General features: G+C 64.3%; 46 protein-coding genes, 6 tRNA genes, 1 other RNA gene and 1 pseudogene (1 of these 54 only partly in view). 20 read left to right on the top strand and 34 right to left on the bottom strand.

Annotated features, from left to right (window positions below; genetic code table 11):
* Positions 1 to 245 precede the first annotated feature (245 nt).
* Complete coding sequence (locus C7446_RS14855; protein WP_121173901.1) at positions 246 to 986, bottom strand: GntR family transcriptional regulator; 741 nt, start codon at positions 984 to 986, stop codon at positions 246 to 248.
* 217 nt (positions 987 to 1,203) lie between these two features.
* Here C7446_RS14855 and C7446_RS14850 point away from each other — a divergent pair, with 217 nt between their 5' ends.
* On the top strand, positions 1,204 to 2,574 hold the full coding sequence (locus C7446_RS14850) for an anthranilate synthase component I family protein (RefSeq protein ID WP_121173900.1): 1,371 nt from the start codon (positions 1,204 to 1,206) through the stop codon (positions 2,572 to 2,574).
* A 194-nt stretch (positions 2,575 to 2,768) separates the two neighbouring features.
* Positions 2,769 to 3,389 (top strand): phosphoadenosine phosphosulfate reductase domain-containing protein, encoded by a 621-nt coding sequence (locus C7446_RS14845; RefSeq protein ID WP_170150106.1) that lies wholly within the window; start codon positions 2,769 to 2,771, stop codon positions 3,387 to 3,389.
* Positions 3,390 to 3,428: 39 nt separating this feature from the next.
* On the opposite strand, the gene cysB is transcribed toward C7446_RS14845, so the two are convergent.
* Positions 3,429 to 4,400: an HTH-type transcriptional regulator CysB gene (gene cysB / locus C7446_RS14840; RefSeq protein ID WP_121173898.1), complete on the bottom strand. Its 972-nt coding sequence runs from the start codon at positions 4,398 to 4,400 to the stop codon at positions 3,429 to 3,431.
* 165 nt (positions 4,401 to 4,565) lie between these two features.
* On the opposite strand from cysB, the gene C7446_RS14835 reads away from it, so the two are divergent.
* Together C7446_RS14835 and trxA are read left to right on the top strand one after the other, a co-directional pair.
* Positions 4,566 to 5,345, top strand: a complete 780-nt coding sequence (locus C7446_RS14835) for a sulfite exporter TauE/SafE family protein (protein WP_342768384.1) — start codon at positions 4,566 to 4,568, stop codon at positions 5,343 to 5,345.
* Positions 5,346 to 5,467: 122 nt separating this feature from the next.
* Complete coding sequence (gene trxA, locus C7446_RS14830) at positions 5,468 to 5,791, top strand: thioredoxin (protein ID WP_121173908.1); 324 nt, start codon at positions 5,468 to 5,470, stop codon at positions 5,789 to 5,791.
* An 88-nt stretch (positions 5,792 to 5,879) separates the two neighbouring features.
* On the opposite strand, the gene C7446_RS14825 is transcribed toward trxA, so the two are convergent.
* The 7 genes from C7446_RS14825 to C7446_RS14795 all read right to left on the bottom strand — a co-directional run bounded on the left by C7446_RS14825 (position 5,880) and on the right by C7446_RS14795 (position 16,722).
* Complete coding sequence (locus C7446_RS14825; RefSeq protein ID WP_121173897.1) at positions 5,880 to 6,971, bottom strand: AI-2E family transporter; 1,092 nt, start codon at positions 6,969 to 6,971, stop codon at positions 5,880 to 5,882.
* A gap of 45 nt (positions 6,972 to 7,016) precedes the next feature.
* Entirely contained in the window at positions 7,017 to 8,222 is a 1,206-nt protein-coding gene (locus tag C7446_RS14820; protein ID WP_121173896.1) for a Bcr/CflA family multidrug efflux MFS transporter, read from the bottom strand.
* Between the two features lie 69 nt (positions 8,223 to 8,291).
* Positions 8,292 to 8,786, bottom strand: a complete 495-nt coding sequence (locus C7446_RS14815; RefSeq protein WP_121173895.1) for an STAS domain-containing protein — start codon at positions 8,784 to 8,786, stop codon at positions 8,292 to 8,294.
* Positions 8,779 to 9,921, bottom strand: a complete 1,143-nt coding sequence (locus tag C7446_RS14810; protein WP_121173894.1) for a PP2C family protein-serine/threonine phosphatase — start codon at positions 9,919 to 9,921, stop codon at positions 8,779 to 8,781. The genes C7446_RS14815 and C7446_RS14810 overlap by 8 nt, the downstream gene beginning before the upstream one ends.
* A 36-nt stretch (positions 9,922 to 9,957) precedes the next feature.
* Positions 9,958 to 10,719 carry an MlaA family lipoprotein gene (locus tag C7446_RS14805; RefSeq protein ID WP_121173893.1) on the bottom strand — a complete coding sequence of 254 codons (762 nt, stop codon included), beginning with the start codon at positions 10,717 to 10,719 and terminating at the stop codon, positions 9,958 to 9,960.
* Positions 10,720 to 10,962: 243 nt separating this feature from the next.
* Positions 10,963 to 14,925, bottom strand: coding sequence for an ATP-dependent RNA helicase HrpA (gene hrpA, locus C7446_RS14800; RefSeq protein WP_121173892.1), 3,963 nt, complete (start codon positions 14,923 to 14,925; stop codon positions 10,963 to 10,965).
* 132 nt (positions 14,926 to 15,057) lie between these two features.
* Complete coding sequence (locus C7446_RS14795; protein WP_121173891.1) at positions 15,058 to 16,722, bottom strand: AMP-binding protein; 1,665 nt, start codon at positions 16,720 to 16,722, stop codon at positions 15,058 to 15,060.
* A 175-nt stretch (positions 16,723 to 16,897) separates the two neighbouring features.
* Between C7446_RS14795 and cysK the strand changes: the two genes are divergently transcribed.
* Positions 16,898 to 17,869, top strand: coding sequence for a cysteine synthase A (gene cysK / locus C7446_RS14790; protein WP_121173890.1), 972 nt, complete (start codon positions 16,898 to 16,900; stop codon positions 17,867 to 17,869).
* Positions 17,870 to 17,928: 59 nt separating this feature from the next.
* Here the strand turns inward: cysK and C7446_RS14785 are convergent, their stop codons facing one another.
* Together C7446_RS14785 and C7446_RS14780 are read right to left on the bottom strand one after the other, a co-directional pair.
* A complete protein-coding gene (locus C7446_RS14785; protein WP_121173889.1) occupies positions 17,929 to 19,728 on the bottom strand; it encodes a vWA domain-containing protein in 1,800 nt (599 codons plus the stop codon).
* Positions 19,729 to 19,733: 5 nt separating this feature from the next.
* Complete coding sequence (locus C7446_RS14780; RefSeq protein WP_121173888.1) at positions 19,734 to 20,228, bottom strand: hypothetical protein; 495 nt, start codon at positions 20,226 to 20,228, stop codon at positions 19,734 to 19,736.
* A 48-nt stretch (positions 20,229 to 20,276) separates the two neighbouring features.
* Here C7446_RS14780 and C7446_RS14775 point away from each other — a divergent pair, with 48 nt between their 5' ends.
* Positions 20,277 to 22,397 (top strand): S9 family peptidase, encoded by a 2,121-nt coding sequence (locus C7446_RS14775; RefSeq protein WP_121173887.1) that lies wholly within the window; start codon positions 20,277 to 20,279, stop codon positions 22,395 to 22,397.
* Positions 22,398 to 22,440: 43 nt separating this feature from the next.
* Here C7446_RS14775 and C7446_RS14770 read toward each other — a convergent pair whose 3' ends face one another.
* Genes C7446_RS14770 through dnaX form a run of 6 tightly spaced genes read right to left on the bottom strand, consistent with a single transcriptional unit; the run spans position 22,441 to position 27,517 of the window.
* Positions 22,441 to 22,896: a YcgN family cysteine cluster protein gene (locus C7446_RS14770; protein WP_121173886.1), complete on the bottom strand. Its 456-nt coding sequence runs from the start codon at positions 22,894 to 22,896 to the stop codon at positions 22,441 to 22,443.
* Between the two features lie 17 nt (positions 22,897 to 22,913).
* The gene (locus C7446_RS14765; RefSeq protein ID WP_121173885.1) at positions 22,914 to 23,219 is read right to left on the bottom strand and encodes a YcgL domain-containing protein; all 306 of its coding nucleotides are present in this window, start codon (positions 23,217 to 23,219) and stop codon (positions 22,914 to 22,916) included.
* Positions 23,216 to 24,361: a ribonuclease D gene (gene rnd / locus C7446_RS14760; protein ID WP_121173884.1), complete on the bottom strand. Its 1,146-nt coding sequence runs from the start codon at positions 24,359 to 24,361 to the stop codon at positions 23,216 to 23,218. The genes C7446_RS14765 and rnd overlap by 4 nt, the downstream gene beginning before the upstream one ends.
* Positions 24,362 to 24,406: 45 nt before the next feature.
* The gene (recR, locus tag C7446_RS14755) at positions 24,407 to 25,009 is read right to left on the bottom strand and encodes a recombination mediator RecR (protein WP_121173883.1); all 603 of its coding nucleotides are present in this window, start codon (positions 25,007 to 25,009) and stop codon (positions 24,407 to 24,409) included.
* A gap of 16 nt (positions 25,010 to 25,025) precedes the next feature.
* Positions 25,026 to 25,352: a YbaB/EbfC family nucleoid-associated protein gene (locus C7446_RS14750; protein WP_121173882.1), complete on the bottom strand. Its 327-nt coding sequence runs from the start codon at positions 25,350 to 25,352 to the stop codon at positions 25,026 to 25,028.
* A 56-nt stretch (positions 25,353 to 25,408) separates the two neighbouring features.
* Positions 25,409 to 27,517: a DNA polymerase III subunit gamma/tau gene (gene dnaX, locus C7446_RS14745; RefSeq protein ID WP_121173881.1), complete on the bottom strand. Its 2,109-nt coding sequence runs from the start codon at positions 27,515 to 27,517 to the stop codon at positions 25,409 to 25,411.
* Between the two features lie 259 nt (positions 27,518 to 27,776).
* Between dnaX and C7446_RS14740 the strand changes: the two genes are divergently transcribed.
* Positions 27,777 to 28,163, top strand: coding sequence for a hypothetical protein (locus tag C7446_RS14740; protein WP_121173880.1), 387 nt, complete (start codon positions 27,777 to 27,779; stop codon positions 28,161 to 28,163).
* A 121-nt stretch (positions 28,164 to 28,284) separates the two neighbouring features.
* Here the strand turns inward: C7446_RS14740 and ffs are convergent.
* Positions 28,285 to 28,381, bottom strand: an RNA gene (gene ffs, locus C7446_RS14735) — signal recognition particle sRNA small type.
* A gap of 164 nt (positions 28,382 to 28,545) precedes the next feature.
* A complete protein-coding gene (locus C7446_RS14730) occupies positions 28,546 to 29,628 on the bottom strand; it encodes an AbrB family transcriptional regulator (RefSeq protein WP_121173879.1) in 1,083 nt (360 codons plus the stop codon).
* 214 nt (positions 29,629 to 29,842) lie between these two features.
* Here C7446_RS14730 and C7446_RS14725 point away from each other — a divergent pair, with 214 nt between their 5' ends.
* Genes C7446_RS14725 through C7446_RS14710 form a run of 4 tightly spaced genes read left to right on the top strand, consistent with a single transcriptional unit; the run spans position 29,843 to position 33,832 of the window.
* Positions 29,843 to 30,514 (top strand): response regulator transcription factor, encoded by a 672-nt coding sequence (locus C7446_RS14725; RefSeq protein WP_121173878.1) that lies wholly within the window; start codon positions 29,843 to 29,845, stop codon positions 30,512 to 30,514.
* Positions 30,511 to 31,923, top strand: a complete 1,413-nt coding sequence (locus tag C7446_RS14720; RefSeq protein WP_245977868.1) for a sensor histidine kinase — start codon at positions 30,511 to 30,513, stop codon at positions 31,921 to 31,923. The genes C7446_RS14725 and C7446_RS14720 overlap by 4 nt, the downstream gene beginning before the upstream one ends.
* Positions 31,920 to 33,065, top strand: a complete 1,146-nt coding sequence (locus C7446_RS14715) for an ABC transporter substrate-binding protein (RefSeq protein ID WP_121173877.1) — start codon at positions 31,920 to 31,922, stop codon at positions 33,063 to 33,065. The genes C7446_RS14720 and C7446_RS14715 overlap by 4 nt, the downstream gene beginning before the upstream one ends.
* A complete protein-coding gene (locus C7446_RS14710; protein WP_121173876.1) occupies positions 33,062 to 33,832 on the top strand; it encodes a TlyA family RNA methyltransferase in 771 nt (256 codons plus the stop codon). The genes C7446_RS14715 and C7446_RS14710 overlap by 4 nt, the downstream gene beginning before the upstream one ends.
* Here C7446_RS14710 and C7446_RS14705 read toward each other — a convergent pair.
* A complete protein-coding gene (locus tag C7446_RS14705; RefSeq protein WP_170150105.1) occupies positions 33,817 to 34,911 on the bottom strand; it encodes an AI-2E family transporter in 1,095 nt (364 codons plus the stop codon). The two genes, C7446_RS14710 and C7446_RS14705, sit on opposite strands and share 16 nt — an antisense overlap.
* A 267-nt stretch (positions 34,912 to 35,178) precedes the next feature.
* Between C7446_RS14705 and C7446_RS14700 the strand changes: the two genes are divergently transcribed.
* The 4 genes from C7446_RS14700 to C7446_RS14685 all read left to right on the top strand — a co-directional run bounded on the left by C7446_RS14700 (position 35,179) and on the right by C7446_RS14685 (position 37,294).
* Positions 35,179 to 36,153, top strand: coding sequence for a phospholipase A (locus C7446_RS14700; RefSeq protein ID WP_121173874.1), 975 nt, complete (start codon positions 35,179 to 35,181; stop codon positions 36,151 to 36,153).
* A 130-nt stretch (positions 36,154 to 36,283) separates the two neighbouring features.
* Positions 36,284 to 36,613 carry an ElaB/YgaM/YqjD family protein gene (locus C7446_RS14695; RefSeq protein ID WP_121173873.1) on the top strand — a complete coding sequence of 110 codons (330 nt, stop codon included), beginning with the start codon at positions 36,284 to 36,286 and terminating at the stop codon, positions 36,611 to 36,613.
* Positions 36,613 to 37,017, top strand: coding sequence for a phage holin family protein (locus C7446_RS14690; protein WP_121173872.1), 405 nt, complete (start codon positions 36,613 to 36,615; stop codon positions 37,015 to 37,017). Before C7446_RS14695 ends, C7446_RS14690 begins: the two co-directional genes overlap by 1 nt.
* Entirely contained in the window at positions 37,007 to 37,294 is a 288-nt protein-coding gene (locus C7446_RS14685; RefSeq protein WP_121173871.1) for a YqjK family protein, read from the top strand. Before C7446_RS14690 ends, C7446_RS14685 begins: the two co-directional genes overlap by 11 nt.
* Before the next feature lie 57 nt (positions 37,295 to 37,351).
* Here the strand turns inward: C7446_RS14685 and C7446_RS14680 are convergent, their stop codons facing one another.
* Both C7446_RS14680 and gnd read right to left on the bottom strand, forming a co-directional pair.
* The gene (locus C7446_RS14680) at positions 37,352 to 38,527 is read right to left on the bottom strand and encodes a BaiN/RdsA family NAD(P)/FAD-dependent oxidoreductase (RefSeq protein WP_121173870.1); all 1,176 of its coding nucleotides are present in this window, start codon (positions 38,525 to 38,527) and stop codon (positions 37,352 to 37,354) included.
* 117 nt (positions 38,528 to 38,644) lie between these two features.
* The gene (gene gnd, locus C7446_RS14675; protein WP_121173869.1) at positions 38,645 to 39,628 is read right to left on the bottom strand and encodes a phosphogluconate dehydrogenase (NAD(+)-dependent, decarboxylating); all 984 of its coding nucleotides are present in this window, start codon (positions 39,626 to 39,628) and stop codon (positions 38,645 to 38,647) included.
* A 284-nt stretch (positions 39,629 to 39,912) separates the two neighbouring features.
* On the opposite strand from gnd, the gene C7446_RS14670 reads away from it, so the two are divergent.
* From C7446_RS14670 to iadA, 4 genes are all read left to right on the top strand, one after another.
* On the top strand, positions 39,913 to 41,184 hold the full coding sequence (locus C7446_RS14670; protein ID WP_170150104.1) for an acyltransferase family protein: 1,272 nt from the start codon (positions 39,913 to 39,915) through the stop codon (positions 41,182 to 41,184).
* A gap of 162 nt (positions 41,185 to 41,346) precedes the next feature.
* Positions 41,347 to 42,195: a cyanophycinase gene (locus tag C7446_RS14665; RefSeq protein WP_121173867.1), complete on the top strand. Its 849-nt coding sequence runs from the start codon at positions 41,347 to 41,349 to the stop codon at positions 42,193 to 42,195.
* Positions 42,192 to 44,828 (top strand): cyanophycin synthetase, encoded by a 2,637-nt coding sequence (gene cphA, locus C7446_RS14660; protein ID WP_121173866.1) that lies wholly within the window; start codon positions 42,192 to 42,194, stop codon positions 44,826 to 44,828. The genes C7446_RS14665 and cphA overlap by 4 nt, the downstream gene beginning before the upstream one ends.
* Positions 44,825 to 45,985 carry a beta-aspartyl-peptidase gene (iadA, locus tag C7446_RS14655; protein ID WP_121173865.1) on the top strand — a complete coding sequence of 387 codons (1,161 nt, stop codon included), beginning with the start codon at positions 44,825 to 44,827 and terminating at the stop codon, positions 45,983 to 45,985. Before cphA ends, iadA begins: the two co-directional genes overlap by 4 nt.
* A gap of 44 nt (positions 45,986 to 46,029) precedes the next feature.
* On the opposite strand, the gene C7446_RS16715 is transcribed toward iadA, so the two are convergent.
* The 12 genes and pseudogenes from C7446_RS16715 to C7446_RS14600 all read right to left on the bottom strand — a co-directional run bounded on the left by C7446_RS16715 (position 46,030) and on the right by C7446_RS14600 (position 51,517).
* Complete coding sequence (locus C7446_RS16715) at positions 46,030 to 46,359, bottom strand: hypothetical protein (protein ID WP_245977867.1); 330 nt, start codon at positions 46,357 to 46,359, stop codon at positions 46,030 to 46,032.
* Between the two features lie 176 nt (positions 46,360 to 46,535).
* On the bottom strand, positions 46,536 to 47,054 hold the full coding sequence (locus C7446_RS16710; protein ID WP_245977866.1) for a nickel/cobalt transporter: 519 nt from the start codon (positions 47,052 to 47,054) through the stop codon (positions 46,536 to 46,538).
* Positions 47,039 to 47,644: pseudogene (locus C7446_RS14645) on the bottom strand (DUF1007 family protein). The gene C7446_RS16710 and the pseudogene C7446_RS14645 overlap by 16 nt, the downstream one beginning before the upstream one ends.
* Before the next feature lie 460 nt (positions 47,645 to 48,104).
* A tRNA-Ser gene (locus tag C7446_RS14640) sits at positions 48,105 to 48,192 on the bottom strand.
* 79 nt (positions 48,193 to 48,271) lie between these two features.
* Positions 48,272 to 49,099, bottom strand: coding sequence for an NADPH-dependent 7-cyano-7-deazaguanine reductase QueF (gene queF, locus C7446_RS14635; RefSeq protein WP_121173864.1), 828 nt, complete (start codon positions 49,097 to 49,099; stop codon positions 48,272 to 48,274).
* 4 nt (positions 49,100 to 49,103) lie between these two features.
* A complete protein-coding gene (locus tag C7446_RS14630) occupies positions 49,104 to 49,877 on the bottom strand; it encodes an ABC transporter permease (RefSeq protein ID WP_121173863.1) in 774 nt (257 codons plus the stop codon).
* The gene (locus C7446_RS14625) at positions 49,874 to 50,830 is read right to left on the bottom strand and encodes an ABC transporter ATP-binding protein (RefSeq protein ID WP_121173862.1); all 957 of its coding nucleotides are present in this window, start codon (positions 50,828 to 50,830) and stop codon (positions 49,874 to 49,876) included. Before C7446_RS14625 ends, C7446_RS14630 begins: the two co-directional genes overlap by 4 nt.
* 250 nt (positions 50,831 to 51,080) lie before the next feature.
* Positions 51,081 to 51,156: transfer RNA gene (locus C7446_RS14620), tRNA-Glu, on the bottom strand.
* Between the two features lie 4 nt (positions 51,157 to 51,160).
* Positions 51,161 to 51,235, bottom strand: a tRNA-Gly gene (locus tag C7446_RS14615).
* Between the two features lie 29 nt (positions 51,236 to 51,264).
* Positions 51,265 to 51,340: transfer RNA gene (locus C7446_RS14610), tRNA-Glu, on the bottom strand.
* Between the two features lie 3 nt (positions 51,341 to 51,343).
* Positions 51,344 to 51,418 (bottom strand) — tRNA-Gly (locus C7446_RS14605).
* A 23-nt stretch (positions 51,419 to 51,441) separates the two neighbouring features.
* Positions 51,442 to 51,517: transfer RNA gene (locus C7446_RS14600), tRNA-Glu, on the bottom strand.
* Between the two features lie 188 nt (positions 51,518 to 51,705).
* On the opposite strand from C7446_RS14600, the gene msrB reads away from it, so the two are divergent.
* Positions 51,706 to 51,813, top strand: the 5' end (the start) of a protein-coding gene (msrB, locus tag C7446_RS14595; protein WP_121173861.1) for a peptide-methionine (R)-S-oxide reductase MsrB. It continues 291 nt past the right edge of the window; the window shows 108 of its 399 coding nt (coding positions 1–108); it begins with the start codon at positions 51,706 to 51,708; its stop codon lies beyond the right edge, outside the window.

Here is a 51,813-nt window from a genome sequence, read left to right as displayed (position 1 = left end):
TCAGCTGTCTGCAGCTGCCGCCCCGGTGGGCTGTTGCCCTGTCCGTTGCCAGCGGATGCGTACTCTACGCTTCGCTGACGGACCTGACAAGCCCCGATGTCGAAAAAATTTCGAGAGGGTTTTGGGCGCGTTTTTCCGACTCCGGCATGAGCGGTTTTCCCGCGCCCGTCATCCAGTAAAGCGCCCGGGCGCCTGCATGACCATTCGACTCTGGTCGATGATCGGTTCGCTGACCCCGCCTCCCGTCAGCTCATCCGACGACGGGAAATGGGGGCGCGTCCGTCACCGTCGTCCAGTGCCATGGCATAGCGCTCGGCCACGGTCTGGCGCGCTGCCGTGATATGCCGACGCATCAGCATTTCAGCCAGCTCTTCATCACCGGCCGCGATCGCATCGACGATACGATGATGTTCGACGAAGGCACGCTGCGGTCTGGCTCCTCTGGCACTGTACTGGGTGCGATAGAGCCGGACCAGATAATAGAGATCATCGCAGAGCATGTTCATCAGCATGCGGTTATGACTGCCCCGGGCGATCAGATAGTGAAAATCCAGATCCCCCTCCCGCTGATAGTAGGCCTCGCCCTGATCGAGTCCTGCCTGATTTTCATGTGCGCCGAGTACACTGCGCAGGCTCTCGACTTCCTCCGTGGTCATGTTGCGTGCGGCCAGCCGCGCCGCCATGCTTTCCAGCGACTCGCGCACATCGAAGAGCTCGAGCAGTTCACGCATCGACAGGCGCACGACCCGTGCCCCGACATGCGGCTCACGCTCGATCAGACGGTGCACCTCGAGACGACGCATCGCCTCGCGCAGCGGCCCCCGTGAGATGCCATAGGCCTGCGCCAGGCCCGGCTCGGTAATGCGTGTGCCCGCCGGCAGTTCGCCACGCACGATGGCGTCCTGCAGCTGTTGAAAGACCCGCTCCGCCAGTGTCCGGGCTTCCGGTGGCAGAGTCTCGTTCCCCTGGGGTTGTGAATCGCTCATGCAAGCTGTGTCGACAATGCTGAATTGGCTTCACCATACCCGATGGTTGGCCGGAATCAAGCCACCAGCCATTGCCGGGGGTGCCATCGGCCATGACCATGGTCATCGGGACAGGCCTGCGTGCAGAGCGGCCCCGTGAACCGTGTTATGCTCGCGCGCTGCATTGACGGTCCCCCTTCGTCGGAACAACGGGTTTCTTCCGCTTCGGAGCTTCACCATGATGCGTCATCTGACGATCACCCCCCTCCCCTACCATGCCGACCCCGGTGACTATTTCCATCGGCTGCACCAGCGGCCGGAAGCCATACTGCTCGACAGCGGACAGCCCGACAGCCCTTCCGGGCGCTACGACATCCTCTCCAGCGACCCACTGGCCATACTGAGCGTTGACCGCCGGGGAGAGGTGCACTGCCCTGACATGCCCGATCTCGCCAGCGCTCCCCTGCAGGCACAAAAGGAGCTGCTGGCATGGCTGGAGATCCAGCCCCCGGAAACCGAACTGCCCTTTACCGGAGGACTGATCGGCTACTGGGGCTACGATTTCGCCCGATTGCTGGAACAGCTGCCGGCTCATGCCGAGGATGACATCGGTTTGCCGCTGGCACGGCTGGGACTGTACGACTGGGCCCTGATCCAGGATCACCAGCGCCGTGAAAGCTGGCTGATAGCCGATGACGACCGGCGCGATGAAGTAGCCACATGGCTTGCCACCCCGCCACCCCCGACGCCGCCCTTTCATCCCCTGGCGCCCTTTGTCGACGAACTGCCCCGCGAGGCCTACGGAGAACGGTTTCGACGGGTCATGGACCATCTGCAGCATGGCGACTGTTATCAGATCAATCTCGCGCGCCGCTTCAGCACCCGCTATCAGGGAGACCCATGGCAGGCCTATCGCCGGCTGCGCCAGACCACGCCGATGCCCTATGCCGGCTTCTGGCAGTGGCATGATGCCCATACCGGCGGTCGGCAGGCCCTGCTTTCGGTCTCACCGGAACGCTTTCTGAGTGCCCATGGCAGCCGTCTGCATACCCGTCCCATCAAGGGAACGCGACGCCGGGGAATCACTCTGGCGGAAGATGCGACGCTGGCGCGGGAACTGCAGGCAAGTCCCAAGGATCTTGCCGAGAACGTGATGATCGTCGACCTGCTGCGCAATGATCTCGGCCGAGTCAGTCGCCCCGGCAGTGTGCGGGTACCGGCCCTGGCGAGCCTCGAAAGCTACGCCAATGTGCATCATCTGGTCAGCGTCATCGAGAGTGAACTGGCGAGCGGTCATCACCCGCTCGATGCCCTGATGGCCGCCTTCCCCGGCGGCTCCATCACCGGGGCACCCAAGCATCAGGCCATGACCCTGATCGAGACGCTCGAGCCGGTACGCCGCAGCGCCTGGTGCGGCAGCCTGGGCTATGTCGATGTGCGCGGCCGGCTCGACAGCTCGATCATGATCCGCACCGCCGTGCTCGACCATGACCGGCTCTATCTCTGGGGCGGCGGGGGGCTGGTTGCCGACTCCAGTGAGCAGGAAGAGTTCGACGAGATTGATGCCAAGGTCGGCAGACTGATGAGCGCACTGTCGACGCCGGACTGAACCGGAAGCAGCCGACGGCAAGCCCGTTCATCAAACCCCGGGAAACAGCGTCGCGGAAGCGCCAAACCCCGCCCTGCCCGGCACCATGCATTCGGCGCTAAGCTTCAAACTTCCAGCTATTGGTCCCACGCCGCGTTTTTTGCCAGGTTAGCACACCATTCGGGAACTGTTCCCATTCACCCATGGAGATCGCGATGTCCATTGATGTCGAAACCGCCAACCGGGAGCTCGGCCATGATGCCGAAGGCCTGGTGAAGTGGGCGCTGTCCCAGGACCTGCCAGCCATCTGCACGACCAACTTTCGGCCCTTCGAGGCCGTCATCCTGCACATGGTGACCCGCCTGCAGCCGGATCTGCCGATCGTGTGGATGGACACCGGCTACAACACGCCGGCGACCTACGAGTTCGCCGATGCCGTTACCGGGCAGCTGGGACTCAACCGCATCATCTATCTGCCATTGCGTTCGCGGGCGCACCGGGAGGCCGTCGAGGGCCCGACACCGGCACTCGATGATCCGCGTCATGAAGCCTTTACCCATGAGGTCAAGCTCGAGCCCTTCGAACGGGCATTGCGCGAGATGAATCCCGGGGTCTGGTTTACCGCCCTGCGCGCCAGCGATACCGACAATCGCGCCGGCATGCAGCCGGTCAGCCGTAATCAGGACGGCATTCTCAAGGTGGCGCCGCTGCTGCACTGGTCCAGCAAGGATCTGTACGACTACCTGGTCGCCCATGATCTGCCCAACAACTTCGACTATGCCGATCCGACCAAGGGGGAAGCCAACCGTGAGTGCGGCCTGCACCTACAGCACTGACGGACTCGCCCGGGGCGGTCGCCTCGGCGGGCTCCGGGCTTAAAGCACCGGCAGTTCGACATGTTCGAAGAGGGCCTGCTCACCGTGTGGTCCGGCGACCATGGCGGCCTCGACCGTATCCCGATCGAGGTGCGAGGCCAGCCGCTGCAGGAATTCGAACATGTAGCTGCGCAGAAAGGTGCCGCGCCGAATACCGATGCGGGTCACCGAGCTTTCGAACAAGTGGCCGGCATCGATGGGAATCAGATCGTAATCCATTACCGGGTCCACGGCCATGTGCGCAACAAGTCCCACGCCCAGTCCGAGGCGGACATAGGTCTTGATGACATCGGCATCGGCAGCGGTCAGCACCACATTGGGCGTCAGACCCTGTCTGCGGAAGGCTTCATCGAGCCGTGAGCGTCCGGTAAAGCCCTGGGTATAGGTCACCAGCGGATAGCGTGACAGGCCCTCCAGGGAGAGGTGCTCGATCCCGGCCAGCGGATGGTCACGGGGCACCAGCACACAGCGGTTCCAGCGGTAGCACGGCAGCAGCACCAGATCATTGAAGAGTTCCAGCGACTCGGTGCAGATGGCGAAATCGGCCTGGCCTTCACACACCATCTGGGCAATCTGGCGCGGCGTGCCCTGCTGCATGTGCAGCGCCACATCGGGATAGCGCTGGGTAAAGTCGTGGATGACCGGCGGCAGGGCATAGCGCGCCTGGGTATGCGTCGTGGCAATCGACAGGCTGCCACGACGCTCATCGCTGTGCTCCTGGGCCACGTGACGGATATTGTCGACCGTGCGCAATACCTGTCCCGCCAGATCGATGATGGCCTGTCCGGCCGGCGTGACCCGGGTCAGATGCTTGCCGCTGCGCGCAAAGATTTCGATGCCCAATTCATCCTCGAGCAGGCGGATCTGCTTGGATATACCGGGCTGGGAGGTAAACAGGCTCTGGGCAGTGGCGGATACGTTGAGGTTGTGTCTGGAAACTTCCCAGATGTAACGCAGCTGCTGCAGCTTCAAGATGCCCACCTCCCTGGTCGCTCAACCGATCGACGCCCCTGGCGACGCCATTTTTTTAATGCTATCAAGCGATAAAATAATGAACAATCATTCCTTCCTGGAATATACGAACAAGCTTACAGTGCAACCCATTCATGAACCCCGGGTTCACAAGGATAATGCGTCATGGAGTGGCTGAATTTCCTGTTGTACATCTGTGCCGGCGCCGGCGTCGGTGTTGCCGTGGGCCTCTCGGGCATCGGCGGCGGATCGCTGATGACCCCCCTGCTGCTGATGTTCGGCTTCCCGGCACACATCGCCGTCGGGACCGACCTGCTCTATGCGGCCATTACCAAGGCCAGCGGCGTCTTCAGTCATCATCGTCAGGGGCACGTGGAGTGGTCCATCGTCGGTCGGCTGGCCACCACCAGTGTCCCGGCGGCCATCGTGACGCTGGTCCTGCTGAACCTGCTGTTCGATGGCGCCCACGGGTACAGTGATCTGATCACCGGTACGCTCGGCGTCATGCTGATCGTCACGGCCGGACTGGTCATCTTCCGCGCGCCCCTGCAGCAGCTTGCCTACCGGCGCAGCGACTGGGCGACGCGCTATCGGCGTGAGCTGACCCTGCTGGCCGGTCTGGTGCTGGGCGTCTGCGTCACGCTCTCTTCGGTCGGAGCCGGCGTTTTCGGTACCGCCGTGCTGATGCTGCTCTACCCGGCCTTCAGATCAGGACGTATCGTGGGCACCGATATCGCCCATGCAGTCCCCCTGACCCTGATCGCCGGTTTCGGTCATCTGCTGCTGGGCAATGTCGACTTCATGCTGCTGGCCGCCCTGCTGATCGGCTCGATTCCGGCCATCCATCTCGGCGCCTGGCTGACCCGCTTCATGCCCGACCGCCTGCTGCGCGGCGCACTGACCCTGCTGCTGCTGTTCATGGGCGTCCGCTATGCCTTCTTCTAGCCGTGGCGGTTCCATTGATGAGCTCAATGATCGATATCACGGCGCTGTATTTGCCTGCCATCGGCTGGCCCGCTAACATCAACGCATCACTGCATCAGCAGTCGCAACGATTGGAGAACGAAATGGCAAATAATGTCGATGTCACCAGTGCCAACTTTGACCAGGAAGTGGCGCAATCCGACAAGCCGGTACTGCTGAAGTTCTGGGCCCCCTGGTGCGGTCCCTGCAAGATGATGGCGCCGGTGGTCGAGGAAGTGGCCGAAGAAAAGGCCGATCAGGTCAAGGTGGTCAGCATCAATGTTGATGATGCCCAGGACATCGCTGCCGAGCAGGGCGTACGCGGCGTACCGACGGTCATGATGTTCAAGTCCGGCAACAAGGTGGCCTCGCTGGTCGGTGCCCAGTCCAAGACCCAGCTGGTACAGTTCATCGATCAGAACGCCTGATCCCGCTCGGGGATCCTGCGACACCAGAGGGGCCCGCCTGGCCAGGGCGGGCCCCTTCCTTTTGGCAGGTGCAGACAGCTGGCCGCTGCTACTCCACCGGCTTGCGGGTTTCCGACCGGCTGCGGTGGCGCCGGCGACTGGTCGGCCCCAGCATGATCGAAAGCCAGCGTGTATCCGGATGACTGTCGAGGGCGATCTTCAGCGACATGGTCAGTGGCACTGACAGGAACATGCCTACCGGGCCGAAGACCCATCCCCAGAACACCAGCGACATGAAGGCGACCAGCGTCGACATGCCCAGCGTCTGCCCCATCACTCGCGGCTCGATCAGATTACCCAGCACGAAGTTGATGGCCACATAGGCGCCTGCCAGCAGCAGTGCCTGAAACTCGCCACCGCCGGGCATGGCCATGGTCAGCAGTACTGCCGGAATCGCCGCCAGAATCGAACCGATATTGGGAATGTAATTCAGCACGAAAGCCAGCACACCCCACAGCAGCCCGAACTTTACTCCCAGCAGCAGACACGACAGTGACACCAGTACGCCGGTCACCAGGCTGATCACGGTCTTGACCAGCAGATAGCGCTGTAGCGTGACGGAGAACTGGGTAAAGCGGCGCAGGCTGGCATCGGGGCGGTTGATGGCCAGCGCCAGCTTGTTGGGAAAATCCAGGGTCTCGTAAAGAGTGAACAGGATCAGGATGAAGATGACCACGATATTGGTCAGTGCATTGCCGATCCCCCCCAGCAGCAGCGGCACCATGCGGGCCGCCGAGGCCGGATCGAACAGCTTTGACATGCTTCCGGCATCGATCGGCAGCCCCAGTCCTGCCACCCAGCTGACCAGCCCCGAATAGTGCTCGTGCAGGGCCTGCTCCAGCTCGGGCAGGGCCGAACTGAACTCGCTCATGCGGGTCACGATCAGCATCGAAAAGGCCGCCAGTGCAATCAGCATGGTGATGATGACACAGCAGACCGAGGTATTGATGCCCAGCCCGCGTTCATGCAGCCAGTTCACCGGTCGCGCGCAGAGCACGGCTATGAACAGTGCCAGCAGAACCGGCACGATCAGGGTCGCCCCCAGTTTCAGGCCGCCGATGATGATCATCAGCGAGGCGATGGTCAGCACCACATGATAGGGGAAGTGCTGACGTATCGAACCGGGTTCGTGTTCGTCCATGGACCGCCTCCGGCAAGCGTCGGAAATGAATGGCGCAAAGCCGTCTCAGGTTGACGAACGATGTCCCGCCACGGTACTGGAGCCGGCCAGCGCCCGCACCAGCAGATTGGCCATGATGCTGGCCCCCACCATGCCGATGACCATCGGCCAGACGCTGGCAATCTGCAGGCCGCTGACCACTGCGCCGGCCACCCCACCGGCCGTGAACTGGAGACTGCCCAGCACGGCGTTGGCCGTCGCGCTCATGCCGGGGAAGTGATCGAGCATCGACGATACGGCATTGGGCGTGATCAATCCGTTGACCCCCACGAACAGCACGATCAGCGTCACGACCACCGGGATGGCATCCAGCCCGGCCGCGATGACTGCCACCAGGGTCAGTCCGGCACAGAGCTGAATGGCCAGGCCGGCCCGCAACAGCTGGCGCGGCGAATAGCGTGCCAGCAAGCGGATGTTGATCCGGTTGGAACTCGCCATGATGATGATGTTCGCCCCGAACAACAGCGGATAGATGGTCGAGGAGACACCATAATAGCCCATGTAGACATAGGGCGAATTGGTAATGAACGAGAACATGCCGGCAAAGGAGAAGGCCACGGCTGCGATATAGCCCAGTGCTTCGCGATGGGTCAGCACGGTGCGATAGTTGCGCAGTACCTGACGCAGGCCGGCCGGTTTCGATTCAACACGCCGTGTTTCCGGCAGAAAGCGCAGGATCAGCAGCAGCAGCAGGCAGCCGTAGAGGGCCAGAAAGACAAAGATCGCCCACCAGTCGAACAGATGCAGCAGGAAACTGCCCAGCGTGGGCGCCGCCAGGGGCGCCAGCATCAGGATCATGACCATGGTGGAGAGCACCCGGGCCGCTTCCCGACCCGAAAAGCAGTCACGTACAATGGCCGGCGAATTGACCACACAGGCCCCGCCGCCCAGTGCCTGCACGAAACGCAGCGCCCACAGGGCATGGATGTCCTGTACCGCGGTAATCGCCACACTGCTGAGCACGAACACGCCAATGCCGCCCACCAGGATCGGCCACCGCCCAACCCGGTCGGAGAGCGGGCCGAAGATCAACTGCCCCAGCGCGATACCCAGCAGGAAGACGCTCAGTGAGAGCTCGGCCAGATGCACATTGGATCCGACATGCTCGGCAATACGCGGCAGCGCAGGCAGATAGGCATCGATGGCAAACGGTGCCAGCGCCGTGTTGGCAGCCACCAGCAGCGCCAGTCGTCTCGCCCCGATCGATGACAAGATCACCTCCAGACAGTATTCAGACCACGACTGCCGCGCAACGGCGGCCAGAAACCGGGCGTGGCAGGTTCAATGATTCTGGTGCTGGGATTCCAGCAACTCGACCAGCGGCTGGAATTCCAGCCGGTTATGCTCACTCATCTGCATGAGGGTACGGTGCGCTTCCAGAATCCTGGCCCGCAGCTCCTCCTCGCCCGACTCCATGGTCGGCAGCTCATCGAAGCGATCCGGCTCCGGTCCGGGCGCTTCAACAATGGTGACGTAGTGCTGAAACCCCATCACCTCGAGCATCTGCAGCACGTCCGGATGCTCAACCACGACCAGCGGCTGGTTGGGCAGACGTTCGCGAACCGCCAGCGCGATCTTGGCCAGAAAGCCCAGCGCGGTGGAATCCATGTTGATGACTTCGCGCAGGTCAACGATCACCCGCTCCAGTCCCGGCAGTTCGGCCAGCGGCTCGACCTGCTGGTCCAGCGTCGCGCACAGCGTCAGGCGCACATCGCCCGAGAGCTTCAGCACGAAGGTGCCCTCTTCGAAAGCAGCCTGGATGCGTCCTTCATTCATGCCGGAAACCGGTTAGTGTCAGAAATGAGAGATCATCGGGCAGCGCATCGGCCAGTGCCAGCGATGTCCTGAGTTCGGCGATCGTATCGACCTCGCCGATGCGATGACACAGCGCTTCGAGTCGTTCATCCAGCCTCTCGCCGGGCAGACAGTCCAGCACCCCATCGCTGCACAGCCACAGCGAAAAGCTTTCAGGCAGCGCACACTGCAGTGCCGGATATTCGATGTCGGGAAACAGCCCGACCGCCGGCCCTTCTCCGGGCAGCAACCAGGCACCCTGCGCCGTCTTCAGCAGCGGTTTCGGCAGCTGGGCACCCAGCGAATAGTGCAGCATGCGGGTGTCACGGTCGATCACGCCCACGAAGATGGCAGCATGCTTGCCGACACCCAGCCCCAGCAGCTCCCGATTGAGGCGTGCCAGCCAGCGGGGGGGCAGGTTTTCCGGTGAGCGCGCATTCCAGCGTGACAGCCAGCGCTGGAAGAGCGCCTTGAGCAGCACCGTTACCAGTGCCGATGATGCGCCGTGACCTGCAATATCGGCAAAGCAAACCATTGTATAGCGCTCGCCATGCGCCTGATAGTCCAGGAAATCACCCGAAACGTAGAGCGATGGCGCCATCCAGTAGTCCGCTGTCACACCATTGAGTTCCTGCCCGGGAGGCGGCAGAAAGCGACGCTGGATCTGACCACCGGCCTGCAGATCCTCGCGCAGGACGGTCAGATGCGTTTCCAGCTGCTCGTTGAGATGCTCCAGTCGATCCCGTTCGTGCGCAGCCGCCTGGCATCGGCGGCGCTCGTGCAGAGCCCGCAGCAGCAGCCGATGCAGCAGTTTTACATGCTTCATCGGCTCGACCATGTAATCGATGACTCCGGCCTCCACGGCCGCCAGTACGGCATCATGGTCGCGCTGCTCGGCAATCACCACCGTGGGCAGCCGATCCGCCAGTGCCGCCCACCGATCGTGGCCGAAGGTGGCACTGTCCATTACCAGTACATCAAGCTGCTCGGGCAATGAGCCAAACGGATCAACCACACACACCCTGCACTCGCCGAGACGCTCGAGCGCCTCGGCGAGCTGCTGGCCGCGGTCATGACGGCAGTCAGCCAGGCCGATCAGTGGCGTACGGGGGTACATGAGCGCTCCTCCGACCACGCACGGCGGTCGGGCGGATTACTGGCTGCCGGAACCGCTGCCTTCGAAATCGCTGTCATCGAAATCGATATCCCCTTCGGCGAAGGGATCCTGGCCCGGCCTGCCGTCGTTGAGCAGATACTGACGCCGCTGCAGATAGGTATCGCGGATAAAGCTGTAACGGTCCCCATGAATCAGCTGCTCCTGGTCGAGATAACCTGCCCGGGTGTCGATCAGGTCCAGGCCGCGCAGCCCCCAGCGCACCTTGTCATCCTCGAGATAGGTGACCGGGTCGCTGTACCAGTCCACCGGCAGGCCCGCAGTCGCACGCACGGTGCTCGGCCCCAGGAAGGGCAGTACCAGATAGGGCCCCTGCCCCACTCCCCAGCTGGCCAAGGTCTGACCGAAATCCTCTTCGTGGCGTTCGATCCCCATCCGCGAGGCCGGATCGAGCAGTCCCCCCAGCCCCAGCGTGGAGTTCAGCAGGAACCGCGCCGTGGAAGTGCCGGCATTCGTCAGCTTGCCCTGCAGCAGGCTGTTGAACGTGTTGCCCACGTCGCCGAGGTTGCCGAAGAAGTTGCCCACGCCCTGCTGCACCGGGGTCGGGGTCACGTAATCATACCCCTGGGCCACCGGCTTGAGCGCATAACGGTCGAGCGTGTCGTTGAAGGCAAATACGCCGCGGTTGAATCCCTCCCACGGATCAGCCGGGTTACCGCTTCCCTGGGTCTGATTGCCGGCACAGCCCGCCAGCATGCTCGTGGCTACCAGCGTGCCTGCCAGTGTACTCCATGCTTTCATTCGTTCACCTTGACCAATTCCATCAGTTACCGCCGCGAAGACGGTGTGACATGCATGTGTTGTTGCCGAAGGCCACCCTCTGCAAAACGGTCCGGCCAACCGGATGACACCTGCAGCATCATCGGGCGGATGACCCTCTTGCGCCATGCTTCGGACATGCGCGGCATTGTCTGCCCATTCGGCAGTGCTGTACAGGGCCGAGACGCGACATCCCTGCCACAGGCTTCAGGTTCAATCATGGGTTCAGGTCGACACGATCTCCTGCCAGCGCCGCTCCAGACGCTGCACCGATACCGGCGCCAGCGTGCCCAGCTGCTGGGCAAACAGCGATACCCGCAGCTCTTCCAGCCACCAGCCGAAGTCTTCCAGCTCCGGGGCACTCACGCCAGCACTCTCCTGGCGTGCCCGGCGCTCATCCAGCCGGGTCTGCAGGGCATTGACCTCATCCATCGACAGCTGATCACGACGTGGCTCGCGTGGCGCCTTCTCGAGACGGATTTCCGCGGCTTCCATGTAACGAGGATAGTGCCTGAGCCACTCCTCGGCCGTGCTGATGAAACCGGGATGAACCAGCCTCTGCATCTGGCTTTTCACGTCCGACCAGCTACGCGCCAGGTTGAAGCTTACCCGCCCCTTGAGCAGTTTCGCGACCCGCAGATGGGCCTCCAGGGCACGCTCGACCCGCGTCAGCAGGGTTTCACCGACTTCGCCGATGCGACCGCGTTCGGCATCGAGCCGCGCCTCGAAGGCGTCGGCATCACGAGGCAGTGGATCAAAGGCAAACACCTCCAGAAATACCGCTGCCACAAAATCATCGACTAGGTCGCGACGCGATCCGATGTTGGCAAACAGCAGTACGCTGCGCTCGAGGCCGGGAATGTCGCGTGACAGCCAGCGCACCTGATCGGGCAGCCGCCGCATGGCCAGCCGCTTGATCCCGTGACGATGCTGATAGTGCGCCTTGTCGGGATGATCGAACAGCGCCACCCCCAGGCTGTCGCCCTCATCGGTCAGTGCCGGCCAGGCCTCGACCCGGATGCCGGCCTGATCACGCACGTGCGATTCCGGCAGTGCCCCGCTTGGAAATTCCTCCAGACCACTGCGGGAGAGCTCGTCTCCGGCCATCGCCCGGGCCCCGGCGCGGGCATCGGCCTCGAAGCGCTCGATCAGCGCATCGAGATCACGCCCCTGCCCAAGGGTGTACCCTTCATGGTCCACCACCCGAATGTTCATGTGCAGATGATCGGGCAGCTGTTCGGGCTGCCAGGCCTCTGCCGGCAGACGAATGCCGGTACGCCGCCGCATGAACTCACCCAGTGCCACATGCAGTGGGGTATCATCCGGCGTCAGCGTCTCCAGCGCTGCATCCACCCAGTCCGGAATCGGCACCACCTGCCGGCGGTACTGCTTGGGCAGCGACTTCATCAGGGCAATCGCCTTGTCACGTCGCAGTCCCGGTACCAGCCACTCCAGGCGTTCGCGCGGCAGGGTCGACAGCATTGCCGCCGGCACGGTCAGCGTAACCCCGTCATCCTCGGCGCCGGGGGCAAAGTGATAGGCGAGCGGATAGCGCCGGCTGCCGATACCGGGTGTCCCCAGCTCGAGCTCATCGGGATACTGCTCGACGGTTACTTCACTGGCTTCGCGTGCCAGCAGGGTTGCCCGGTCAAGGAACAGCAGCCGCGGCTCATCCCGCTCAGCCTGTGCACGCCAGCGCTCGAAACCCTTCACCGTGTAGATGTCTTCCGGCAGGCGCTGATCGTAGAAATCGACCAGGGTTTCCTCGTCTACCAGAATGTCGCGCTTGCGGGCCCGATCCTCGAGGTCCTCGAGTTCGTCGATCAGCGCCCGGTTGTGCTCGAAGAATTCGCCCCTGGTGGAGAACTGGCCTTCCACCAGCGCGCTGCGAATGAAGATGTCACGCGCTTCCTGCGGTGCAATCGGGCCGTAATGCACCTTGCGCCGTGCCACGATGGGCAGCCCGAACAGGGTAACCTGCTCGAAGGCGACCACCTGGCCGCGTTTCATTTCCCAGTGCGGCTCACTGACACTGCGCTTGACCAGATGCCCGGCCAGCGGCTCGATCCACTCCGGCTTGATCGCCGCGACTTCACGGGCAAACAGTCGGCTGGTTTCCACCAGCTCGCCGGCCATGACCCATTTCGGTGACCGCCTGGCCAGCCCCGAGGCCGGATGGATCAGGAACTTGCGACTGCGGGCACCGAGATATTCGCGCTGCTCGTTGAGCAGGCCGAGATTGGAAAGCAGGCCGCTCAACAGCGCCTGATGCAGCCGGGCCATGTCCGCCGGCTCGCTGTTGGGCTCCAGCTCGAGTTCACGGGCCAGCTGGCGCAGCTGGCGATAGGTATCCTGCCACTCGCGCAGCCGCAGATAGTTGAGAAACTGATCACGGCACCAGCGTCTGAGCTGATTGCCGGAAAGCTCTTCCCGTTTGGCTTCGAACCCCCGCCACAGATTGATCCAGGCAGCGAAATCGGAGTCCTTGTCCAGCCACTGGCGATGCGCCTGATCGGCCGCCTCGCGCTTGTCTGCCGGACGCTCTCGCGGGTCCTGGATCGACAGGGCACTGACCACGATCAGGGTCTCGGCGAGACTGCCATACTCCGCCCCGGCCAGTACCATACGGCCCAGCCGGGGGTCGATCGGCAGCCGCGAGAGCCGCTGACCGCTGCGGGTCAGACGATTGCGCTCATCCACCGCACCAAGCTCGAACAACAGCCGGAAACCATCCTTGACGAAGCGCCCGTCCGGCGGATCGATGAAGGGGAAGCTGTTGATGTCGCCCAGCTTCAGCGACAGCATGGAAAGAATCACCGAAGCGAGATTGGTCCGCTGGATCTCGGGCTCGGTATAGGCCGGCCGCGAGAGATAATCCTCCTCGCTGTAGAGCCGGATACAGACCCCTTCCGCCACCCGGCCGCAACGACCGCGGCGCTGATCGGCGCTCGCCTGGCTGATCGGCTCGATCGGCAGGCGCTGCACCTTGGAGCGATAGCTGTAGCGACTGATACGTACCAGCCCGGGATCGATGACATAGCGAATGCCGGGAACGGTCAGCGAGGTTTCGGCCACGTTGGTGGCCAGCACGATGCGCCGGCCGGTATGTGAAGCGAACACCCGGTTCTGCTCGGCGTTGGAGAGTCGGGCGTAGAGTGGCAGCACCTCGGTATCGCGCAGCTGGGCGCGACGCAGGGTGTCGGCGGTTTCGCGAATCTCGCGCTCCCCCGGCAGAAAGATCAGGACATCCCGTGGCCCGGTAAACCACCGCTGTTCGCGCTCGATGGCCGTCACTTCCTCGACGGCCTGCAGGATGCCTTCCTGCAGCGTCAGGTCTTCCTCGTCACTCTCCTGGCGCACCAGCGGCCGATAGCGGGTTTCGACCGGATAGGCCCGCCCCGACACCTCGACCACCGGGGCCGGCTGCACCTCGCCGCTTTCGTCTTCACGTCCGAAATGACGGGCAAAGCGGTCGACATCGATGGTGGCCGAGGTAATGATCAGCTTCAGATCGGGTCGACGATCGAGCAGCCGGCGCAGATAGCCCAGCAGGAAATCGATATTGAGGCTGCGCTCGTGCGCCTCGTCGATGATGATGGTCTCATAGCGGAGCAGGTCCGGATCCTGCCGGGTCTCCGCCAGCAGGATACCATCGGTCATCAGCTTGACCCGGGTCTGCTCGGCGGTCTGATCGGTAAAGCGCACCTGGTAGCCGATGGCACCGCCCAGCGGCGCTTCCATCTCTTCCGCCAGCCGGGTGGCCACCGAGCGCGCCGCCAGTCGCCGCGGCTGGGTATGGCCGACCAGACCGCGCGCGCCCAGCCCCTGTTCAAGACAGAGCTTGGGCAGCTGGGTGGTCTTGCCGGAGCCGGTCTCACCGGCCACCACCACGACCTGGTGCTCGGCAATCGCGCGACTGATCTCCTCGCGCTTTTCAACCACCGGCAGCTCCGCCGGATAGTGGTAGCTCAGCGGCTGAGCCAGACGGGTCTCGACCGTGGAGACGGCCCGCTCGAGTCGCGCCTCCATGTCACTGATCGCCCGATCAACCGGCTGCCCGCGACGCACACGCGCCTCCAGCCGTTCAAGGCGACTGCCCTGCTCATGGGCAACGCTCAGGGTGGCCCGGGAGAGCTGCTCGCGCAGCAGCTGCAACTGTTGCCGGGCATCGGTTGCGGTATCGCTCAAGACAGCCTCATTACCATGCAGAACCGGCCTGCCTGCAGGCGGGGCCGGAGCGGATCGAACGGAAAGCGGTGACAGGAAACCGCTATTGTAACGTGCTCCCGGGGCGGGCGGACAGTGTGCGGCCGGCGGCCATCACGCCGACTCCTCGCGCAGGGCGCGACGCAGCACCTTGCCGACATTGCTGCGCGGCAGCTGTTCACGGAACTCGAAGCTGCGCGGCACCTTGTAACCGGTCAGCCGTTCGCGGCACCACTGCCGCAGGGTATCGGCATCCAGCTGTTCGCTGTGCGCCACCACATAGGCCTGCACCCGCTCGCCACTCTCTTCATCGGGTACGCCGATCACGGCCGCCTCGCTGATCTCCGGATGCGCCGTCAGGACCTCTTCCACCTCATTGGGATAGACGTTGAAGCCCGAAGTCACGATCATGTCCTTCTTGCGATCGACGATGCGCACGAAGCCATCGCGGGAGAGCACGGCAATATCGCCACTGTGCAGCCAGCCGGCACCATCGAAGGCACTCTCCTCCTCGCAGCGCCAGTAGCCCGCCATGACCTGCGGCCCCTTGACGCAGAGTTCGCCCGGTTCATCATAGTCCAGCGGCCGCCCTTCATCATCCACCACCTGCAGCCGGGTGGCCGCTACCGGACGGCCGATGAATCCCGGGCGCATGTCATCCGGTGGATTGACGCAGACCACCGGCGAGGTTTCGGTCATGCCGTAGCCTTCCAGGATCCGGCAGCCGGTAACCTCCGCCCAGCGATCGGCCACCGCACCGTTGAGCGCCATGCCACCGGATACCGATAGCTTGAGCCGTGAAAAATCGAGCCGACGAAACGCCTCCTGGCGGCAGAGTGCGGCAAACAGGGTATTGAGTCCGACAAAAGCCGAGAATGGTTGTTTTTCAAGGGTGCGGATGAAGCGTTTCATGTCACGCGGATCGGGAATCAGCACACTGTGATTGCCGGTCTCGCAGGCGAACATGCAGTTCACCGTAAAAGTGTAGATATGATAGACCGGCAGCGGTGCGATGATGACCTCCTGCCCGACTTCCAGCACATCGGAGAGCACCTGACCGGTTTGTCGCATGTTGGCGATCAGGTTGCGATGGGAGAGGATGGCACCCTTCGGCTTTCCCGTGGTGCCGCCGGTATACTGCAGTACGGCAGGATCCTCTCCCCGTCCCCAGCGCGGCGCCCGTTCGGCATGACGATCGAGCTCGGGACGCAGGGCATGACGCATTGCAATGCTGCCGGGAATGGACGCTGCATGACGACCGCGCGCCTTCAGGCGCATCCCCAGCTGCAGCATCCAGCGGCGCGGTGCCTGATGCAGATCGGCAATGCCGGTGGTCACCACACAGGCCAGTGGCCGACGCTCCAGCGCCTGGCTGACCCGCTGCAACATCCCCTCGAAGACCAGCACGCCCTTTACATCGGCATTCTCGAACTGATGATGCATCTCCTGGGCACTGTAGAGCGGGTTGGTATTGACGATCACCAGCCCGGCCCGCAGGGCGCCGAATACCGCAACCGGGTACTGGAGGATATTGGGCAGCACCACGGCGAAGCGATCACCGGGTTGCAGTGACGTCTCTTCGATCAGCCAGGTAGCAAAGCGGCGCGTCAGGCAATCGAGTTCACGATAGCGCAGCGTGCGCCCCAGGCAGCTGAAGGCCGCATGATCGGCAAAACGTTCGCAGGCATGGCCGATCACTTCGATGATCGAGTCAGCGTTGTCCGTTGCATTCAGTTCGGGCCCTTCCAGCAGGGCCCGCGATCCCTCATCCCGACTCATTCACTCTCCCACTCACGGCGATCGGCAGCACCGGTTCCGGCCGAGCCGGCGCCGGGTGGCGCTTACTCTAGCATGATAGCCGGCACACGTCGGCGCGCGCGAAAGTGCTAGGATTGAGACACCGATGTTGCAACCCAATCGCCTCGCTGGGCGAGGATCCGCGTGGAGCAGGAGCATGAGTCACATTCTCGAAGACAATTCGCAATCGATCGGTGGCACACCGCTGGTGCGTATCAACCACCTTTCCGACCATCCCCGGCTTTATGCCAAGATCGAGGCGCGCAATCCGGCGCTGTCGGTCAAGTGTCGGATCGGCGCCAACATGGTCTGGGATGCCGAAAAACGCGGCGCCCTGAAGCCCGGCATGGAGATTCTGGAACCCACCTCCGGCAACACCGGCATCGCGCTGGCCTTCGTCGGCGCCGCCCGCGGCTATCGGGTCACTCTCACCATGCCTGCCTCGATGAGTCTGGAGCGCCGCCAGGTGCTCAAGGGGCTGGGTGCGCAACTGGTGCTGACCGAGCCGGCGAAGGGCATGAAGGGCGCCGTCGACAAGGCCATCGAGATGCGCGACGCCGAGCCCGAGCGCTACTTCCTGGCCGGTCAGTTCGAGAACCCTGCCAACCCCGGGATTCATGAACAGACCACCGGTCCGGAACTGTGGGATGCCACCGATGGCGATCTCGACGTGCTGGTGGCCGGCGTGGGTACCGGCGGCACCATTACCGGTGTGTCGCGCTACTTTGAAAACCACCGCGGCAGGTCGCTCTACTCGGTCGCGGTCGAGCCCGCCGAATCGCCGATCATCGCCCAGCGCATGCGCGGCGAGGAGATCACACCGGCTCCGCACAAGATTCAGGGCATCGGTGCCAACTTCATCCCGCAGAACCTTGACCTGTCGCTGGTCGATCGGGTCGAGGCCGTCTCCAGCGAGGATGCCATCGCCATGGCACGCCGGCTGATGGCCGAGGAAGGCATCATGGCAGGCATCTCCTGCGGTGCCGCGATGGTGGCCGCACTGCGACTGGCGAAGGATCCGGAGTGGGCGGACAGGTCGATTGCCGTGATCCTGCCGGACAGCAGCGAGCGCTATCTCTCTACTGCCATGTTCGAGGGCATGTTTACCGAGCAGGAAACCCAGCAGTAGTCACCCGGCTCTCCGAGCGCGCGGCCTGCCGGCCGCGCGCCCCGATCGGGCACCATGACCTAGAGATGCGGCTCCCGGCGCCTGTGTCGCTGACGCCGCCGACGGCGCCGACGCATCAGGAGTACCAGCCAGACCAGCCCCGATGCAGCGATCACGACCGCCCACCAGGGCGCGCCTGTATATGCCGTCAGCCGACGCTGCAGCTGCGGCCACTGCGCCTGCGCCCGTGACCACAGCTGCTGGAATGACCACCCCGTGTCCTCGTCAGCTGCCTCGGCCTCGTCATCATTCGCCAGGCTTTGCGCATCAGGCGCCTCCCGATCGAATCGCGCCCCGGACACCCCCACGGCAGACGACGCGTTGAGCTGTACCGGCGGCAGCGCAATGGTCCGCGTCTCGCCGTCGAGCTGCACCCGGGCGGAGAGTGCCACCGGTACCGAAACATCGGGCAGCTGAGCCGGCAGCGCGACCTGCCAGCGCTGCGGCGCAGGCGTATCCACCGGCAGCGCCTCGCCCTGCAGGGTGGCCGTCAGCGTTGTATTGTGATGATCGAGACGCCCGAACGCGGCCTGCAGCGCAATTGCTGACTGGTCGTCGGCCAGGCTGGCCGAAATCGCCGGTGCAATATCCACACTCTGCTGACGCAGTCGAGTGAATGTTTCCCCCCGCGCCACCAGTTGCAGGCGGGCGTTACCGCTGGCATCGCCCGGCTCGAGCTGGCCGTGAAAATGCCCCTCGTCATCCCGGGTCAGGGAGGCTCGGTCAAGCAACGTCCCCTGCTGTCGCAGTTCGGCCGTGATCCGGATCGCATCCTCCTCACTGCCCGGCCCCTCGAGCCAGGCCTCCAGCGGCACTGCGAAATGCTGATAGAGCGTAGCCGGCAGCGGCGCCCCGGCCAGCTGCAGCGCGGAGTCGATGAGAATCCGGCTGCCGGGTCCGATGGCACCGTTGACCTGCCAGCGGCCTTCGGCCGGCGAAGGTACGGTGATCAGGTCAAAGCGCTCGTCGTGCCGCCAGCGCACTCCGGCGGAGTTGCGCGTCAGCGTCTCTCCCCGGGGCGTGGTCAGGGATACGGCCGGATCATCGCTATCGTGAAACAGCAGTGCCGTGAAGCTGTCGACCCGGTCATCGATGGCGAACCGGCCCTGATCGAGCGGCACCTCCTGGCGGGGGACCACGCGCCCCAGTACATCGAGAAAGGAGCGCAGCAGCGCCTCGGGGGTCTCGGCCACCGAGGCCAGACCGCCGGTCTGCTGGGCAAGCCTGCGCAGCAGCGGAATATCGGCATTGCGGGAGAGCGCGATGGTATCCACGATCACCCCCCGCTCGGCGAGCCGGGGCGCCAGCCGTTCGAGGATACGCCGGCGTGAAGCGGCATCGTGCGCCTGCTTGCTGCTTCCGGCGGCCGGGATATCGACCATGCCATCGGTGAGCAGAATGACATGCACCGGTCCGGCCCCGTCGGCCCGGGCGGCTTCCCGCAGGGCCCGCTCGATATCGGTGAACTGCTGATAGTCGGTCAGGCGCGGCAGTACTGCCAGCGCGCGCTGACGCCACTGCTCGTCGACATTCGCCAGCGGCAGCGGATTGGCGACCCGATCACCGAAGGTCCACAGGCCGGCGCGCAGCTGCGCGGGCAGCAGTTCCACCAGCAGCCGGACACCATTGGCGCGCAGGTTGCCGGGGTCGTTGCCCTTCATGCTGCCGGAGACGTCCAGCACCAGCCGCACCTCCCCCTGGCGCGCCGCCGCGGCCGGCAGCGACAGCGTCAGCAGCAGCAGCCCGATCAGCAGCCAGTGGCCGGGCCGGGCCCATCGGCCAGTGTCTGCGGGGTATATCCGATGCAAGCGCTGCTTCATGCACGTTACCGCCCCAGCGAAGGTTCACGCCGACCGGCGCCGGCCGGGGCCTGCCGGGTATCGTCAGCGCTGCGCTGCCGACCGGCAGTCCGCGACGACCGGCCATGTTCACCTCGGGGCGCCGAGCCCCCGCCGGTCGAGTCGTCGCCGCTGCCGTCGTGGCGGCGCCGGAAGGAGAGCCAGCCGAACAGCCCGCCGACCACGATCATGCCGGTCAGCATCCAGAGGCCGGCGCCGGCTATCTGCCCCGCCTTGCCCTGCAGCACGCCGACCACGGTCACCACCAGCGCCGGCGCCCAGCCCGAGTAGCCAAGCTGCTCCTTCGGCCCGGGAATGGTGAAGTGCGCCGGCATCAGCAGGGCGCCCGCCACCAGTCCGACCAGTACCCAGCGCGGCAGACGCGGCAGGAAGGAGAAGGCAAGATAGCCCGTGATCAGCACAATCAGGGCCAGCACGATATAGCAGAGCCAGAGCAGCGGCAGGGAATCCGAAATCAGCACGCCAGAAGTCTCCCGGTATATTCAGTCGGACATGTTACACTTCATGCCATGAAAGCACAGCCGCCAACGCCCCCATTCGACGCTCATCACCCCGTCACCCGCTATCATCGGCACAGCGATCCCGAGTGGCACTGGCTGGAGCAGCGTGATGACCCCGAAGTGCGTCGCTTCCTGAGCGACGTCAACGAGACCTTCGAGCAGTGGTTCCGCCCGCTGGGGCCGCTCTATCAGCGCCTTTACCACGGTCATCTGGCCCGCCGCGAACTCGCCGTGACCGGCCTTGCCACACCGCTCGATCACTACGTCTACTGGAGCGAAACCGCCCGTGACGCCGACTACCCGGTCTTCTGGCGTCACCCCATCGGCGACGACAGCCGGTGGACATGTCTGCTCGACCTGCAGCGCCTGTCGGAGCAGTCGAGCTTTCTCGAGCTTGGCGACATGACGCCCTCACCCGACGAGCAGTGGCTGGCATGGAGCGTGGATACCCGGGGCGACGAGTTCTTCGACCTGTTCGTCCGCCGGCTTCCCGATGGCGAGCCCTGCCTCCTGGAGAGCGGTGTGGCGCCCGATCTCTGCTGGGCCGAGGATGGCCACACCCTGCTGTTCTGTCGCTATGACGACACCCAGCGGCCGGCCACGATCTGGCGACGACCGTTTGACGGCGGGGAGGCCAGCTGTCTCTTCGAGGAGCCGGATGCCGAATTCTGGGTCGGCTTCGGCAAGACCCGCTCGCGTGACTGGCTGGTCATCGAGACGGCCTCCAAGGACACCTCGGAGTGCCATCTGCTGCCGGCCGCGCAACCGGAGGCCGGACTGCGCTGCATCCGCCCGCGCGAAAGCGGCGTCGAATACAGCCTCGACCACCGTCCGGGCGTCTTCTACATCCATCATAATCGCGATGCCGTGCACTTTCGGCTGGATTGGCTGGATGAGGCCCGGCTGCTCGCGGCCGCCGACCCCGCCGGCCTGACCTGGCAGCCCTTCATCGATCATCGTGACCGGATCACCCTGGAGGGCGTGGATACCTTCAGCTGGGGGCTGGTAGTGACCGAGCGCGATCACGATCAGGCCCAGGTCCAGCTGCGACTGCTGGAGCTCGACGAGGCGCATGCCGTTACCCGTGACGCATGGCTGCCCCTGTTCGAAACGCCCTGCAGCCAGGTGCTGGGTGACAACCCGCACTTCACCAGCCGCCGGTTGCGACTGCGCGAGGAATCCTTTACCACCCCGCCCCGCTGGGAAGAGATCGATCTCGACAGTGGCGACCGACAACTGCTGCGCCAGCAGCCGGTGCATGGCTCGCTGCATCCCGGGCAGCTCGCCTGCCGGCGCATCTGGGCCACCTCCTTCGATGGCGAGCGGGTGCCGGTCTCGATCGTCGCCCGGGCCGATCTTCTCGACGGCGGCCCCCTGCCCACCCTGCTCTACGGCTATGGCGCCTACGGCCAGGTGCTCGACCCCTGGTTTTCGATCTCCCGGCTGGAACTGCTCGAGCGCGGCGCCGCCTTCGCCGTGGCCCATGTGCGTGGCGGCGGCGATCGTGGTGAACCCTGGTATCTGGCCGGCAAGCTGGAGCACAAGCAGAACAGCTTTCGCGACTTTCTCGCTGCCCGCAATGCGCTGGTCGAACAGGGCCTCGCCGACGGGGAGCGTATTGCCGCCTATGGCGCCAGCGCCGGAGGGCTGCTGGTAGCCGCCAGCGTCAATCTCGATCCGCACGCTTTCTGTGCCGCGGTACTGGATGTCCCCTTCGTGGATGTGCTGCGCACCATGGACAATCCCGAGCTGCCGCTGACCACGGCAGAGTACACCGAGTGGGGCAACCCGGCCGAACCCGACGCCCGGCGCCGCATCAGCGACTATTCACCGCTGGACAATCTGGCGCCGGCCCCCTGGCCTGCGGTCTATCTGCAGGGCAGCTGGTTTGATACCCGGGTGCCGTACTGGGAGCCGGCCAAGCTCTACGCCCGCCTGACCGAACTGGCCAGTGCCCGCGGCCCGGTGCTGCTGCGCACCGACATGGACGCGGGCCATGGCGGCGCTTCCGGCCGCTTCGAGGCGTGGCGCGACATCGCTCGTCAGGATGCCTTCATCCTCTGGTCACTGGGGCTTTCGGATGTCAGCACGCCGATGGATGAGCGCACCACCACTCCGGCGCCGGGCTAGCCATGCATGGCAGGAGGCTGACGCGGAGGCCGATACGCCGGGTTCAGCGGGAAGCGTCGACCGGCAGCACGGCGATGATGTAATCCTCGAGGTCCTCGTCGGCCACGCCGGTCTCACTGCGCACCCGCCCGCTCACGCTGATGCCGAGCCGATGAACGGCCTCGGGGTCACCGCTGATCAGGGGGTGCCAGTCGGGCAGCGGCCGGTTTTCATGGACCCGGCGATAGCCACAGGTCTCCGGCAGCCAGTGAAAGCTCCCGGCCCGTTCCGGAGTGATCCGTGTACAGCCCGGCACCTGCTCGAAACGATGAGCGTAATCGCTGCAGCCGCAGCCTTCGGTGTCCAGCAACCGGCAGGCCACGGAGAGCGTGGCGATGTCACCGCTCTCCTCGTCCTCCAGCTTGAGCAGACAGCACTGCCCGCAGCCGTCGCAGAGCGCTTCCCATTCGGCATGATCGAGCGCCTCCAGCGGAAAGCGCTCCCAGAACCGTTCACGCATCACTGCTCCCGACCGGGTCACCCGGCCTCGTTGTCGCGATCGGCAGGCCCGGTATAAAAGGCGCGATCACGCTCCAGCACACTGCCACCGGGCGGCATCTGCAGATAGTAGCCCTGGCTGCGAATATGCTCGATGACCCGGGCAGCATCCGTCCGGGCCAGCGAGCGCTCATGCGTGAGCAGCAGGGTGAGTGCCGTTTCGGGCCGGCCGAACTCCTTCAGAAGCGCCTCGGGCACGTCTTCCAGACCCCGGGCACGCTCAACGTAGAGATACATCTCTTCCCGCCGCGGACTGCGATAGACATCGCACAGCAGCCCCTTCATTGACGCTCTCCCTGACCCAGCTGTCTCAGCGCAGCGCGCAGTTCATGATTGAGCAGATGCCCCCGCCAGTCGCCGGGATCGGGGTCGGCCACGGCATGACCGGCCATGTCCGCGGCCACCCAGCGCTCCAGCTCACGGCGCCGCGCCAGCAGTTCGGGGGCCAGGGCCAGCTGTTCGGCATGCGCCTGGACCACCCGCCTGAGCGCTTTCATCCGCTTTTTCCAGTCGGCCGAAATCGGAGAGGGCAACGGCTCGGGCAGCGCCGACTCATCGAGTTCACGCGCCTGACGCACGGCCCCCAGCAGGGCATCCCCCTCCCGCTTGATCAGCGACGGACGCATCTCGTCGATCAGCGACAGCTCATGGCGGTTGCGCGGCATGGCTTCGGCCACCATGAACAGCAGCGCATCACTGCACAACCGATTGCGCGGCACATTGCGCTCGCGCGCGGTATGTTCACGCCATGCACAGAGTCTCTGCAGCGCTGCCAGCTGACGCTGACCGAGCCGCCAGGCATTGCGATGACGGCGATACCACTGCATGTCGTCGCGCACCGTATCGGCCGCCTCGACCAGCCGCTCGCAGTCGGCATGCAGCCATTTCAGCCGACCCTGGCGGCTCAGCGTCTCTTCCAGCCGTGCCCAGACCGCCGGCAGCCACGCCACATCCTGAACGGCATAGTGACACTGGCGTTCGCTCAGCGGACGAATCAGCCAGTCGGAACGGGTCTCCTCCTTGGGCAGCGCCACGTCGCACCAGTGTGCCACCAGCCGCTGATAGCCGAGGGTCGGCTCGCCCCCCTGCAGCGCATGGGCCAGCTGGGTATCGACCAGCGGCCGTGGCAGCATGCCCAGCCAGCGCACGAGGACCTCGAGATCCTCGCCGCAGGCGTGCAGCAGCTTGAGCGGGCCTTCGCCTCCCAGCAGGGCGCGCAACGCCGGCGTGGGCGACACTACCGTCGGATCAATGAGATAGACGACCTCCTCATTGCCGAGCTGAATCAGCGCCGGGATCGGATAGAAGGTGGTCTCCCGCATGAACTCGGTGTCCACGGCGAGCACACCGTGTCGTTTCAGCGCCTGACAGGCCTCGTCCAGCTGTTCGGGGGTATCGATGAAATGCCAGGCCACGTTCGGGGTCATGTCGCTCGGAATCCGTCGGCTGCAGGTATGGTCGGGATGGCGGGATCAATCACTGAAGGCCTGTCGACCGAGAAAGGCACGCGACAGCGTACCACTGTCAACGTATTCGAGATCGCCCCCCATGGGCACCCCGTAGGCCAGCCGTGACAGGCGGATTTCCAGCGGCCGCAGCTGCTCGGCAATGTAGTGCGCGCTGGCCTCGCCTTCCACGGTAGGGTTGGTGGCCAGGATCACCTCGTCCGGGGCCTCCTCGCGCACCAGCTTTTCCAGCGCGTCGAGCCCCAGATCCTCGGGCCCTATCCCGTCCAGCGGCGACAGATGGCCGTGGAGCACGAAATAGCGGCCCTGGTAGCCACCGGCCTCCTCGATCGCCATCAGATCGGCAGGAGATTCGACCACGCAGATGGTTCGGTCGCTGCGCCGGGTCTCCTCGCAGATCGAACACAGCGACTGCTCGGTGAGGTTGCGACAGCGCCGGCAGTAACCCACCCGATCGAGCGCCTCGGCCATCACCTGCGACAGCCGCAGACCGCCTTCACGGTCACGCTCGAGCAGGTGCAGTGCCATGCGCTGTGCCGTACGCGGGCCCACGCCGGGCAGCACGCGCAGGCTTTCCAGCAGCTGTTCAACCAGTGGCGAAAAGGTCATCGACAACTCGATCGGTTCAGAACGGCAGCTTGAAACCGGGCGGCAGGTTCATGCCCTCGGTCACTTCCTCCATGCGCTCCTTGGAGGTCGCCTCCACCTTGCGCACGGCATCATTGACGGCAGCTGCGAGCAGATCCTCGAGAAATTCCTTGTCCTCTTCCATGACCGTGGGATCGAGGGTGATATCGGTCACGTCATGGCGACCGTTCATGGTGACCTTCACCATGCCGGCACCGGCCTCCCCGTGCACCTCGGCCTGCGCGATCTCCTCCTGGACCTGCTGCATCTTTTCCTGCATTTCCTGGGCCTGCTTCATCATGTTGCCCATGCCGCCCTTGAACATGTCGTTCACCTCTCAGGGAAAAATTCGATGGATGGGAGAATGCCCGTCTGATCCGATCACTCGGCCTCGAATGACCGGACGCTGTTATCGAGCAGACGCGCATCGAAAAGCTGTTCCAGTTCCCGAATATGCGGGTCGTTGCGCAACGCTTCAACCGCTCGTTCGCGGCGTTCGGCGCTGAGCCGATCACTGCGCGCCTTCGGCGTTTCCATGTCGGCGTCGAGCTCACCCACCTGCAGCGTCACATGGCGAGCGTAACCGGCAGCTTCCAGCGCCGCCACCAGTCGCTGCTGATGAATCTCGGCATTCATGGCGCCCTGTGAGGGGTCCAGTCGCAGCGTCAGATGATGACCATCATCCTGCTCGACCACACAGTGCGCAATCAGATTGCGCGTCATGCCGGAGAGCGAAAGCTGCGGGAAGAGCGCCAGCCAGCCGGCCGCGGTCAGGCGATGGTGGTCGGCCTCGACCGGGGCATGAAAGTCACTCGCCCCGAAAGCGGCCGGTTCGGCAGGTGCCAGCGGCTCTGCCGCAACCTCGCTCTCCCGTGACGGCGCCTCTTCGTCCGTTTCTTCGGCAGCCGGGGCATCGTCGCTGTCAGCTGACGCCCAGGCGTCCGGTGGCAGTTGCATGGCGGCCGTTGCATCAGCCCCCGAATCGTCCTCGTCATCCCCTTCGGAATCGGTGCTCCCGGCCTGGAAGGCCTCATCGGGCAGCGCCGGGGAGGCATCCCCGGACAGGCTCTGTTCGAACTCCTGCCACTCCTGCGGCAGCTCTTCGGCGGCCTCCGCCATGTCCGACGTGTCGCTCGCCGTTGCCATCTCGTCGGGGGCGGCCCCGGCAGATTCGGCCGCGGAGCCCTCGACGGAGGCACCGGGCGCCGGCGCCTCCGTGGGCGAGGCCGAATCCGGCTCGTGCCCGCCGGAAGCACACGAGCCGGCCGAGGCCTCAGGGTTCGATGACGCAGCCGCCGGTGACGCGGCATCCGAGGATGCCGCGTCCGGGGGCCCCGCGGCCGACGATCCGTCGCCGCCATCACTGCCACGCATCGGCAGCGGCGTGTCGGCCGGGCGCGGCACGCCCTGGGGGCGGAAGGCGAGCATGCGCAGCAGCACCATTTCCAGCGCACTGCGCGGTTCGGGGGCCTGCTCCATGTCACGGCGGCCGTTGAGCGCCATCTGGTAGTAGAGCTGAACATCCTCGGCGGTAAAGCGGCCGGCCAGCGTCAGCAGCACCTCCCGGTCGCCCTGGGCGTTATCCAGCGCCTGGGGGACCATCTGCGCGATCGCCAGACGGTGAAAGATGCTGCACAGGGAGTCGAGAATATCGGCGAAATCGGGACCCTGCTCGGCCAGCCGCGCCACGGTGTCCAGCAGCGCCGGCGCATCGGCAGCAGCCAGCCCCTCGGCCAGACTGATGACATGCTGGTGATCGAGCGTCCCCAGCATGGCGGCGACATCGGCATGATCCAGCCGCCCTTCCCCGAAGGCAATGGCCTGATCGGTCAGTGACAGCGCATCGCGCATCGAGCCATTGGCCGCTCGCCCGAGCAGCCACAGGGCACGCTCCTCATGCTCGACCTGCTCGCTGTTCAGTACCCGGTCGAGATGCTCGACGATGCGCTCGGGCGTCATCTGCTTGAGGGCAAACTGCAGGCAGCGCGACAGCACCGTCACCGGCAGTTTCTGTGGATCGGTGGTGGCCAGCAGGAACTTGACGTGCGGAGGCGGCTCCTCGAGCGTCTTGAGCAGCGCATTGAAACTATGGGTCGACAGCATGTGCACCTCGTCAACGAGATACACCTTGTAGCGCCCCTGGGTCGGGGCATACTGCACGTTCTCGAGCAGCTCGCGGGTATCCTCGACCCGGGTCCGCGAGGCGGCATCGACCTCGATCAGATCAACGAAGCGCCCCTCGTCGATGGTACGGCAGGTATCGCACTGGCCGCAGGGCGTGGAGGTCACCCCCTGTTCGCAGTTCAGACACTTGGCCAGAATCCGGGCCAGCGTGGTCTTGCCCACGCCGCGGGTACCGGTAAACAGATAGGCATGATGCAACCGGCCCTGATCGAGCGCATTGACCAGGGCACGACTGACGTGCTCCTGACCGACGAGTTCATGAAACGTGCGCGGCCGCCATTTGCGGGCCAGTACCTGATAGCTCATGCAGCTGCCGGGAACTCTTCTGGGGTCCGTCGTTCATCGACAGGACATGGACGGTTCAGCATATGCCGACGGTGTTGAAGTGCACTCGGGACCGCTCGGGTACCGAACTGCCCGTTCATTCTATCGACTGGACATGACGGCGAAAAGCAGGTGCTGCATGCGGCTGGCATGCCGGTCGGGCCGATCAACATGGCCACGGGACGACGAAAGCACCCCCGGCCGCCAGGCTGAAGGACACCGTTCGTCGGAGGCACCGGGCATGAAACGATCACTGTGGCTCCTGCTGCTCTCGCTGCCGGCCACTCCGGCACCGGCAGGCGACATTCACGAACTGCTCTGCACCACCGAGAGCGGATTCGCCGAGCGCATGGCACGGGATCGGGACGCCCGGATACCGCTTGCCGAAGAGCTTGAAAACGCCGACGAGATGGCCCGCCGGATGCTCCGGACCCTCGAAGGGGCCGATGAGCAGCGCTACTCCGAAGCCGACCGGGCCACCCTCACCGACCGACCGCTCGCCTGGTACAGCCGAAAGTACCGTCTGGTAATGAGGCTGATCTACACCAATCCGGAATATACCGGTGCCACCCCGGGGCACATCGCACAGCTCTATCTGGAGCAGTGCCTGGCGCACTATCGCGACTGATCAGTGATGCTGGCCCGGCATCACGCTGACGGCACGCACCCGCCTTCGGCATTGCGGTCAGAACAACATGGCGACAGGAGTTCGATCGGAAATCGGAACACGGATATCGGAGGGTGGCGACCCTCATCAGCCACATCCCGGCACACGGCTCCATCACTACCGCTGCTCCCTTCCGGGCCTGACGGGGTTTGCGATTTCGCGTTGCGGGAGGACCGACAAGGGCCACCATAACCGGTTATCAGACTGCCGTTCTGATCACGATTTTACCGTCAGATCAGAAGATTGCAGCCTTCAGCAGGCCGGGCCTGCCAAACCGAGCGAGCATCATAACAGTGCCGATGGACGCCGACAACAGGCAACGCTTTCAGGCAGCCCCTCCATGTCACTCCGGCGTCTCCCGGCGGGCATCGTCGGCACTGCTGCGGCGCCAGCGCAGCAGGCAGCGCATGACCAGCGGCGCCAGCACCACCAGCAGGACCACCCGCACCAGCTGATGGAAGGTCACGAACAGGGGATCGATGTTCAGCGACAGGGCCACCAGCGCCATCTCGCCCAGACCGCCCGGCGCCAGTGCCAGAATGGCTACCCCCCGATCGATCTGCAGCCACTGGTGCATCAGCTCGGCGAAGCCGACCATCATGACCAGCACGATGATCGAGGCGACCAGCGTCTGCCCTGCGTAACGCAGCAGCAGGCGCGGCGCCAGACCGCGAAAGCGGGCGCCGATGGCACAGCCGAGTACCCACAGCATCAGGTTCATGGCCCAGCCCGGCGGCTGGAAATGCACGACATCCAGCCCCCCGAGCAGTGCCGCACACAGCAGCGGCCCCAGCAGGGACGCCTGGGGCAGGCGCAAGAGCCGTCCCAGCCAGATCATCAGGGGCAGCAGCAGAAACAGCCAGACGCCCTCGGTGGCCGGATAGCTGCGACTGGCATCGGCCGCTGCCCCGAAATGCCAGAACAGGGCCGGCAGGGTCAGGATCACGACCAGTACCCGCAGCGACTGCGAGACGGTGATGCGCTGGGGATCACCGCCGGCACGCTCTCCCATCAGGATCATGGCGGTCATGGCACCGGGAGTCGAGGAGTACAGCGCACTGACCCGATCGAAACCACAGCCGCGCCGATACCAGAGCGCCACCACGGCCGTACTGGTGCTGATGCCGATAATCAGCAGCAGCACCGAGGCCGGCCACGCCAGCGCCTGATGCACGAAGGCCGGCGTGATCCGGCCGCCCAGTACCAGCCCCAGCACACCCATGAAGGTGGCCCGACAGCGTTCCGGCACTGCCACCGGCGCTCCCCCGATCGCCACCAGCAGATTGGCGCACAAGGGCCCCAGCATCCATGCCAGCGGCAACTGCACCAGCGCAAACAGCGCACCGCCCACGGCGCCGACGCCCAGCGACAGCAACAGCTGCGGCACCCGGCCCTGAAACCGGTGTAAACCGGTTGAATCCTTCATGCCTGCTCCCAAGTGTCACGGTCAGCGGCCGTCAGCCGGTCGCGGCATCCTGCCACTGAACCTGTCCCGATAACGCTACCGGAGTTGACATCCGGTACGGGGCCCGGATCATCCCGGGGCGGGTCGCAGCAGTGTAGCGCACAGCCCGGGCGCGATAACATGTCGACACACGCTATCCGCCGATCGAACATGAAGTGCAAAGGAAACACATCACATGGCGCTTGTGCTGATCGAGGACGACGAACTGCTGGCCGATACCCTGCAGACCCTGTTGCGCCAGCAGGATCATGATGTCGAACTGCTGGTCCGGGGCGATACGGCCCGTCAGCGCCTTGCTGCCGACATCGACGCGGCGCTGGTGATCCTCGATCTCAACCTGCCGGGTGGCAGCGGCCTCGAGGCACTGGAAGCACTGCGGCGCCATGACCGCCATACACCGGTACTGATCCTGACGGCGCGCGCCTCGATCGAGGATCGGGTACGCGGTCTTGACCTGGGCGCCGATGACTATCTCACCAAGCCCTTCTCGCTGGAGGAGTTCGAGGCCAGAGTGCGCGCCCTGCTGCGTCGTCGGCAGCGCAGCAGCGACAGTGAAGCACTGACCATGGGGGCGCTGCGCTTCGATCCCCGTACCCAACGGGTCTTTGTCCACGAGCAGCCGCTCGCCCTGCCACCGCGCGAACTGAGACTGCTCGCCTGCCTGTTGCGCCATGGGGGCGAGATCGTCGAGCGTGCGCGCCTGATCGAGGAAGCCTTCGGCAGTGATGAAACGCTGGCCGACAATGCCCTTGAGGTCTATATCCATCGCCTGCGTCGCCGGCTGGCCGACAGTAATCTCTCGCTGCGTACCGTGCGCGGGCTGGGATATCGTCTGGAGCAGGCGTGACCCTGGCCGTCGCCACGACCACCAGCCTCTACCGGCGTCTGCTGGGGCTGATGGCACTGGCCATGACCCTGCTGGGTGCCCTGCTGCTGCTGCAGGCGAACCACAGCGCTCACCAGGGCGCCAACCGCGCCTATGACCGGCTGCTGGATGCGGCCTCGCGAGTGCTCGTCGAACAGGTCAGCTGGCAGGCAGGCCAGCTCCGATTCGATGTGCCGGCCTCGGCGCTGGAGATGCTGGCCCCCGGTGGCGACGAACGCGTGTTCTACACCCTGGTGGATGCCGACGGCGAGCCCATCAGCGGCAATGTCGAGCTGCCCCCACTGCCTGCCGACACTTCAGCTTCGCTGCCCGGCGATCGTGATGATCGCTTTCATGCCACCACCGTGCAGTGGCACGGCATGATCCTGCGCCTGGGCGCCCGCCAGGCACGTCTGGCCGGCTGGCAGCGCCACGACCGTTTCTCGATCCGGGTGGCGCATACCATGGAGGCGCGCAACGCCCTGGCCGGCCAACTGCTGCAGGGCAGCATGCTGCGGCTGGGCGGCATGGCGCTGCTGATGCTGGCCCTGGTCACGGGGGCCGTCGGCATGGCGCTGGCCCCCCTGCGGCGACTGCGTCAGGCACTGCGTCAGCGTAACCCCGACGATCTCTCCCCGATCGCGCTGCCGGTCCCCCGTGAACTGCGCGAGCTGGTCGGCGCGCTCAACGATCTGCTGGCTCGCCAGCGCCGCCTCAAGGCCCATCAGCAGCGCTTCATCGGGGATGCTTCCCATCAGTTGCGCACCCCGCTGGCCGGACTCTCCTCCCGCGCCGAGCTGGCCCTGCGCAGCCGGGAGCCCGAGCAGTGGCACAGTGCCCTCGTGGCGATGCAGCGCAGTGCCACGAATGCAGCCCGGCTGGCCGGCCAGCTGCTTTCGATGAGTCGCCTGCAGTCACCCGACGCTCCGACCGAGCGGGAGGCCATCGAGCTCCGAGCGCTCGCCCGGGCGAGCGTGCGTCAGGCCCTCGATCGTTACCCGGGGAGCGAAATCGACCTCGGTGTCGAAGCGTGCGATGCTCCCGTGACGGTGCACGGCAGCCGCTGGCAGCTCGAGGAAGCACTGGCCAATCTGATCGATAACGCCATGCATCACGCCCGCCATCGGGTCACCGTACGGGTCACCGCACAACCGTCACGACTGACGGTCGAGGACGATGGGCCGGGCATCCCGAGCGAACAGCGTCATGAGGTACTGAAGCCCTTTCATGGCGCCCGACACAGCGGCTCCGGGCTGGGACTGGCGATCGTGGCGGGCATCTGCGAAGCCCATGACGGACAGCTCGAATTGCATGACAGCGAGCCGCCCCCCGGGCTCAGTGCCACAATGCGGCTGGGGGCGGCAGCCGAGTCACGGGAGACGGCGTCATGATGAAGCTTCCGGGAATGCATTCGTGGCTGTTGTTGCTGTTGCTGTTGCTGTTGCTGGCAGGTGGAGCGCAGGCAGTCGACAGCCCGCGCCAGCCTGCCGTCGAGCCGGCCCTGACCCTGGCCGGTCATGCCGACGGACCGTCGCTGGTCGTCCAGGGTGTGCTCGATCCGGACATCATGCAGACGCTGCTGAGCGCCTTCCATCGCCGCCACCCGACCATGACCATCCGCTATATCGACGTATCGGGGCGGCCCAACCGGGTGCCGGACAAATCGCTGCAGGATTTCCAGCCCGATCTCGTTCTCTCCTCGGCGATGCCCTGGCAGTATCTGCACGCCAACAACGGCAACGCCATGTCGCTCGGCGCTCAGACCCTGCCCACCGACTGGCCGGACGCTTCGCGCTGGCGCAACGAACTGGTCGGTCTGACCGCCGAGCCACTGGTCATCGTCTATCGACGCGAATATGCCCGTCGTTTCGGTATCCCCCGCAGCCATACCGCCCTGCTCCGCCAGCTCAGGCAGCATCGCGATGCCCTGCAGGGACGGGTGGTCACCTACGATCCGGCACGCAGCGATACCGGCTTTACCTACCTGGCGGAGGATGCCCGCCAGTCACCGCAGATCTGGTCACTGGTCGCCGCGCTGGGCGAGGCGCACACCAGCCTCACCGACAGCACCAGCGACATGCTCGAAGGTCTGATCTCGGGCCGCTACCTGATCGGCTACAATCTGATCGGCTCCTACGCCAGCCGGGCGGCTCGCCGGCATTCCGAGCTGAAGGTACAGCGCCCCGCCGACTATGCGCTGGTCATGCAGCGCCTGGCACTGATTCCAACCGGGGCGCCACACCCCGGTAACGCCCGTCTCCTGCTGCAGTTTCTGACCGGTCGCAAGGGGCAGCAGCTGATCGCCCGGCAGACCCCGCTGGGCGCGCTGCATCCGGCAGTCGCCACCACCGGCGACATGCACACGACCGCTGGCATTACCCGCTTCATCCGCCCCGGGCCGGGGCTGCTGGCACTGGTCGATCCGCTCAAGCGGCGCAGTCTGCTGGCACGGTGGCAGCAGGCCTTCGATGCTGACTCCCGAACGGACAGCGGCTCCGATCCCACCACTTCCGAGGACTCCACGGCACCATGACACGAGCCGATCGGCTACTGGTCACTCAGCAACTGGTGCGCTCCCGCACGCGCGCCCAGCGCCTGATTCGCGGCAGGCGCGTGTTCATCGTCACCGAAGACGGCCTGCACCCCGTCCTGCGTGCCAGCGAGCAACTGCCCGATACCAGCCGTTTTCTGATCGAGCCGGATCCCGAGGAGCGCTATGTCTCACGGGCCGGTCTCAAGCTCGAAGCGCTGCTGAAGGCCACCGGCGTCTCGCTGGCGGACGCGATCGTGCTCGATGTCGGCCAGTCCACCGGGGGCTTTACCGACTGCGCCCTGCAGGCCGGCGCCACCCGGGTGATCGGCATCGAGGTCGGCCACGACCAGCTCGACAGCCGGCTGCGCAGTGATCCCCGGGTCGAATGCCTGGAGGGCGTCAACGCCCGTGCCCTGCCCGATGACAGGCTGCACGCACTGATGCCGGCCGGCGCGACCGCCGCGGTCATGGATGTCTCGTTCATCTCGCAGACCCTGATCCTGCCGGAGCTCGCCCGGCTGCTGCCTCCCGGTGGTGCGCTGCTGTCGCTGGTCAAGCCGCAGTTCGAGCTCTCTCCGGAGCGGATCGGCAGTGGCGGTCTGGTCCGCGATGCCGGCGACTACAAGGTGGTGCGCAGCCGGCTGGAACAGGCCTGCCGGCATAACGGTTTCACCCTCCACCACTGGCAGGAGAGTCCGATCACGGGGGGAGACGGCAATCGCGAATTCCTGCTGTACGCCACCCGCCTCGATCACTCGCTCTCCTGAGCCTGCGAGGAAACTTCCGGGCTCGAGGGAATGGTGCCCTCCCCCAGCCAGCCCTCCACATAGAGGCGCTGGATGAGCACCATGCACAGCGCCGTCAGCGGCGCGGCCACCAGCAGGCCCAGGATACCGGCCATCAGCCCCAGCGCGACCTGCACCGCAATCAGCAGCCCGGGCGGGATGGCCACCGCTTCGCGCTGCACCCAGGGCGTCAGCAGATAGCTCTCCACGAACTGGATGCCGGTATAGAGCAGCGCCACATGCCAGAGTGCCTGCGGATCCTGCGAAAAGGCCACCAGCAGGGCCGCGCCGGCCGCCAGCAGCGGACCGAAGTTGGGAATAAACTCCATCAGCGCCGCCAGCAATCCCAGGGAGAGCGCCAGCGGGATGCCGAGCAGCCAGAGGCCGATACCGGTCAGCAGGCCTACCACCGCCATGGAAACCAGCTGACCGATCAGCCACCAGCTCAGCTTGCTGCGGACCTCCTTCATCAGCACCCGCGAACCCTGCCGGCGCTGCGGGGGTACCAGCGACAGCAGACCGTTGCGGTAGGTATCCGGCTCGATCGCCACATAGAGTCCGATGAAGATCACGACTACCGTGTTGATCAGGGCACCGAAGGTCGAGGAAAGCAGGGTTTCCACCCGGGTCAGCCAGCTGCTGAACACGTCGCCGGCAGAACCGTTCTGCTCGAGATGGCTGACCAGCCGATCGCCGAACGGCCAGCCACGCAGCTGCTGCTCGAGGTGCGACACCGACTGCGGCAGTACCTGGGACATCTGATGAAACTGCTGCAGGGCATTGGTGGCAAAATTCGCCATGAAGGCCCCCAGCAGCATGATCAGTCCGCCGATCACCACCACCAGCGACCAGCGTCGCGACAGGAAGGTATGGCGCAACAGCCAGTCCGTCGGCAGCGAGATCAGCAGCGCCATCAGTAGACCGGCAAAGATCAGCAGCAGGATTTCACGCCCCAGGAACAGCAGGGTCAGCAGCAGGAGGGTCGAGGCGGCGACGAGTGCTGCAATCCAGACACGTTTGGTATAGAGACTGGGATGACGGGGTTCCGTCGGACGTGACACGATAACGCTCCCTGGTGATTCGTGATGATCGCGATCGTCCCTGATCGCAGCGGGCAATCCAGCGTCCCATGGTAACCATGGCTACCGTCACGCTTCATGCCGATGTAACGAAGCGCGCTTCCTGCAGTCGGCCCCGGTCATGCAGGTTCGTCCCTCGACCTGCAGGGTGGCGTGGGGCAGTTCGAAACACGCCGCCAGCCTCTTCAGATTGCGCATCTGTCAAACCGCCATGCTCATGATAAGCTGCGCGTCCAACGTTGATGTGGAATGCGTGTACTCATGGTCTTCACCCTCTCTCGTGCTTCGCTGCCCCTGGTGACCGCGACTGCCCTGTCACTATTGCCCTGCCTCACCGCTGTCGATACAGCGCAGGCGGAGGACAGCGCCCGGGGAGCGTCGGCCGCTGCCGAGAGTGGAGCCGCAACCTCGGTCGAGGCGGACCGGGCCCGCAAGGCGGAACTCGAGCAGCGGGCCACACGCAATCCGCTGGCGATTACCGTCTACCATCGCAACTATCTGATGCCCTGGGCCTACAATTCCCGGCCGGACAGCCAGACCTTCAACGAGATCGACCCGGGGGGCAGGGTCGATCGTGCCGAGGTCAAGTTCCAGCTCAGCCTCAAGGTCGGGATCGCCGACAACATCTTCGATGACAACGGTGACCTGTACTTCGCCTACACCCAGCGATCATGGTGGCAGGCCTACAACTCCGATGCCTCCTCGCCCTTTCGGGAAACCAACTATCAGCCCGAGGTCTTTCTCAGCTTCGACAATGATCAGCAGTTTTTCGACTGGACCAATTCGGCCAATCGCATCGGCCTGATGCATCAGTCCAACGGTCGTTCCGATCCCCTGTCACGCAGCTGGAACCGGATCTACCTGGCTTCGATCTTTCAACAGGGGCCCTGGGGGCTGGAAGCGATGCCGTTCTGGCGCATTCCCGAATCCGACAGCAACGATGACAATCCCGATATCGAAAAGTACATGGGATATGCCGATTTCACCCTGAGCTATTCCCGCAACGACCAGGAATTCACCTGGCTGATCCGGGGCAACCCCGTGCAGGGCAACTTCGGCAATCAGCTCGATTACTCCTTTCCGCTTTTCGGCAAGATCCGCGGTTTCGTGCAGTTCTACGAGGGCTACGGCGAGAGCCTGATCGACTATGATCACTACAACCGTCGGCTCAGCCTCGGTTTCAGTCTGAACACCTCGCTGGCCGGGATTCCGGACACGCTCTGAGCCGCCACTGCCGGTCATGGTGCGGCCGGTCCTGCTGAAGATCAGGCCAAGGTGGTAGATCGCGGCGTTGAAGGCAGCCCGTCGACTGCTATGATGAGTCTGCCACTAATATCAAGGGAGGATGTCTACCATGGCCATGCAGCCCGTCGAGCGCAACGCACGTGATGTCAGCAAGGAACAGCTGCGCGAGGACCTGCGTCAACTGTCGCAGACCGTGGAAGAACTGATGAATGCCACCGCGGATGATTCCCGGGAAAATGTCTCCCGACTGCGGGCCCGGGCCGAGGAGCGTCTGCGCGAAACGCGGGCACGTCTGAGCGAACGGGGTGAACGGGTACGCACCCAGACCATGGATACGGTGGATTGCTGTGAACACTATGTTCGCGAGAATCCCTGGCAGAGTCTCGGGATCAGTGCTGCCGTTGGCATGGTGGCCGGATTGCTGATCGGACGTCGCTGATGGCTCGTCAGGAAGGTACCAGCGGCCCGGCGGAAAAGGTCATCGGTGCCGGCCGCCAGCTCTTTACCAGTGTCATCACGGCCGGCGAAACGCGGCTCCGGCTGGCCGTGGTGGAGCTGGAAGAGGAGCGGGCGCGGCTGTTCTCGATGCTGCTGCTGGCCGGTCTTGCCCTGCTGCTGATCGGCTTCGGTGTCGGCATGCTGATGCTGCTGGTCATCGTGGCCTTCTGGGAAGACCATCGGCTGCTGGCCATCGGTATTGCGTCCGCCGTACTGCTGATCACCGGTGGGGTGATTGCCCTGCGCGTACGCAATATCGCGCGCGAGCCCAATCTGCTGCGTTCGACCATGAATCGGTTCACCGAAGACCGACAATATCTGGAGCGCAATCAAGATGCTTCGTGACCTGGCCGCCCGCCGCCGACAGCTCGAGGAGCAGGTCGTGCAGGATCGGCTCGATCTTGCCACTGCGGTACGCGACTGGCGCGAGGCGACGGCACCGATCGATCGGGCATGGAGCCAGGTCATGCGCTATCGCGGGCTGATCGCGCTGGGCTTCGGCACCATGGTGGCACGCGGCAGCAAGACCAGACGGCCGACCGGCGGTCTGCGACGCTGGATTCGCCGTGGCACCATGGCCTATGCCATTGGCCGGCGCCTGCGCGCTGCCCTGCGGCATTGAAATAGCGGCCGGGCCCTGCCCGGCCGTCTGCCTGCCGTCATTTCCCGCAAGGCCCGGTCAGAGCGCCTGACCGCACGCCACTCCCGAGGCCCAAGCCCACTGGAAGTTGTATCCCCCCAGCTGGCCGGTCACGTCCAGCACCTCCCCGATGAAGCAGAGCGCCGGCAGCTCGTGCACCTCGAAGGTCTTCGAGGAGATCACGTCGGTATCAACGCCTCCCATGGTGACCTCGGCGGTACGCCAGCCTTCGGTGCCGGACGGCGTCAGTCGAAATCGTTGCAGCGCCTCGGCCACACCGGCCAGATCGGCATTGCTGTAGTTGGCCAGGCTACCGGATAGTGCCAGCCAGTCACTCATGGCCCGGGCCAGCCGGCGCGGCAAGCGTTCCGCCAGCCAGGCATCCGGCTGCCGTCGCGGCGTCTGACGGCGTGCCTGATGCAGGGCCGCCTCGACATCCTCCTCCGGCAGCCAGTTGATCCGCAGCTCATCACCCGGCTGCCAGTGCGAGGAGATCTGCAGCATGGCCGGGCCGGAAATGCCGCGATGGGTCAAAAGCGCCGGCTCGCGATAGCGGCCATCGCGGCAGTGCACCTCCACCGGTGTAGCCACACCCGAAAGCTCCGCCATGCGCTCCTTCCACGGTGCTCCCAGAGTAAAGGGCACCAGCGCCGGGCGCAGCGGGGTCACCGGCAAGCCGAACTGACGTGCGATCCGGTGGCCGAAATCGGTGGCCATCGAGGGAATCGACAGCCCGCCGGTCGCCACTATCACGCGCCCGGCCGACAACCGCCCCATGGAAGTGTCGAGCTGCATCCCCGAGCCCTCACGCTCGATCCGCTCCACCCGGGTGCGGGTGGCCAGCGTTACCCCTGCCCATTCACACTCGGTCAGCAGCATGTCCACGATGGGCTGGCTGGAGTCGGCACAGAACAGCTGGCCAGGCGCCTTCTCCACCGGTTCGATGCCGTGCCGCTCGACAAGCTCGATAAAGTCCCGGGGGGTATAGCGCTTGAGCGCCGAGATGCAGAAATGCGGATTGGCCGAGAAGAAATTGTCCGGTCCGGTATCGAGGTTGGTGAAGTTGCAGCGCCCGCCACCCGACATCAGGATCTTGCGCCCGACCCGTCTGCCCTGCTCGATCAGCAGCACCCGGTGGCCGCGATAACCGGCCGTCAGCGCGCACATCATGCCGGCTGCCCCGGCACCAATGACCACCACATCCCACTGTTTCATGCGTTGCTGCCTGCTGGATCATGGCGGGTAACCCGCCCTGAAACGATACAGGCCGCGCCCCGGAGGCACGGCCTGCTCGATACACTGACGCCCGCGGCTGCAGGCGTCTGACGGACTTCAGTCGTCCGCCGAGGACTCGGCGTGACCGCCGAACTGCTTGCGCATGGCCGACAGCAGCTTCTCGCCGTAGGTGTTGTCGGTTCGCGAGCGGAATCGGGTATAGAGGGCACTGGAGAGCACATTGACCGGCACCGCTTCCTCGATGGCCGCCTCGATCGTCCAGCGGCCTTCACCGGAATCGTTGACCTGTCCGGAAAACTCGGAAAGCTCGTGATCCTCGGTCAGGGCAATGGAAGTGAGATCCAGCAGCCAGGAGGAGATGACGCTGCCACGACGCCACACCTCGGCGATATCGGCAAGATTGAGATCGTAACGCTCATCCGCGGGCAGCTCTTCCTTGTCGCGATTGCGCAGGATATCGAAGCCCTCGGCATAGGCCTGCATCATGCCGTATTCGATGCCGTTGTGGACCATCTTGACGAAGTGACCGGAACCCACCGGTCCGCAGTGCAGATAGCCGATTTCGGCACGCTGATCGAAGTTTTCACGCCCCGGCGTCTCGTCGATGTTGCCGCGCCCCGGCGCCAGGGTATGGAAGATGGGATCAAGACCATCCACCACCGACTGCTCACCCCCGATCATCAGGCAGTAGCCGCGCTCGCGACCCCAGACACCGCCGGAAACACCGACATCCACATAGTGCAGCCCCGACTCGCGCAGCGTACGGGCACGGCGCACGTCATCCTTGAAGTAGGCATTGCCCCCTTCGATCACGGTGTCGCCCTGCGCCAGCAGGCTGGTCAGGCGATCGATGGTGCCTTCGGTGATCTCGCCGGCCGGCAGCATCAGCCAGATGGCACGAGGCGCGGGCAGCCGCTCGACCAGTGCTTCGAGCGAATCACACCCTTCGGCGCCATCGGCCGCAACCGCCCTGACGGCATCCGGGTTGGCATCGAAAACGACACATTCATGATCGGCATCCATGAGCCGGCGCGCAATGTTGCCACCCATGCGGCCGAGACCGACGATTCCCAGTTTCACTGACTACTCCTTGCCCGAGCGAGGGCCCCCTGGATGAATTGGGACAAAATGTTCGGAAAGTTTAACAAAAACGTTCGTATCACGCCCTACCCGGTTGGCGCAGATTGAGAACACCGAAGGCGGCCGGATTACTGCCTGGCTGCGTCTTAAGATCAGCAGGGCGAAGGACGCTGCGGCACAGTTTCGTCTGCAGATGCGGGCAGCCGCCCGTTAGGCTGTTCATCATGACGTCGATCAACAGATCCTTTCCTCTGTAACCCCCGTGCCCCGGAGGCATGTACCGCATGATGCGTGAGAAATTCGTGGCACTGGACTGGCTGCGTTTTGCACTGGCCATGTATCTGGTGCTCTTTCATACCCTGAAGGATGCCTATCCCCCGATCCGGGAGCTACCGGTGCTGCACAGTCTGCTCAGCATCGGCTTCTTCTCGACCAGCACCTTCTTTGTCCTGTCGGGATTCCTGCTTACCCATGTCTATCTGCGCAGGCCGGACAATGACGGGGCAGCCCGTCTGGGCACCGGCAAGGGGGTCTTCTGGATCAAGCGCTTTGCCTCGCTCTACCCGATTCACATCTTTGCCCTGCTGATTGCCCTGCCGCTGATGATGTCCAATTCGGCCAGCACGGGAGACATCATGGTGGCCCCCAACACCAATGTCTGGGGTCCGGATGAACTGGATCATGCCGAGCGCCCGCTGGGCGCGTCGGGCATGCTGACCAATCTGGGACTGCATCTGACCCTGACCCATGCCTGGAATCCGATCTATACGGCGTTCAACTCCCCGAGCTGGTCACTCTCGGCGCTGATGTTCTTCTACCTGGTCTTCCCCTTTGCCGCACCGCTGATCGGCCGCAACCGACGGCCGACCCTGCTGCTGGCCGCCCTGCTGGGGGTCTACCTGATTCCGGCACTGATCGTGTTCTTCGGCTTCAGCAATTCGGTGATCGGCCACGGACTGCTTCATCGCAATCCGCTGATCAGGCTGCCGGAGTTCCTTGCCGGCATGACCCTGCATCGCCTCTGGGTGCTGCATCGCACCACCCTGCAGGCGTGGATGCGCTCCGGGTGGCTGCCGGCAGCGCTACTGCTGATTGCCGGCAGTTTCTCGCTCGCTGCCTGGGCACACCTGTCGGTACGCGGCCCCTGGTACTATCTCTTCCACAATGGCCTGCTGCTACCCTCCCAGCTGGTGCTGGTACTCCTGTGCGCCCTCTATCAACCCGATCCGGAGTCACGCCTGGCGAAGCTCGGACAGCGTCTCGGAGTGGCATCACTGTCGATCTTCGCCCTGCACATTCCGCTCAACCTGATCGCCTCGCGTGCCGAAAAGCTGCTGATGAGCGCCATCGAGATAGTGACCAGCGAGGCCTCCTGGTCAATGCTGATTCCGCTGGCCAGCGACACCCATCGCAGCCTGTGGCTCTATCCCGTCTTCCTGTTCGTGGTCGTGGCGGGCAGCGTGCTGTTCCAGGAACAGCTGGTGAACCGGACCCGACAGTGGATCATCCGGCACTCGGTGGACAGGCAACGATTCCGGCATCCCGTCAGTCGCTGACCAGTTGCTGGCGCCTCCTGCGCACGGTGCCTGGCCAGGAGGTGAGCCGGCTGTTATAAGTAGTTCAGGATGTTTTGCCAATGGCTTCGGATGGCTCGAGCCTTCACCGCGGGAACAGGCACCGTGTTCCCCCCGAAAGCGTTGCTTGGCAACGACAGGAGCATGGCGCCTCAATCCCCCACCGCTGCCGGGCCGCTCGTGGCCATCGGCGGCGCCGAGGACAGGACCTCCGATCTCGAAATCCTGAAACAGGTGTTCAGCCTGAGTCAGCCCGACAGCCGCGAAGTGGCGGTCATTGCAACCGCCAGCGGCATCCCCGAACAGATACTGCCGATCTATGCCACGGCCTTTGGCCGGCTGGGTGCTTCCCGGGTGCACGCCCTGGCCATACAGAGCCGTGAGCAGGCGGCCGACGCCCGAAACGTGACGCTGATCCGGCAGAGCGGCGTCATCTTCTTTACCGGCGGCGATCAGCTGCGTCTGACCAGCATACTGGGCGGCTCGCCCGTGCTGGAGGCTGTGCGCACGCGTCTTGCGACCGGCGCGGTAGTGGCCGGCACCAGTGCCGGCGCGGCGGCCATGCCCGGCACCATGATCTACAACGGATGCGCGACGGACGCCCTGCGCAAGGGGGGCGTCAACATGACCTTCGGCCTCGGTCTCGTGGCGGGACTCGTCATCGACAGTCACTTTCTCGCCCGGGGGCGCTTTACCCGCCTGATGGAAGTGGGTGCTTCCAATCCGGAGCAGCTGGGGGTCGGGATCGGCGAGGATGCCGGGGTCATCATTCATCCGAATCGGGTACTCGAAGCCATCGGACCGGGCCATGTCGTACTCATCGACAGCCGGGAACTGGCTCACACCAACATCGCCGAGCTGTCGATGGGAGAAGCGGTATCCATCGAGCACATGATCCTGCATGCGCTGGTCAGCGGTCATGGCTTCGATATCGATGCCCGACGCTATCTCGACGCCGACGCACTCGCCACCTGTCTGGCGGAGGCTCCATGAACATTCTCGCCCATCGGGCCCTGCGCGGGCCGAACTATTACAGCCGTTATCCGGCCATCTTCATGCGGCTGGATATCGGGGAGCTCGAACACCGGCCCAGCGACAGCGTGCCGGGTATTGTCGAACGGATTACCGAGCTGTTGCCGACCCTACAGGAGCATCGTTGTTCGGTAGGGCAACCGGGTGGGTTTCTGGAACGGCTCGGCCGCGGCACCTGGGCCGGACATGTCGTCGAGCACGTCGCCATCGAACTGCAGAACCTGATCGGCTTCTCGGTCGGCTATGGCAAGACGGTGGACTCCTATGACCCCGGCATCTACAACGTGGTCTACCGCTATCGCGACGAGGCCTGTGGACTGGCCGCCGGAGAGGAGGCCGTCGAGCTTGTCGACCGGCTGTTCAACGGTGGTGATATCGACCTGCCGGCCATCATTGCTCGCCTCAAGGCCATACGCGAAGAGCACATGCTCGGCCCCTCCACGGCCTCGATCGTCGACGCCGCCCGGGCGCGCAATATTCCCTGGCAGCGGCTGAGCGAGAACACCAGCTACATTCAGCTGGGTCACGGCTACCGTCAGCAGCGCATTCAGGCAACGGTCACGGGCCGCACCGATCTGCTCGGCTACAGCATTGCCGATGACAAGGAGTGGACCAAACAGATCCTCGGCGACGCCGGTATCCCGGTACCTCACGGTCAGGTCTGTGACTCGCTGGAATCAGCGCTGGAAGCAGCAGTCCGAATCGGTTATCCGGTCGCACTCAAGCCGCTGGTCGGCAACCACGGCCGCGGTGTCAGCACGGATATCCGCGATGAAGCCGCCCTGCGCGACGCCTTCGCCATTGCCACCCGTCAGCATGAATCGATCATTGTCGAGCAGTACATCCGGGGCGAGGATCATCGTCTGCTGGTCATCGACGGCAAGCTGGTAGCTGCCGCCCGACGACGGCCGGCTCATGTCATCGGCGATGGCCACACCACCCTGCAAGCATTGCTGGAGCGGGAAAACCGGGATCCACGGCGCGGCATCGGCCATGAGAACCTGCTCACGCAGATCCACTTCGATGAACAGTCCCGGCGCCTGCTCGACCAGCAGGGCCTGACCCTGCAGAGCATCATCGCCGAGAACACGCCGGTCTTTCTGAAATCCACTGCCAACCTGAGCACCGGTGGCACGGCCACGGACGTCACCGATGATGTCCACCCCGAGGTGCGTTACGCGGCGGAACGCATCGCCCGCCTGATCGGCCTCGATATCATCGGCATCGACCTGCTGGCCGAAACCCTGACCCGTCCGCTGGAAGAGCAATCCGCCGCCGTGGTCGAGGTCAACGCCGGTCCCGGCTTTCGCATGCACCTCTCCCCCACACACGGCGAGGGACGCAATGTCGGCCATCACGTGATCGAGATGCTGTTTCCCGACAGCGAGGACAACGCCCGCATCCCGATCGTCGCGGTCACCGGTACCAACGGCAAGACCACCACGGTGCGCCTGCTTGCACATCTGCTGCGCCAGGCCGGCCGCAATGTCGGCATGGCCTGCACCGGCGCCATCGAGATCGACAATCACGTGATCATGCGCGGCGATTACAGCGGTCCGCAGGCGGCCACCATCGTGCTGCGTGAACCCACGGTCGAGTGCGCCGTGCTCGAGGTCGCCCGGGGCGGCATCATGCGCCGCGGGCTCGGCTTCGACGAGTGTGACGTCGGTGTCATGCTCAACATCGCCAGCGATCATCTCAACGAACATGACATTCATACCCTGGATGAACTGGCACGCTGCAAGAGCGTGGTGGTCGATGCCGTGCGCGAAGGGGGCAGCGCCGTGCTCAACGCCGATGATCCGCGGGTACTGGCCAGCCGGGAGTGGTCACGCGGGGAAGTCATCTTCTTTACCCTCGATCCGGCATCGGCGCCGGTCCGGGAGCATGTCGAACGGCACGGCGTGGCCTTTACCGTGCATGAGGAGCGCATAGTGATGCGTCAGGGGCGGGTTGAAGCGGAGATCATCCCGGTCATGAACGTCCCCCTGGCCTTCGAAGGCCATGCCCGCTTCAACGTTGCCAACGCCCTGGCGGCCAGTGCAGCCGCCCATGCGCTGGGCCTGAGCATTGCCGATATCCAGATGGGCCTGCAGACCTTCCATCCGACCCCGGGCCAGAACCCCGGGCGGACCAATCTGGTCGACGCCGACGGCATGAAGGTGCTGATCGATTATGGCCACAACGTCCCGGCACTCCTGGCACTGGGTGAGCTCATCGACCGCATCCCGGCCCGGCGGCGCATCGGCGTGGCCAGCGCGCCCGGCAACCGCCGCGACGAGGACCTCTTCGAACTGGGCGCGCAGCTGGCCCGCATGCACGATGTCGTCTTCCTTTACGAAACCGACGCCCGAGGGCGGCCCACGGGCGAAACCGTTGCCCTGCTGCTTGATGGCGCCCGCTCGGTCGCGGGCAGTTGTCGCATCGAGGTGGTCATGGATGAGAACGATGCCGTTGACCGGGCCTTCGAGGCAGGCGGCGAGGGTGACCTGCTGGTCCTGCTGATCGATGATATCGACAGTGCCATCGAACGCCTCCGGGGGCGCCGGTTTAACGCCCCCCCGTCGGAGGATCCGGCAGGTACCCGGCCATGACAGGCCATGATGAGCACCGTTCCCTGCTGACATTACTACAGGTCGGGTGCATCCAGGCGCCGGAAACGCTCGAGGCCAGCGAGATTCTGGTGGCGGATGGACGCATTGCCGCCCTGGGTCAGAACCTCGACATACCACGGAGCTGGCCCGTCCGGCGGGTCGAGGCGCGCGAACTGATCGCGGTACCGGCCTTCATTGATCAGCATGTCCATGTCACGGGCGGCGGCGGTGAAGGGGGCTGTGGCAGTCGCTGCCCGCCCATCACGGCCGGCGAGATTACCGCCATGGGCATCGGCACCGTGGTGGGCGTGCTGGGCACTGACAGTATCAGCCGCACGCCGGCGGATCTGCTGGCCGCGGTCCGCGGGCTGCGAGAGGCCGGCATTGCCGCCTACATGTATACCGGCGCCTATCGCGTGCCCCCCCCGACCCTGACCGGCGACATTCAGCGCGACCTGGCCTGGATTCCCGAAGTGCTCGGGCTGGGCGAAATTGCCATTTCCGATCATCGCTCGAGCCAGCCCCGCCCGGACGAGCTCGCACGACTGGTCAGCGAAGCGCGCATCGGCGCCATGCTGGCCGGCAAGCGCGGCATCTGTCATTTCCATCTGGGTGATGGCAGACGCGGCCTGGCGCCACTGCGGCGACTGCTGAGCGACACCGAGATCCCTGCCGAGCAGATCATTCCCACTCATGTAAATCGAAATCCGACCCTGCTCGAGCAAGCCGCGGACTACGCCCTCGCCCATGAAGCCGCCATCGACGTTACCGCCTTCGACGAACCCGGCGAGGGGCTCTCTGCCTTCGCTGCGGTAGTACGCCTGCTCGAACGGGGCGTACCCGTCGAGCGCATCACCCTGAGTTCCGATTGCAACGGCAGCCTGCCCGAGTTCGATCAGCAGGGGAACTATAGCGGTATGCGGGTGGCACGTAACACCGCCCTGATCAGCGACTGGCAGCGTCTTGTGCACGAGCGTGTACTGCCACTGGAGAGCGCGCTGGAGCTGATCTCCGGCAATGTCGCGCGGGTGCTCGGGCTACATCACTGCAAGGGGCGCCTGGCCGTCGGCTTCGATGCCGATATCACCCTGCTGGATGAAAACCTGCAACCGCGGCAGACATTTGTCGCCGGACGACGCCTTCATGGCGGCGAATAGCAATCCCCAATGGCGTCACGGAGCTTTGGCCCGACATCTGACCACTACAGAGGCCCATGCATCATGGGCGGCGGTGCTGCTGTCCCGGCAAGGGCTATCAGTGCCAGTCCCAGCGCCATGATCAGCAAGCCACCACACAGCGCCAGCCCATGAGTCAGTAGCGACTGCCAGCCGGGTGTAGAGCGCCCGGCAATACGCTGCATTCGTTCTCGCATCAGCACTGTCAGCGCAGCCAGACAGGAGGTCGTCAGTGCAGTGCCGACCGACATGGCCAGCACTTCCCCCACGCCAAGCCACCACTGCCCCAGCATGGCAGAAACGCCGAGCAGCATGATGGCACCACTGCAGCAGGCCGATGGCCAGAACAGCGCCAAGACTTTCGCGCCAGCCACCGCTTATCCTTTCAGGATCGACATGATGCGCTCGACCACAGCCGCAGCCGCCATGCGGGTGTGTCGGCGCAGTACCGAAGCGGCCATCCACCGGCACAAGGGCATGCATCGTGCCGAGCGGCGCCGAAGACATCGGTGCCCCGGCTGCGGATGCTGCCTCACACCGGCGCAGTTGCCACAGTCGACGGCCGGCGCGCAGCGTCAGCCACCCCCCCCAGCGCCACCACCAGGGCAAAGCTGATGCGTTCGATGATTGCACTACTCGCCATGCTTTCCCGGGTCAGCATTCCGAGCCCCAGCGTCAGACTCCCGACCAGGGCAACCGCAACCACACCCTGCATCAGGGCTGCCGCTGCCGTGAGTCGCAGACCACGACCCAGTGCTGCACGATGGGTCAACAGATAAGTTGAAATCACGGCCTTGCCATGGCCCGGTCCCACGGCGTGGAAGATGCCATAGCCCAGACTTAACCCCAGCAGCCAGAGAGCATGCGACAGTGATGCCTCACCCGAAAATCGCGTCAGAGCCATGGTCAGCCCACGCTGCAGGTAACGCTGCCAATCCAGCAGCACGAGCAGCAGATGCGTGAAAAACGCCTCACCTGTCGGCGATAAAGCCAGTCCGATCAGGATCAGCACCACCATCAGAACGGATACCAGCCTTACGGGACGCGACATTCAAGCACTCCGGTATCGGCAAAATAGCGACCAAGACCGGCAGGGGCGTTTCCGGTCATATCGATGGCGGAAGCCGCAGCCACCTTCTTCGGATCAGGATCGGCGTGCTGAACCGATGTGCTGCATCCCTTCGGTGCGTCTACCAGGGTCAGTGGCGATTCAGTCTTGTCATCGTAGAGAAACTCGATGAAGTAAGTATCGTCGTAGATCTGCCAGCGCAGGGAGTTCCCGGCAGGCGCTTGCGGTCTGGCCAGCGGCAGAATGAAAAAGAATTCCACCCGTTGATCGCTCATCATGGTGGTGTAATCCGTTACCTAGCCGAGCTCGAGCTCCTTCTCTCCCCGATATACGTGCGTGAGATAGTGTTCTCTTGCCAAATTGGTCACGATCTCATGGCCCAGCGTATCCAGCCGCTGCTGCATGGACCCCCCATCCTTTACCCGGGCGAGCTCTTCGGTCAGTGTCAGGCTATAGAAGGGATCCATCTTCCAGTGTTGCTCCAGTGCCGTCATTCGACCCTGGTCGTCGAACAGCACACGCACCGTATAATCCACCCAGCCATGCGGATGGGCAGACGCCAGTGGCGCCATCATCAGCATGCCCAGTGCCAACAAGCCGATCGCAACATGTCGGATACCCTTATCTCGAATACCCTTTGCCGGAACACCATACGATCGCCGTAACCCCCTGCCCTTCCACACGACTCGAGACACCTCATGACGCTGACCGAGAAAGGACATGGCTGCCATGTGTATCCCTTGCACAGCCACGCATGTCTGGCGGGAAGCGCACCGCCCCTTCCAGCTCGTCGGTAGTTTGCCCGGAGCAGACAAGGGATGGAAGCAGGCACTGAAATGAAAAAAACCGACTATTGAAGCCGGTCGTTACAGGTCGCCGCGCAACGGGGGGGAATGACGAGCCCGTCCTGTTGGCCCCTGAACAACGCCAGGACGTTCCGAAGCGAATCTGCTTCTTCCGCTGGCGTGTATTCGGACATGAAAGATTCGGGCATTAAAAAACCGGCCATGAGGCCGGTTTTCTGCAATTCGGTGGCGGAGAGGGAGGGATTCGAACCCTCGAAGCCTTTCGACTTACACACTTTCCAGGCGTGCTCCTTCGACCACTCGGACACCTCTCCGCATTGTGGTTTCAAGGGGCGCCCCCTCGAAACGGCGCACAGTCTGTCATGAGCTGGCCCGGATTGCAACCATCCGGTATTACTGGCGCGTCAGGCGCAGCGTCTCCGGGGGCTGCTCGCCGGGCGTGGCCCGCCACGGATTGATATCCAGCCCGCCACGACGGACATAGCGCGCCATCACCAGCAGTCGCTCGGGGTTGGCCTCGCGCATGATATCGGTAAACATCCGCTCCACGCAGTGCTCGTGAAAATCCTGATGGTTGCGAAAGGAAACAATGTAGGCCAGCAGGCCATGGTGATCGAGTACCGGGCCCCGATAGCGGATCAGCACACTCCCCCAGTCGGGCTGCCCCGTGACCGGGCAGTTGGACTTGAGCAGATGCGAGTGCAGCGTCTCCTCGACCACCTCGTCACCGGTAATCAGAAAGGATGGCTCCGGCGTGAAGGTATCGATCTCGATATCCAGCTCGTCGAGGCATCTGCCGGGCAGCCGGGCCGGCGCCAGGGCCGCGTCATCGACCCCGAACAGGGTGACCTCCACCTCGGCGCCGGTGGCTTCGGTAAGATCCCGCTTGAGAGTGCGGCGCACCTCGACCGACGAGGCAAAGCGCTGCTGATTGAAGCTGTTGAGATAGAGCTTCCAGGATTTCGACTCGATCAGCCGCGGCGACTCCGCCGGCACCCGGAAGCGGGCAATCGCCACCACCGGCTTGCCGCGCGGCTCAAGCCAGGAGAGCTCGAACGCCTGCCACTCGTCCTCGCCCTCGAAGGGCAGCTCATCCTCGTCGATGTCCAGCGCTTCGCGTGTGGTGGCGCGGTCGATGGCATACAGCAGCGCCGCATCATAGTGATCCGGATAGGCTGATGCCTGCCCCAGCGGGGCACCGTCGAGGAGTTCGTCACTCATGTGGTCAGCTCCGCAGCCCCTTGCCTCGCTCCAGAAGTTTCAGCCCGACGACGAAGAACACCACAATGAATGCCGCAATGGCCGAAACCGCCCAGCCGACATCGATATCGGAAATGCCCAGGATACCGTATCGGAACGTATTGACCATATACAGGATCGGATTGATCAGCGAAACCCCCTGCCAGAAATCGGGCAGCGTATGAATCGAGTAGAACACCCCGCCCAGATAGGTCAGCGGCGTCAGCACGAAGATCGGCACGATCGAGATGTCATCGAACTTGTTGGCCAGCAGCGCATTGATGAAACCGCCGACCGAAAACAGCAGCGCGGTCATGATCACCACCACGGCCGTCAGCAGCGGATGCACCATGTGCAGATCGGTGAACAGCAGCGACACGATGGTCACGATGATGCCCACGCACAGGCCACGGGCAGCCCCGCCCACGACATAGCCCGACAGGATCAGCCAGTTGGGCATCGGCGAGATGATCAGTTCCTCGACACTGCGCTGAAACTTGTTGCCGAAAAAGGAAGACGCCACGTTGGAGTAGCTGTTGGTAATGACCGACATCATGATCAGTCCGGGGACGATGTAGCTCATGTAATCGACCCCATCCATCTGCCCGACCCGCGAGCCGATCAGATTGCCGAAAATGATGAAATACATCGTCATGGTGATCGATGGCGGCAGCAGGGTCTGCGGCCAGATACGCATGAAGCGGCGGATCTCGCGCACGATGATCGTCCACAGGGCGATGGCCAGCTGGCGCATGCTCATGACCGGATCTCCCCGCCCTGCGGCGCCGAGCCGCTGCTCTGCTCTACCAGACTCACGAACAACTCCTCCAGACGGTTGGCGCGGTTGCGCATGGACACCACATCCACGCCCTGCTCCCCCAGCTGATGGAAGGCATCATTGAGTCGCTGCCCCTTCTCGATCGACAGCATCAGCTGGGAAGCATCGACCTGCTCTACCTCGAAGCCGGCAAGACTGGGGGTGGCCTCGATCGGCCGGGCCAGGTCGAGCAGGAAGGTTTCCCGGGTCAGCTGGGTCAGCAGGTCACGCATGGAGGTGTTCTCGACAATCTCGCCGTGATTGATGATGGCGATGTTGCGACAGAGGTTCTCGGCTTCCTCGAGATAGTGCGTGGTCAGGATGATCGAGGTGCCCTCTTCGGCGTTGATGCGCCGCATGTAGGACCACATGCTGCGCCGCAGCTCGATATCCACGCCAGCGGTCGGCTCGTCCAGGATCAGCAGCCGCGGTCGGTGAATCAGCGCCCGGGCGATCATCAGGCGACGCTTCATGCCGCCGGAGAGCATGCGGGCAGTGGCATGGCGCTTCTCCCACAGCCCGAGATCCTCGAGCAGCTGCCGGCAGCGGTCCCGGCACTCGCGCATCGACAGGCCGTAGTAGCCGGCCTGGGTCAAAACGATATCCTCGACCTTCTCGAACTGGTTGAAATTGAACTCCTGGGGAACCACGCCCAGCTGATACTTGGCCCGGGAGAAATCCCGATCGATATCGATGCCGTGAATCTTTACCTCACCGGCCGTCTTGCGTACCAGCGAGCTGACCACGCCCAGGGTCGTCGACTTGCCCGCACCGTTGGGGCCCAGCAGGGCAAAGAAGTCGCCCTGGGGCACTTCCAGATCAATCCCCTTCAATGCATGAAAGCCATTGTCGTAGACCTTGGTCAGGCCACGAATGGACAGGGCAGGTTCTGCCATGAAGAACTCCAGTCTCGACGAGCATCACCGGTTCGAGACGCTCGATTGCAGGCTGTCGCCACGATCATCGCGATCACGTCCGGATCGGCGTCGATCATGCGGGGGCAGTAGTCTAGCACGTCGCGATGAACGTGATGACGCGGCACGTGAAATTCGTTAGCAGACCATCGACGTGGTCACTCATCGAACGAGCACTGCAGCACTGACCGGCCATCTGCAGCGTCGGAAAATCCGGCGAGAAGAAAGGAAATGGCGTCCCGTAGGGGGTTCGAACCCCTGTTACCGCCGTGAAAGGGCGGGGTCCTGGACCACTAGACGAACGGGACGCATTGGAGCGGGAAACGAGATTCGAACTCGCGACCCTCGCCTTGGCAAGGCGATGCTCTACCACTGAGCTATTCCCGCGATCCACGTGACGAGCACGAGATCGAAGATGGCGTCCCGTAGGGGGTTCGAACCCCTGTTACCGCCGTGAAAGGGCGGGGTCCTGGACCACTAGACGAACGGGACGCATGGAGCGGGAAACGAGATTCGAACTCGCGACCCTCGCCTTGGCAAGGCGATGCTCTACCACTGAGCTATTCCCGCATGCGACTTCGAAGTGCGATGGTTGGCGTCCCGTAGGGGGTTCGAACCCCTGTTACCGCCGTGAAAGGGCGGGGTCCTGGACCACTAGACGAACGGGACGTGTGGCCTTCGCCTCATCGAAGTGGCGCGAATATTACCCGCCTGCTCCCGGGGTGTCAACCCGAAGGTGCCCCTTCCAATCATCCGGTGTTGTCCCCATTGTGACAGGGACGACATCAACGGCGCCGTTGCAGCGCTGCACACAGGCAGTGAGCGATGCAATGGCCGTCATCCTGCAGGAGGCTTGCATGGACAAGGTTACCCGTACCGATGCCGAGTGGCGTGAGCAGCTGACCGATGAACAGTACCGGGTCACACGCCAGGCCGGCACCGAACGCCCCTTTACCGGTGACTAT

Origin of the sequence: Kushneria sinocarnis, assembly GCF_003633775.1 — a bacterium.
GTDB lineage: Bacteria > Pseudomonadota > Gammaproteobacteria > Pseudomonadales > Halomonadaceae > Kushneria > Kushneria sinocarnis.
This window is presented reverse-complemented; position numbering and strand designations above follow the sequence as displayed.

Excerpts from the sequence above, each read along its gene's own strand:
- C7446_RS14695 (WP_121173873.1), top strand. The coding sequence starts at position 36,284 with ATGGCCATGCAGCCCGTCGAGCGCAACGCACGTGATGTCAGCAAGGAA.
- C7446_RS14630 (WP_121173863.1), bottom strand. The coding sequence starts at position 49,877 with ATGAGCATGCGCCAGCTGGCCATCGCCCTGTGGACGATCATCGTGCGC.
- C7446_RS14725 (WP_121173878.1), top strand. The coding sequence starts at position 29,843 with ATGGCGCTTGTGCTGATCGAGGACGACGAACTGCTGGCCGATACCCTG.
- C7446_RS14730 (WP_121173879.1), bottom strand. The coding sequence starts at position 29,628 with ATGAAGGATTCAACCGGTTTACACCGGTTTCAGGGCCGGGTGCCGCAG.
- C7446_RS14765 (WP_121173885.1), bottom strand. The coding sequence starts at position 23,219 with ATGAAGGGGCTGCTGTGCGATGTCTATCGCAGTCCGCGGCGGGAAGAG.
- cphA (WP_121173866.1), top strand. The coding sequence starts at position 42,192 with ATGAACATTCTCGCCCATCGGGCCCTGCGCGGGCCGAACTATTACAGC.
- C7446_RS14710 (WP_121173876.1), top strand. The coding sequence starts at position 33,062 with ATGACACGAGCCGATCGGCTACTGGTCACTCAGCAACTGGTGCGCTCC.
- C7446_RS14825 (WP_121173897.1), bottom strand. The coding sequence starts at position 6,971 with ATGGACGAACACGAACCCGGTTCGATACGTCAGCACTTCCCCTATCAT.
- C7446_RS14855 (WP_121173901.1), bottom strand. The coding sequence starts at position 986 with ATGAGCGATTCACAACCCCAGGGGAACGAGACTCTGCCACCGGAAGCC.
- C7446_RS14625 (WP_121173862.1), bottom strand. The coding sequence starts at position 50,830 with ATGGCAGAACCTGCCCTGTCCATTCGTGGCCTGACCAAGGTCTACGAC.
- C7446_RS14750 (WP_121173882.1), bottom strand. The coding sequence starts at position 25,352 with ATGTTCAAGGGCGGCATGGGCAACATGATGAAGCAGGCCCAGGAAATG.
- C7446_RS16710 (WP_245977866.1), bottom strand. The coding sequence starts at position 47,054 with ATGTCGCGTCCCGTAAGGCTGGTATCCGTTCTGATGGTGGTGCTGATC.
- trxA (WP_121173908.1), top strand. The coding sequence starts at position 5,468 with ATGGCAAATAATGTCGATGTCACCAGTGCCAACTTTGACCAGGAAGTG.
- dnaX (WP_121173881.1), bottom strand. The coding sequence starts at position 27,517 with ATGAGCTATCAGGTACTGGCCCGCAAATGGCGGCCGCGCACGTTTCAT.
- C7446_RS14835 (WP_342768384.1), top strand. The coding sequence starts at position 4,566 with ATGGAGTGGCTGAATTTCCTGTTGTACATCTGTGCCGGCGCCGGCGTC.
- C7446_RS14805 (WP_121173893.1), bottom strand. The coding sequence starts at position 10,719 with ATGAAAGCATGGAGTACACTGGCAGGCACGCTGGTAGCCACGAGCATG.
- C7446_RS14795 (WP_121173891.1), bottom strand. The coding sequence starts at position 16,722 with ATGAGTCGGGATGAGGGATCGCGGGCCCTGCTGGAAGGGCCCGAACTG.
- iadA (WP_121173865.1), top strand. The coding sequence starts at position 44,825 with ATGACAGGCCATGATGAGCACCGTTCCCTGCTGACATTACTACAGGTC.
- C7446_RS14815 (WP_121173895.1), bottom strand. The coding sequence starts at position 8,786 with ATGAATGAAGGACGCATCCAGGCTGCTTTCGAAGAGGGCACCTTCGTG.
- C7446_RS14665 (WP_121173867.1), top strand. The coding sequence starts at position 41,347 with ATGGCGCCTCAATCCCCCACCGCTGCCGGGCCGCTCGTGGCCATCGGC.
- rnd (WP_121173884.1), bottom strand. The coding sequence starts at position 24,361 with ATGACCCCGAACGTGGCCTGGCATTTCATCGATACCCCCGAACAGCTG.
- C7446_RS14680 (WP_121173870.1), bottom strand. The coding sequence starts at position 38,527 with ATGAAACAGTGGGATGTGGTGGTCATTGGTGCCGGGGCAGCCGGCATG.
- C7446_RS14775 (WP_121173887.1), top strand. The coding sequence starts at position 20,277 with ATGAAAGCACAGCCGCCAACGCCCCCATTCGACGCTCATCACCCCGTC.
- recR (WP_121173883.1), bottom strand. The coding sequence starts at position 25,009 with ATGACCTTTTCGCCACTGGTTGAACAGCTGCTGGAAAGCCTGCGCGTG.
- C7446_RS14810 (WP_121173894.1), bottom strand. The coding sequence starts at position 9,921 with ATGTACCCCCGTACGCCACTGATCGGCCTGGCTGACTGCCGTCATGAC.
- C7446_RS14845 (WP_170150106.1), top strand. The coding sequence starts at position 2,769 with ATGTCCATTGATGTCGAAACCGCCAACCGGGAGCTCGGCCATGATGCC.
- C7446_RS14740 (WP_121173880.1), top strand. The coding sequence starts at position 27,777 with ATGAAACGATCACTGTGGCTCCTGCTGCTCTCGCTGCCGGCCACTCCG.
- C7446_RS14715 (WP_121173877.1), top strand. The coding sequence starts at position 31,920 with ATGATGAAGCTTCCGGGAATGCATTCGTGGCTGTTGTTGCTGTTGCTG.
- C7446_RS14685 (WP_121173871.1), top strand. The coding sequence starts at position 37,007 with ATGCTTCGTGACCTGGCCGCCCGCCGCCGACAGCTCGAGGAGCAGGTC.
- C7446_RS14670 (WP_170150104.1), top strand. The coding sequence starts at position 39,913 with ATGATGCGTGAGAAATTCGTGGCACTGGACTGGCTGCGTTTTGCACTG.
- queF (WP_121173864.1), bottom strand. The coding sequence starts at position 49,099 with ATGAGTGACGAACTCCTCGACGGTGCCCCGCTGGGGCAGGCATCAGCC.
- C7446_RS14785 (WP_121173889.1), bottom strand. The coding sequence starts at position 19,728 with ATGAAGCAGCGCTTGCATCGGATATACCCCGCAGACACTGGCCGATGG.
- C7446_RS14700 (WP_121173874.1), top strand. The coding sequence starts at position 35,179 with ATGCGTGTACTCATGGTCTTCACCCTCTCTCGTGCTTCGCTGCCCCTG.
- cysK (WP_121173890.1), top strand. The coding sequence starts at position 16,898 with ATGAGTCACATTCTCGAAGACAATTCGCAATCGATCGGTGGCACACCG.
- C7446_RS14690 (WP_121173872.1), top strand. The coding sequence starts at position 36,613 with ATGGCTCGTCAGGAAGGTACCAGCGGCCCGGCGGAAAAGGTCATCGGT.
- C7446_RS14770 (WP_121173886.1), bottom strand. The coding sequence starts at position 22,896 with ATGCGTGAACGGTTCTGGGAGCGCTTTCCGCTGGAGGCGCTCGATCAT.
- C7446_RS14850 (WP_121173900.1), top strand. The coding sequence starts at position 1,204 with ATGATGCGTCATCTGACGATCACCCCCCTCCCCTACCATGCCGACCCC.